The 57,671-nt window shown below is 70.4% G+C and carries 44 protein-coding genes and 1 riboswitch (1 of these 45 running past the window's edge); of the genes, 19 read left to right on the forward strand and 25 right to left on the reverse strand.

Going from position 1 to position 57,671, the window contains the following annotated elements:
* Positions 1-154: 154 nt before the first annotated feature.
* The 9 genes from BXA10_RS22105 to BXA10_RS22145 form a co-directional block, all read right to left on the reverse strand.
* The gene (locus tag BXA10_RS22105; RefSeq protein ID WP_076472733.1) at positions 155-1,204 is read right to left on the reverse strand and encodes a WxL protein peptidoglycan domain-containing protein; all 1,050 of its coding nucleotides are present in this window, start codon (positions 1,202-1,204) and stop codon (positions 155-157) included.
* Between the two features lie 64 nt (positions 1,205-1,268).
* Positions 1,269-1,901: a hypothetical protein gene (locus BXA10_RS22110; protein ID WP_076472734.1), complete on the reverse strand. Its 633-nt coding sequence runs from the start codon at positions 1,899-1,901 to the stop codon at positions 1,269-1,271.
* A gap of 42 nt (positions 1,902-1,943) precedes the next feature.
* Positions 1,944-5,111 (reverse strand): family 43 glycosylhydrolase, encoded by a 3,168-nt coding sequence (locus tag BXA10_RS22115; RefSeq protein WP_245828360.1) that lies wholly within the window; start codon positions 5,109-5,111, stop codon positions 1,944-1,946.
* A gap of 68 nt (positions 5,112-5,179) precedes the next feature.
* On the reverse strand, positions 5,180-9,919 hold the full coding sequence (locus BXA10_RS22120) for a discoidin domain-containing protein (protein WP_245828362.1): 4,740 nt from the start codon (positions 9,917-9,919) through the stop codon (positions 5,180-5,182).
* A gap of 178 nt (positions 9,920-10,097) precedes the next feature.
* Positions 10,098-12,032, reverse strand: coding sequence for a glycoside hydrolase family 127 protein (locus tag BXA10_RS22125; RefSeq protein ID WP_245828363.1), 1,935 nt, complete (start codon positions 12,030-12,032; stop codon positions 10,098-10,100).
* Positions 12,033-12,034: 2 nt separating this feature from the next.
* On the reverse strand, positions 12,035-12,946 hold the full coding sequence (locus BXA10_RS22130) for a carbohydrate ABC transporter permease (protein WP_076472817.1): 912 nt from the start codon (positions 12,944-12,946) through the stop codon (positions 12,035-12,037).
* Between the two features lie 5 nt (positions 12,947-12,951).
* Positions 12,952-13,869 (reverse strand): carbohydrate ABC transporter permease, encoded by a 918-nt coding sequence (locus BXA10_RS22135; RefSeq protein WP_076472736.1) that lies wholly within the window; start codon positions 13,867-13,869, stop codon positions 12,952-12,954.
* A gap of 115 nt (positions 13,870-13,984) precedes the next feature.
* Positions 13,985-15,283, reverse strand: coding sequence for an ABC transporter substrate-binding protein (locus tag BXA10_RS22140; RefSeq protein ID WP_076472737.1), 1,299 nt, complete (start codon positions 15,281-15,283; stop codon positions 13,985-13,987).
* Positions 15,284-15,912: 629 nt separating this feature from the next.
* Positions 15,913-16,839: a LysR family transcriptional regulator gene (locus tag BXA10_RS22145; protein ID WP_076472738.1), complete on the reverse strand. Its 927-nt coding sequence runs from the start codon at positions 16,837-16,839 to the stop codon at positions 15,913-15,915.
* A 72-nt stretch (positions 16,840-16,911) separates the two neighbouring features.
* Between BXA10_RS22145 and BXA10_RS22150 the strand changes: the two genes are divergently transcribed.
* Positions 16,912-17,868, forward strand: coding sequence for an EamA family transporter (locus tag BXA10_RS22150; RefSeq protein WP_084753138.1), 957 nt, complete (start codon positions 16,912-16,914; stop codon positions 17,866-17,868).
* On the opposite strand, the gene BXA10_RS22155 is transcribed toward BXA10_RS22150, so the two are convergent.
* Positions 17,847-19,712: an ABC transporter ATP-binding protein gene (locus BXA10_RS22155; protein ID WP_084753140.1), complete on the reverse strand. Its 1,866-nt coding sequence runs from the start codon at positions 19,710-19,712 to the stop codon at positions 17,847-17,849. The two genes, BXA10_RS22150 and BXA10_RS22155, sit on opposite strands and share 22 nt — an antisense overlap.
* Before the next feature lie 340 nt (positions 19,713-20,052).
* Here BXA10_RS22155 and BXA10_RS22160 point away from each other — a divergent pair, with 340 nt between their 5' ends.
* Both BXA10_RS22160 and BXA10_RS22165 read left to right on the forward strand, forming a co-directional pair.
* Positions 20,053-20,628, forward strand: coding sequence for a helix-turn-helix domain-containing protein (locus BXA10_RS22160; protein ID WP_076472741.1), 576 nt, complete (start codon positions 20,053-20,055; stop codon positions 20,626-20,628).
* A gap of 482 nt (positions 20,629-21,110) precedes the next feature.
* Positions 21,111-22,628: an MFS transporter gene (locus tag BXA10_RS22165; RefSeq protein ID WP_076472742.1), complete on the forward strand. Its 1,518-nt coding sequence runs from the start codon at positions 21,111-21,113 to the stop codon at positions 22,626-22,628.
* Between the two features lie 121 nt (positions 22,629-22,749).
* Here the strand turns inward: BXA10_RS22165 and BXA10_RS22170 are convergent, their stop codons facing one another.
* Entirely contained in the window at positions 22,750-23,217 is a 468-nt protein-coding gene (locus BXA10_RS22170) for a MarR family winged helix-turn-helix transcriptional regulator (RefSeq protein WP_076472743.1), read from the reverse strand.
* 219 nt (positions 23,218-23,436) lie between these two features.
* Here BXA10_RS22170 and BXA10_RS22175 point away from each other — a divergent pair, with 219 nt between their 5' ends.
* Together BXA10_RS22175 and nhaA are read left to right on the forward strand one after the other, a co-directional pair.
* Positions 23,437-24,282 (forward strand): SDR family oxidoreductase, encoded by an 846-nt coding sequence (locus BXA10_RS22175; protein ID WP_076472744.1) that lies wholly within the window; start codon positions 23,437-23,439, stop codon positions 24,280-24,282.
* A 466-nt stretch (positions 24,283-24,748) separates the two neighbouring features.
* The gene (gene nhaA / locus BXA10_RS22180; protein WP_076472745.1) at positions 24,749-26,056 is read left to right on the forward strand and encodes a Na+/H+ antiporter NhaA; all 1,308 of its coding nucleotides are present in this window, start codon (positions 24,749-24,751) and stop codon (positions 26,054-26,056) included.
* Positions 26,057-26,229: 173 nt separating this feature from the next.
* On the opposite strand, the gene BXA10_RS22185 is transcribed toward nhaA, so the two are convergent.
* Positions 26,230-27,399, reverse strand: coding sequence for a vanadium-dependent haloperoxidase (locus tag BXA10_RS22185; protein WP_217696823.1), 1,170 nt, complete (start codon positions 27,397-27,399; stop codon positions 26,230-26,232).
* Between the two features lie 501 nt (positions 27,400-27,900).
* Here BXA10_RS22185 and wrbA point away from each other — a divergent pair.
* Entirely contained in the window at positions 27,901-28,500 is a 600-nt protein-coding gene (gene wrbA, locus BXA10_RS22190; protein WP_076472747.1) for an NAD(P)H:quinone oxidoreductase, read from the forward strand.
* 402 nt (positions 28,501-28,902) lie between these two features.
* Here the strand turns inward: wrbA and BXA10_RS22200 are convergent, their stop codons facing one another.
* Positions 28,903-30,270, reverse strand: a complete 1,368-nt coding sequence (locus tag BXA10_RS22200; protein ID WP_245828365.1) for a hypothetical protein — start codon at positions 30,268-30,270, stop codon at positions 28,903-28,905.
* Between the two features lie 138 nt (positions 30,271-30,408).
* Here BXA10_RS22200 and BXA10_RS22205 point away from each other — a divergent pair, with 138 nt between their 5' ends.
* The 6 genes from BXA10_RS22205 to BXA10_RS22230 all read left to right on the forward strand — a co-directional run bounded on the left by BXA10_RS22205 (position 30,409) and on the right by BXA10_RS22230 (position 35,910).
* Positions 30,409-31,002, forward strand: a complete 594-nt coding sequence (locus tag BXA10_RS22205) for a hypothetical protein (protein ID WP_139338082.1) — start codon at positions 30,409-30,411, stop codon at positions 31,000-31,002.
* A 170-nt stretch (positions 31,003-31,172) separates the two neighbouring features.
* On the forward strand, positions 31,173-31,559 hold the full coding sequence (locus BXA10_RS22210) for a hypothetical protein (protein WP_084753142.1): 387 nt from the start codon (positions 31,173-31,175) through the stop codon (positions 31,557-31,559).
* A 215-nt stretch (positions 31,560-31,774) separates the two neighbouring features.
* On the forward strand, positions 31,775-32,749 hold the full coding sequence (locus BXA10_RS22215) for a hypothetical protein (protein WP_245828366.1): 975 nt from the start codon (positions 31,775-31,777) through the stop codon (positions 32,747-32,749).
* A gap of 78 nt (positions 32,750-32,827) precedes the next feature.
* On the forward strand, positions 32,828-34,054 hold the full coding sequence (locus tag BXA10_RS22220) for a sensor histidine kinase (protein WP_245828367.1): 1,227 nt from the start codon (positions 32,828-32,830) through the stop codon (positions 34,052-34,054).
* Positions 34,051-34,704, forward strand: coding sequence for a response regulator (locus BXA10_RS22225; protein ID WP_076472819.1), 654 nt, complete (start codon positions 34,051-34,053; stop codon positions 34,702-34,704). The genes BXA10_RS22220 and BXA10_RS22225 overlap by 4 nt, the downstream gene beginning before the upstream one ends.
* Before the next feature lie 177 nt (positions 34,705-34,881).
* Positions 34,882-35,910 carry an SEC-C metal-binding domain-containing protein gene (locus tag BXA10_RS22230; RefSeq protein ID WP_245828369.1) on the forward strand — a complete coding sequence of 343 codons (1,029 nt, stop codon included), beginning with the start codon at positions 34,882-34,884 and terminating at the stop codon, positions 35,908-35,910.
* Between the two features lie 342 nt (positions 35,911-36,252).
* Here the strand turns inward: BXA10_RS22230 and BXA10_RS22235 are convergent, their stop codons facing one another.
* Positions 36,253-37,203 carry a hypothetical protein gene (locus BXA10_RS22235; protein WP_139338083.1) on the reverse strand — a complete coding sequence of 317 codons (951 nt, stop codon included), beginning with the start codon at positions 37,201-37,203 and terminating at the stop codon, positions 36,253-36,255.
* A 188-nt stretch (positions 37,204-37,391) separates the two neighbouring features.
* Complete coding sequence (locus BXA10_RS22240) at positions 37,392-38,150, reverse strand: hypothetical protein (RefSeq protein ID WP_139338084.1); 759 nt, start codon at positions 38,148-38,150, stop codon at positions 37,392-37,394.
* Between the two features lie 87 nt (positions 38,151-38,237).
* Here BXA10_RS22240 and BXA10_RS22245 point away from each other — a divergent pair, with 87 nt between their 5' ends.
* Entirely contained in the window at positions 38,238-38,780 is a 543-nt protein-coding gene (locus BXA10_RS22245) for an RNA ligase 1 family protein (protein ID WP_076472754.1), read from the forward strand.
* A 171-nt stretch (positions 38,781-38,951) separates the two neighbouring features.
* Positions 38,952-39,785 carry an aldo/keto reductase gene (locus tag BXA10_RS22250; protein ID WP_076472755.1) on the forward strand — a complete coding sequence of 278 codons (834 nt, stop codon included), beginning with the start codon at positions 38,952-38,954 and terminating at the stop codon, positions 39,783-39,785.
* Positions 39,786-39,845: 60 nt separating this feature from the next.
* On the opposite strand, the gene BXA10_RS22255 is transcribed toward BXA10_RS22250, so the two are convergent.
* The 7 genes from BXA10_RS22255 to BXA10_RS22285 all read right to left on the reverse strand — a co-directional run bounded on the left by BXA10_RS22255 (position 39,846) and on the right by BXA10_RS22285 (position 49,433).
* Positions 39,846-40,898, reverse strand: a complete 1,053-nt coding sequence (locus BXA10_RS22255) for an ABC transporter ATP-binding protein (RefSeq protein WP_076472821.1) — start codon at positions 40,896-40,898, stop codon at positions 39,846-39,848.
* Positions 40,899-40,909: 11 nt separating this feature from the next.
* On the reverse strand, positions 40,910-42,052 hold the full coding sequence (locus tag BXA10_RS22260) for an ABC transporter ATP-binding protein (protein ID WP_084753144.1): 1,143 nt from the start codon (positions 42,050-42,052) through the stop codon (positions 40,910-40,912).
* Positions 42,049-43,026: an ABC transporter permease gene (locus tag BXA10_RS22265; RefSeq protein ID WP_076472756.1), complete on the reverse strand. Its 978-nt coding sequence runs from the start codon at positions 43,024-43,026 to the stop codon at positions 42,049-42,051. Before BXA10_RS22265 ends, BXA10_RS22260 begins: the two co-directional genes overlap by 4 nt.
* A gap of 160 nt (positions 43,027-43,186) precedes the next feature.
* Positions 43,187-44,926 carry an ABC transporter substrate-binding protein gene (locus BXA10_RS22270; protein ID WP_217696824.1) on the reverse strand — a complete coding sequence of 580 codons (1,740 nt, stop codon included), beginning with the start codon at positions 44,924-44,926 and terminating at the stop codon, positions 43,187-43,189.
* Positions 44,927-45,006: 80 nt separating this feature from the next.
* The gene (locus BXA10_RS22275; protein WP_076472823.1) at positions 45,007-46,017 is read right to left on the reverse strand and encodes an ABC transporter permease; all 1,011 of its coding nucleotides are present in this window, start codon (positions 46,015-46,017) and stop codon (positions 45,007-45,009) included.
* 720 nt (positions 46,018-46,737) lie between these two features.
* The gene (gene katG, locus BXA10_RS22280) at positions 46,738-48,969 is read right to left on the reverse strand and encodes a catalase/peroxidase HPI (RefSeq protein WP_076472758.1); all 2,232 of its coding nucleotides are present in this window, start codon (positions 48,967-48,969) and stop codon (positions 46,738-46,740) included.
* A 32-nt stretch (positions 48,970-49,001) separates the two neighbouring features.
* Complete coding sequence (locus BXA10_RS22285) at positions 49,002-49,433, reverse strand: Fur family transcriptional regulator (RefSeq protein ID WP_076472759.1); 432 nt, start codon at positions 49,431-49,433, stop codon at positions 49,002-49,004.
* A 258-nt stretch (positions 49,434-49,691) separates the two neighbouring features.
* Between BXA10_RS22285 and BXA10_RS31905 the strand changes: the two genes are divergently transcribed.
* A complete protein-coding gene (locus BXA10_RS31905) occupies positions 49,692-51,188 on the forward strand; it encodes a hypothetical protein (RefSeq protein WP_076472760.1) in 1,497 nt (498 codons plus the stop codon).
* A gap of 31 nt (positions 51,189-51,219) precedes the next feature.
* On the opposite strand, the gene BXA10_RS22295 is transcribed toward BXA10_RS31905, so the two are convergent.
* Together BXA10_RS22295 and BXA10_RS22300 are read right to left on the reverse strand one after the other, a co-directional pair.
* Positions 51,220-52,470, reverse strand: coding sequence for an MFS transporter (locus tag BXA10_RS22295; protein ID WP_084753149.1), 1,251 nt, complete (start codon positions 52,468-52,470; stop codon positions 51,220-51,222).
* Between the two features lie 205 nt (positions 52,471-52,675).
* Positions 52,676-53,290 (reverse strand): LysM peptidoglycan-binding domain-containing protein, encoded by a 615-nt coding sequence (locus BXA10_RS22300; protein WP_076472761.1) that lies wholly within the window; start codon positions 53,288-53,290, stop codon positions 52,676-52,678.
* A riboswitch (cyclic di-AMP (ydaO/yuaA leader) is annotated at positions 53,289-53,489 on the reverse strand. Its footprint overlaps the gene before it by 2 nt.
* A gap of 319 nt (positions 53,490-53,808) precedes the next feature.
* Here BXA10_RS22300 and BXA10_RS22305 point away from each other — a divergent pair.
* The 4 genes from BXA10_RS22305 (at position 53,809) to BXA10_RS22320 (ending at position 56,730) form a co-directional block, all read left to right on the forward strand.
* Entirely contained in the window at positions 53,809-54,825 is a 1,017-nt protein-coding gene (locus BXA10_RS22305) for a methyltransferase (protein WP_076472762.1), read from the forward strand.
* A 266-nt stretch (positions 54,826-55,091) separates the two neighbouring features.
* Entirely contained in the window at positions 55,092-55,394 is a 303-nt protein-coding gene (locus BXA10_RS22310) for a hypothetical protein (protein WP_076472763.1), read from the forward strand.
* A gap of 455 nt (positions 55,395-55,849) precedes the next feature.
* A complete protein-coding gene (locus tag BXA10_RS22315) occupies positions 55,850-56,401 on the forward strand; it encodes a GNAT family N-acetyltransferase (RefSeq protein WP_076472825.1) in 552 nt (183 codons plus the stop codon).
* The gene (locus BXA10_RS22320; RefSeq protein ID WP_076472764.1) at positions 56,398-56,730 is read left to right on the forward strand and encodes a putative quinol monooxygenase; all 333 of its coding nucleotides are present in this window, start codon (positions 56,398-56,400) and stop codon (positions 56,728-56,730) included. The genes BXA10_RS22315 and BXA10_RS22320 overlap by 4 nt, the downstream gene beginning before the upstream one ends.
* A gap of 123 nt (positions 56,731-56,853) precedes the next feature.
* Here BXA10_RS22320 and BXA10_RS22325 read toward each other — a convergent pair whose 3' ends face one another.
* Positions 56,854-57,671 carry the end of a glycoside hydrolase family 84 protein gene (locus BXA10_RS22325; RefSeq protein ID WP_139338085.1) on the reverse strand. 1,555 nt of this gene lie beyond the right edge of the window, so 818 of the gene's 2,373 nt are visible here — the last part of the coding sequence; the start codon falls outside the window, past its right edge; it ends in the stop codon at positions 56,854-56,856.

Below are 57,671 nucleotides of genomic sequence, written 5' to 3' on the forward strand. Positions count from 1 at the left end.
AGCAGCTGGGCTTCACCGAAACCGCCCGCAACATGGCCAAAGACCTGTGACCGCGATCCGCTCGACCGCCCGGCTTCTCGACCTCCTGCGACCCGCCGGAGGTGCTGATTCTCGGTAGCCGAGCCGCCTGAGAATCGAACCGTCGGCTCACGCATCACGAGGTCTTCGGCGAACCGCCGGCCAGCGCGGCGCCTCGGGCCTCCGCCCGGCCCTCGTCCCTGGCCTGGGCGAGGAGTCGCGCGAGCCGCCGCCGACGGCGCCGGGCGATGGTCCGGTACGCGAGGACGAGCACGGCCAGGATCACCAGAAGGGCCAGCTGCGGCCAGGGCAAGACCCAGACCGTCACGGTGGCCGAGCCACGCCGGATCACGGCGCCCGTCGGGTCGCCGGTGTGCACGGAGGGGGTGGCCTCGACGGTCGTCCGGAGCGGCCCCAGCCCCCACACCCCGGCCACCCGGGCCTCAGTTCTCCGGCTGCCGCCGGGCAGCAGCTCCTCGACGGCGGCGGGCGTGTTCGATTCGGCCAGGCCGAACAGTTCGGCGGCGGTCACCCGGCCGCTTCCGGTCACCGCGACGTTGCCGTCGTTCGTCGCCGTGTACGTCACGTGGACGGTGCCGGCCGAGAACGGATTCCACGAACGCTCGTACCTGGCCGCGACGTCGCCGATCGCCAGGGCCGCCGTGACCGTTCCGGTGGCGCGCATCATGACCCGGAAGCCGACCCGGCTCTCGACGGCGACGGTGCCTCCGCTGCTGGTGACCGTCGCCGCGATACCAGCCGGGTGATCGCCCGGGGTGGCGTCGCGCGGCACGGTGATGGTGAACGGCACCACCTTCGTCTGTTTGGGCCCGACGGTGACCGTCCGCTGCACGTCGATCCAGGTGCCGCCGTCCACCGACTCGCGGTTGGACGGGAGCATGTTGAACCGCCCCTTGTCGGTGAGGTAGCCGTCGGCCGCCTTCAACGCGAAGACCACCGCGCCGTCACTGAAATTGCGTACGGCCAGGTGCTCGGTAACCACCTGCCCGGGATCGAGGGTCACCTCGACCCAGCGGCGGCCGTCCGGCCCCTTCTCGTCGGCCGGTTGCACGGCCCAGGTCAGGGTGGGACTCGTCGGCTGCGCCGGCGCGCCGGCGGGCGCGAGCGGCACGGCGACGAGCACCGCGGCCAGCACGGTGAGCAACCGCGACGCGATTCGGGTCATGACGGGTCCTCCGGGCAGCGGGAGTGGCGGTGGGGGCCGCTGCCGCGCGGCCCCCACCATGCTTCTACTCGAAGAGGGACAGGGTCAACGTCGAGGTGTACGAGCCGGCCGCGACGTCCGCCGGGGTGCGCAGGAACAGGTCGGCGTCGACCGTGTAGGCGTCACCGGCCACCGCCCCGGAGTCGAACGTCGACACCAGCAGCTCCTGGTCGACGAGACCCACGTTGTTTCCGGGCTGGGTCGGCTCGTCGAGGACGGTGACCACCTCCTCGCCCTCGGTGACGAGACCGGTGTCACCGCCGTCGATCAGCCGTGGTTTCCAGCCCAGGTGACCGGCGCTGATCGGCGCCTGGCCGGCACCGCCGACGAAGTCGGTGGCACTACCGAGCACCGCCCACGCCGCGTTGTCGGGCACCTCCTCGGGCGTACGCGTGTCCGTGACCGTCACCGTCGGCAAGGTGCCGACGAACTGACGCATCAGCAGGGTCGAGCCGTCCTCCGCCAGCGCCACCGAGTCACCGGCGACCGACATGGCCAGCACCCCCGGTTCCTCGATCTCCTCGATGTCGACCGTGACCTGCACGTCCGTGCTGTCGCCGGGCTCGGCGACAGCCGGCGCCTGCAACGCCACGCCTCCTGCCAGGACAGCACCCGCGGCACCCGCCGCGACCCACCGCTTGCGACTCCACGTTCTCATTCGACGCTCCGTTGTCGTTGTCGTTACTGGGTTTGAGGGGGATCAGCCGGCGCAGTCGACGCCGGGGTACTCGACGGTGCGGACCGTCGTCACGTCGTCGCCGTCGATCGACCCGCTGACGCGGATCGTCGCCGAACCCGCCGCCACCGAGGTCGCCCGGGTGGCGAACGACTGGTACGCGTTCGCGCCCGCAGCGACGCCCGCAAAGGACCGCTCGCCGTACGCGGTCTCCAGAGCGATGTCCACGGGCCGGTCGTGGTCGTTACGGGTCTGCACCGCGACGTACGCCTTGCCGGCGACGCACCGGGCCTGCGCGCTCACGGTCACCGGCAGCTCTGGTGGTGCCCCTGGGTCGTCGGCGAAGACCCGCCATTCGGTGATCGCCACCGCCGAGTAGGTGGTGCCGTTGCCGTTGGCCCGGACCGTGGCGCGTACCCGCGGCGTGACGACGGGCTCGAACGTGACGGTGTTGAACGCGGTGGTGCTCGTACCGTAGGGAGACGCGCCGGGAACGTCGTGCCAGGCCGATTCGGCCTCGTCCCAGTACTGCAGCACCCACCCATCGGGTTCGGCCACGCCGTCGCCGGTGCCGCGGTTGCTGTCCCGCCAGAACTTCAGTTCGGTGCCGGTGAGCCGCACCGGACGGGACCACTCGTACTGGACCCACTGGGTCGCCGGACGGTTTCCGGACCAGGTGCCCCAGAGCTGCGCCTGGCTGGGGTTCGACGGGTCGGTGCCGTCGTTGAGGGCGGTGACGCTGTTCCAGCTCGCCGTGTAGGAGGCGGTCGGGGTCGCGACGGGCCCGATGTTGCCGGTGAGCGGCCCGGACAGGTCCGCCGGGATGGTGACCGTCCTGGCGGTCTCCAGGTTCCCGGCCACGTCGAGCGCGCGGAACGCCACGGTCTGCCGATTGGCGTCGGGTGCCGCCACCGGACCGGTGTAGGCCGTCCACGCGCCGGCGCCGATGGCGTATTCGATGCGGGCGAGCCCGGACGTCGCGTCGCTCGCGGTCACGGTGACCGTCCGGGTGTCGGCGTTCAACGTGGCCGCGCTGACCGGTGCCGTGGCGTCGATGCGTACGGCGAGGTCGGCGGGCGCGGAGCTGTTGCCCGCCCGGTCGGTAGCGGTCGCCGTGACCGTGTGCCGGCCGTCCCCGGCGACGGCGACGTCGACCGACCGCACGTCGCGCGCGACGACGGGCTCGTCGGCGTCCACCCGCGACTCGATGGTCATCCGGCCACCGCGGTCGTCGACGCCGGCGACACGTACCCGCACCGCCGACCGGAACCAGCCGGCGCCGCCGGCGCTACCGAGTGCGGTGAGCGTCAGCGTCGGTGGGCTCTCGTCGCCGTCGGTGTCGTCCGGTGAGACGACGGTGACCTGCGCGGAGACGCGCTCGGCGGCGTACCCGAGCACGGTGCCCCGGGTGGTGAACGTGCGCGGTGCCGCAACGTCCTCCGGCTTCACCGGGTCCCAGAGGACCGGCACCCGCAGCGTCTCCGCGCCGAAGGAGACCGGGATGCTGTCGGGCAGTTCGGTCTCCCCCACCTCCACCTTGATGGCCGGTGCGGTGACGGCGGACTCGGGCTGCGCGGCGAGGACCTTCCACTCCTCGACCGCGACCGCGGAGTAGGTGCTGCCGTTGGTGGACGCGTCGAACACGGCGCGGACCTGCGTGGTGGTCACCGGGTCGAAGCTGGTGTCCTGGAAGCCCCGCGTGCCGGTCGGGAAACCGCTCGGGTTGGGCACGTCGGCCCACTGCCCGGCGTCCAGATCCCAGTACTGGATGCGCCAGCTCGCCGGTGCGGCCACACCCACACCGCTGCCCTGCGGGTTGTCGTTCCAGAACTCGATCTGCGAGCCGGAGATCCGCATCGGCTGATCCCAGGTGTACTGCACCCACTGCTGGGGCGGGTTGTTGCCGGTCCAGGTCCCCCACATGTCCGGCGGCAGCGGGTTGAGCCGGACGATCTCGTCGTTGAGCGCCTTCACCCAGTACTGGGTGGGCACCGGCTCGTTGGAGACTGCGACCTTCGCCGCCTGGGCGATGTTCGGTCGTGGGGTGAGGTCCGGTCCCCGGACCGGTGTCGTGGTGACGGGCTTCATCCGCGGCGGGCTCTGCGTGTCGTCCCACTCGATCGGGTCGATCGCCACGGACCGGCGGAAGTGACCGCCGCCGACGGCGTCCGCCGTGTGGTACACGATGTACCACGACCCGTCGAACTCCAGGATGCCCGGGTGGCTCGTCGTCGAGGAGACCGGCGCCAGGACGGTCCCCCGGTAGGTCCACGGCCCCTGCGGCGACGACGCCGTGGCGTACGCGATGCAGGCGTGGTAGTTCGCCGGCGTGCACTGCGACGTCGGTCCGGCGTTGTTCCCGGCGTACGCCAGGTAGTAGGTGTCGTTGCGCTTGAACGCCCAGGCCGCCTCGAAGAAGCCGGTCAGCCCGGTGACGGAGCGCTGCGTGGTGACCGGGGTCTTCATGTCCTGCTGAAGCTCGATCATCCGCAGTTGGCTGAACGAGCCCCACCAGAGGTACACCCGCTGGTTCGGCGCCGTGCCGTCGATCAGGATCGTCGGGTCGATGTTGTGGATGGTGTTCGGTGTGGGCACGCGCTGGGAGATGATCGGCCCGCCCGCGTGGTCGGTCCACGGGCCGGTCGGGCTGTCCGAGACGGCCACGCCGATCGCGAACTTGTCGGACGCCGGGCTGTCCCGCTCGTTGATCGGCACGTACCAGTAGTAACGGCCGTCCACCCCCCGGACCACCTGACCGGCGTACGCGCGTCCCGGGGTGGCCCACGCGAAGACCTGCTCCGGCCGCATCAACGACGGGTAGTGGGTCCACTCGCCGGCCTCGACGTCGGTGGTCCGGAAGGCGCCCCACTCGTTCATGATGAAGTCGTTGGTGGACGGTCCGGCCTCGTCGTGGCCGGTGTAGATGTAGAGCTGGTCCTTGCCGCTGTCGTTGCCGGGCGCGTCGGCCGGTACGACGATCGGCGCCGGGTCGGCCGAGTAGTAGCTGCCGTCGCCGAGGATCGGATTGGTCGTGTTGGTGAAGGTGTACGAGTCCGCGGCATGGGCCGGCGCGGCGACGCCGACCAGGCCGCCGGCTACGAGCCCGGCGACCGCCACCGCGGCGACCGCCCTGCCGAACCGGCGCGACGGCCGGCGCGTTGGGGCGCCGCCGCGCAGCACGCTGGTGTTCACGGTGTCGATCTCCTCCCTGTCGGGCCGGAGGGTGGCGGCGCCGTACCGGCGCCGCCACCCTTGATTGGCTACTCGCAGCTGAGCGCGCCGAACGGTGCCTCGGTCTGCTCCGTGACCGGCGCACCGTCGACGGTCCCGGTGACCTTCACCGTGGCGGTCCCGGCCGGCACCGCCACGGCCCGGCTGGTGAACGCCTGGTAGGCGGACTTGCCAGGGGCGACGTCGGCGACCGTGCGCGACCCGTACGGCGTCACCAGCTCGATGGTGAGCGGCACGTCGTCGGCATTGCGTGCGGTCACCAGCACGTAGACCTTGCCGCCGGTGCACTGGGTGCGGGCCTGCGCCTCGACGTCGAAGGCGGGGGCCGGTGGCGGGTCACCCACGGTCAGGGTCAACGTAGTCCGGGTGGTGCCGGCCTCGCTGACGTACTCGGGCAGGATCAGGTTGCCGATGATCGTGTAGCGGCCGGGCGTGTCGACGATGTTCTCGTCGAATTCCCAGTCGACGCCGATGGCCTGGTTGTCCCGGGAGCCGTCGTTGTACGACACCTCCACCTTGTCGGGCAGGTAGGGCAGCTCACCCACCTCGACGGCCTGCTCGAACGTCTCGGCTCCCTGGATGGAGATGCCGCCCGGCGCGGTCTCGGGCCGCACGTAGACGCGCGCCTCGGCGATCAGGCCGTACGCGTCGTTCGTGCCGTAGACCACGAACGGTTCGACGTTGGTCTCGGCGACCATCTCGGGTGTGATCTGCTGCCAGTTGAACGCGACGTCGCCGCGCGCGCCGCCGGCGTAGACCGCGTCGAGCGTGCTCGGCAGCGTCGGCACCTGGCCCACGGTGGTGCGGATGAGCACCGGCGAACGCACCGAGTCGACGGTCTCGCCGTTGGCGCGCCAGCGCAGCACGCCGGTGCCCGCGCCCGAACCCATCACACCGAAGATGCGGATCCTCAGGTAGCTGGTCGAGACCGGCTCGAACTCGAGGTGGTTGTACCTGTTGGTGGCCAGCGCGTCGGCGTACGCCGATCCGCCGGTGAGGGTGACCGGAGTCCAGGTGGTGCCGTCCGCGGAGCTCTCGACGGCGTACGTCGTGGCGGTGGGCCGGCGGGTGCCGCCGTTGTCGTCGTACCAGTAGATGTCGGTCGAGGAGAGCCGCACGGGCGCGTCCCACCGGTACTGGATCCACGCCGCCCGTTCGGGGCTGGTGCCGTTCTGCGGCTGGCCCCAGTTGCCCCAGCCGTTTCCGGCACCCGGATTCGAGCTGTTCGGCGTGCTGCTCTCGTTGACCCGCTGGTGGTTCTCCCACGACGAGGTACCACTGGTGGTGATCGTCGCCGAGCGGCCGAACTCCGCGACGACCTCCCGCTCGGCGAGGGTCACCGCGACGGTCGCCTCCGACCGCTTCTCGCCGTCGTCGGCGTGGAAGCGGAGCACATAGTCGCCGGCCTTCGTGCCCGTCACCCGGGTCGTCGGCGCCTTCGCGTCGGAGAAGATGACGCCCGCGCCCTGCGGGGCCGAGACGGTCTCCCAGCCGAAGGTGAGCTCGCTGTCGTAGGGGATGCCGTCGTCGGTCGCCGTGCCGACCAGCCTGGTGGAGAGGTTGCCGTCCGCCGAGCCGTCCCGCGCGGCGGTGACCACCGGCGCCTGGTTGGAGACCTCCGGTACGTCGCGACCGGAGTCGAACACCTGGATCTCGGAGATGGCCGTGAAGAAGGTCGGGTTGTTGGTGAACGCTACGCGCAGCTTGTCCGACGTGACGGTGTGGAACAGCGCCTCGTTGAACTTCGCCGACGGGACGGTGGGATGCTTGAACTGGTTCGGCACCTCCTTCCAGCCGCCGTCGCCGTCGGGCACCTGGATCCACCAGCGAGCGGGTTCGTGGTAGCCGCCGGCCTGCCGGTCGCTGACGAAGGTCACCTTCACGTTGTCGAAGGACTTGGCCGAGCCCAGGTCCAGCTCGAGGTAGCCGTTGCGGTCGGTCGTGCCGTAGTTGCCCCAGTACGGCTCGTTGGCGGTGACGCCGTCGGTCACCGCGCCCAGCGACACCGGCCGCTCGGTTTCCTTGATCGCGCCGGGCGTGTAGTTCATCGAGGTGGTGCTCCAGCCGGGCGTGTGGAACTGCCGCCACGGCGTGGGCCGCACGCCCTGCTGGGTGTACGACGAGCTGAGCTCGGCGCCCGCCGCCAGGTTCGGCGCGTCCTCGGTGAGGTCGATGCCGGCCGTCTTGAGGTACGCGACGACCCGGTCGTCGGAGATCGGGGTGTTCACCGCGCTCGGGAACTGGCTGGCGCCGTCAGCGGTGAAGGTGACGGCCAGGCCCTCCTCGGCCTGGACCTGGTTGGTGTTCGGGTCGTAGGTGAGCTTGCCCAGCCGGTCGGTGCTGACCTTCTTCTCACCGTTGAGGAACAGGCTGTAGCCGGCGCCCAGGCCGTACCGGCTGCCGTCGGGGTCCCAGACGATGGTGACGTCCTGCCCGTGGTAACGCAGGTTGTTGACCATGAAGTGGTCGTAACCGAACTTGATCGGCCAGAGTTCGATCTTGTCGTCGGAGCGCGGCTGGATGCCCGCCATGTCCTCGACGAAGATGTAGTTCATGTTCCCGAGCATCACGTGGTTCGGGTTGTTGCGGTTGTAGGTCTTCGTGGTGGCGTTCCAGTTGGAGTAGTACTCCGCCTGGTTCGGGGCGCGCAGGTCCGCGTTCGGGTAGATGCTCCACGCCATCCAGTCGAGCAGCCGCTTGGCGTACGCCGGAGTGATGTACTTCTGCTCCGGGTCGTAGTGGCGAAGCGCCGACCGGACGCCGCGGTACTGCACCGTGAAGTTGATATTGGAGAAGTTGTTGGAGCCGCCGATCCCGTACGCCGTCCGGTCGTACTGGTTGGCGGTGTAGAACGGGAAGATCGGGAAGTTGTCGCCGTAGGTGAGGAAGCGGAACCCGTCGACGTAGTTCTGCCACTCGTCGAACGGGATGAGGTTCTCGGCGTAGACGTCGTAGAGGTTCGACTCCCGGGCCGGGATCAGGTCACGGGCCGAGGCGGGCAGCGGGTTGGGCCGACCGTTGGCGCTGGCCGCGCTGGTGGCGCCGTGGGACGTCCCGGCAAGGAACATCCGCATGTCGGGGCTCCACAGCCGGTCGAGGATCGCGTCGCGGATCTCGTCGGCGCCGGCCGCCACCTGGTCCACCTTGGCCTGGTCGGCCCCCGCGATCTGGTAGAGCTGGCGGGCGGCGTCGAACGCGCCCCACACGTACGCCGACTCGGGACGCTCGATGGTCCGCGCCCCGGGCGCTCCGGCGTCGGCCTTCGGGAAACCGAAGGTGATGGCGTCGGCGTCGTTGCCGGGCATGTAGTTGGTGTCGTACGCGATCAGGTTGTCGTCGTTGCCGTCGTAGTGTTCGAGCTGGCCGACGCCGTCGCCCTCGAAGTAGCCGGCGAACTTCCGGGCGATCTCCTTGCCACCACCGTGCACGTTGTACGCCTCGAGCCCGGCCGTGCCGATGTACTGGGAGTAGTGGTTGTTCCAGCTGGTGTGCCCGGGGCTGTCCAGGAAGGCCGAGGAGCCGGACAACTCGCCGATGTTGAGCACCTGGCCGTACGGCAGGTACGGCGTACGCAGCCACTTGGTGTCCTGCAGGTGCATCGGCTGGGTCAGCGCGACGGCGTTCTGGTAGAGGTTCACCCCCTCGATCGTCGTCGGGTACTGGTACACGTGGCCGGGCGCGTTGGCGTCGAGGGTGTTGTACCGCTCGCCCCACCAGCGGTAGACGATGGCCTTCTCCAGCGCCGGGTCCGGGACGTCGATGTAGGGAACGTCCTGGGCCCAGCGGCGGTGGAAGGCCGTGATGCCGGTGCGCACCGCCTCGGTAGGCGACAGCCCGGCGTACTCCTGGTAGCTCTCGACCGTCTCGGGCAGCGTGGCCGAGGAGACGGCGCCGACCACCGACAGCGACAGCGAGCCGCCGGCGGGCACGGTGACCTCGCGGTCGAGATTGGTGCCGGTCCGGGTGAACCCCGCGCCGGTGAGGTCGACCTTGATCGAGTTCCACGCGGTGTCGACGAGGCCGTTGTTGGATCCGCTGGTGATGGTGCGGGTGCCGGTGAGTTCGGCCGCGCTCCTTCCGGCCTCCGTGGCCAGCGGCGCTGCGGCGCGGACGGTGAACGTGGCCGGGTCGTCGCCGGGGTTGCTGAAGTCGATGGCGGTGACGGCGACGTTGTCGTACGTGATGAACTTGGTCAGGTCGGCGGTGACCCCGGTCGCGCCGATGGCGTACCGGCTCTTCGCGTGGCTGGGCGCGTTGAACCGGTTCGCATTCATCTCGGTGACGGTCTGCCCCGGCACCGTGACGGTGTAGAGGTTGCCGAGGTTGTTGGGGCCGCCGACGTACGCGCTGCCGGCGAAGCCCATGACGGTGAAGTTGTTGTTGCTCGCGCCGCGCATGTACAGGGAGCGGCCTCGGGTCATCAGCACCGCTGAGCCGATCGTTCCCTGGACGCCCAGGACGCGGTCGAGGTAGTAGTCCGTGCCACCGGCGGCCAGGTCCTTCTCGAAGATGGACTGGTGCATGTTCCCGGCCGTGAACGGCACGCCGGGCTCGAGCCGGTCGGCGACGTCGGCGACGTTGCTGTAGACCGGGTCGCCGATGTCCATGACGTGGCTCTGCCCGTCGGTGTAGACCCCGACGTCACCCTCGTTGCCGGGCAGGACGGGGCCGTCGGCGTGGGCCGGGGATCCCACGCCGACCGTCCCTCCCACAACGAACGCGGCCAGGGCGGCCCAGAGGGGCGCCCTTCTCACGCGTCTACGGGTCATGTTCCTTCCTCCTTGTCGTCGGTGCTGCTGGGCTGCTGAGGAGGCACCGTGCTGCACCTCGGTGGTCGTCGCGCGGACTGGCGTTGTCGTGGCCGGAAGGGAGCGGACATCGGTGTTAGCGTTAACATCAAGGGGCGCGAGAACCGGGCCGGTCAGGCGGTGACATCAGGCCCGCCCGTCAGTCCTGATCGGTGTGGTCGGTGACCGCGGGAAGCCAGACGCGCATCGTCGAAGGCCCACGGTTGGCCCATGCGTGGTACTCCACCAGGGGCACCACGTCGAACACCTCACCGACGACCGGCGCCGACCCGTCCCGGTCCGGCTGGTAGGGCCATTCGTGGTCCGGTGGGTGTACGCGGTGGCAGCGGATGGTGACCCGGCCGTCCACCAGGCGGGGTGGTTCGCCGACGTCGACGCGAAGCTCGTCGACGGTCTCCACGCCGGGCACGTCCACGGACTCCACGGCGAGCACGAGGGGGCCGCGCTCCACCGCCACGCAACCCCGCACGGCGTCGATGCGCTCGTCGGGGAAGGTGAACCGGGGCGCGACCGGCAACGACAGGACGATCTCGTCGCCGCGTCGCCAGGTCCGGCGCTCGGTTACGAGGCCGGGGCCGACCGGCCGGCGGTCTCCGTCGATGGTCACCGTCGCGCCGTTGTCGGCCCAGGCGGGCACCCGCAACGACAGCGACCAGGGGCGCTCGTCGTCGCTGTCGATGCGTACCCGGATCTCCCCGTCGTGCGGGTAGCCGGTCGCGATGGTCACGCTCACCTCACGCCCGTCCGCGAGACGGTGCTCGACGGTGGCAGGCATGTACTGCTGAAGCTGAAGCCCCTCGTCGTCGCAGGTGGCGACGTACGTCGCCAGGCTGGCCAGCGTACGGGCGACGTTGGTCGGGCAGCAGGAGACCTCGAACCAGGGCGCACGCAGCGACGACGCCGCGCGGAGGCTGGGCCGATCGGCGTCGGGCAGGGTGCCCAGCTCCCGGCGGTGCAGCGTGTTCGTGTAGAAGAAGCTCCGCCCGTCCACCGACGGCGAGGTCGACACCACGTTGTACAACGTCCGCTCGATGAGGTCCGCGTACCGGGGATCACCGTCGGCGAGCAGCAGCCGCCACGCGAACATCACCGAACCGACCGAGGCGCAGGTCTCCGAGTAGGCGCGGTCCGGGGGCAGCACCCAGTCCTCGCCGAACGCCTCGTCCTGGTGGCGGGAACCCTGCCCACCGGTGACGTACGTGCGGCTCGCCACCGTGTTGCTCCACTGGTTGCGTACCGCCTCCAGCAGGCCGGCGTCCTTCAGTTCGACAGCGACGTCCACCGCGCCGGCGGCGAGATAGTTCGCCCTGACCGCGTGCCCGCGCAGCACCGTCGCCTCCCGGACGGGACGCTCGTCCTGGAAGTACTCCCGACCGAACTCCACATCGCTGAGCCGGCCATGGCCCCGGCGCTCGACGAATAGCGCCGCCTGCGTGAGGTAACGGTCCTCGCCGGTCGTCCGGGCCAGCTCCACCAGCGCGGTCTCGATGACCGGGTGTCCACAGACGCCGTCGATGCCGTCCGGCCCGAACGTCGCGCACACGTTGTCGGCGGCGCGACAGGCGACCTGGAGCAGTCCGTCGGCCGCACCCGGACGGGTGCGTGCCCGGGCCACCGCGGCCTGGATGAGGTGCCCGACGCAGTAGAGCTCGTGGCCCCATTCGAGGTCGGACCACCGCGGCGCCTGCCCCGGCCGACCGAACTTGGTGTTGAGGTAACCGTCGGGCTCCTGTGCCGCGGCCACCCGCCGGACGATGCCGCGAAAGCTCGACTCGAGTTCGGCGTCCGCGGTCCGTCCGATCTCCCACGCCAACGCCTCGAGGAACTTGTAGATCTCCGAGTCCGAGAACTCGCGCCCACGACGGCCACCGGGAAGGTCACCCCGCGCGGCCAGGTCGAAGTTCCGGAGCCAGCCCGTCCGCTCCAGCCAGTGCTCGATGTGCGCGAGGGTCGCGGTGGCGTTGATCGACTGACGTTCGGCCCAGAAGCCGCCCGTGATCCGGACGTCGTCCAGCCCCAGCGGCCGTAGCCGGCCACGGACGGGCAGGACGGGCGCGGCCATGGGTGCGCTCATGGTCATCCCTTCAGCGCGCCGGACATGAAGCCGCGCACATAGTGTCGTTGGAGCAGCAGGAACAGGACGATGCACGGGAGGGCGAGAACGACGACGCCCGCTTCGGTCGCCCCGTAGTCGACGACACCTTGGACCTGGCCGCGCAGGTTGGACACCGCGAGCGGCAGCGTCATCCGCTCGCTGTCGTTGATGAGGATCAACGGCGCCATGAAGTCGTTCCAGGCGGCGAGGAACGCGAACAACCCCACGGTGATCAGACCCGGTTTCACCGCGGGCAACAACACCCGCCACAGCGCGGCGAACGAGGAGCAGCCGTCGACCATGGCGGCCTCGTCGAGCTCCCGTGGCACCGCCTCGAAGGAGATGCGCATCAGGAAGGTGGCGAACGGCAGCTGGAACATCGTGAGCACGAGAGCCACGCCGACGAGAGAGTTCTGCAGCCCGACCTGGTTGAGCAGGACGTAGAGCGGGATCAGCAACGTCGCGTAGGGAACCATGAGGATGGCGAGCGTGAGCAGGAACAGGATGTTCCGGCCGGGGAAGCGGAACCGGGCGAACGCGTAACCGCCGAGCAACGACACCAGCAGGGTCAGCACGACCGTCAGCAGCGACACGACCGTCGAGTTCGCCAGGTACCGCCAGATGCCGGCCTGGTAGTTCGCCAGCGTCTCGTAGTTGCCGAGCCCCCAGCCGTCCACCTGGTTCGTGCCGGCGTGCGGCGCGACCGAGGCCACCGCCGTCCAGAGCAGCGGAGCCAGGAAGATCAGGCCCACCGCCCCGGTGAACACCCAGTACGGTGTTCGCAGCGCGATGCCGGCGATGGTGACGCCGCGCGATCTGGTCGGACCGGCCGGCGCGCCGCGCGAAGTCGATCCGCCGGCGACCGTCGAGCGGGATCGGGATTCGGTGACCATCGGCGTCACCTCTCCTCGGACCGGAAGGCGCGCAGTTGCAGGGCGTTCATGACGATCAGGGCAAGCAGCACGATGACCGAGAGAGCAGCCGCCACACCGAGATCGTTCTGCCCCTGGAACGCCACCATGTAGATGAGCTGCACGACGGTGATCGTGCTGTTGTCCGGCCCGCCCTTCGTGAGGATGTAGAACTGCTCGAACGCGAGCAGCGAACCGGTCACGCAGAGCACGGTCGTCAGCGCCAGCGTCGGACGCAGCAATGGCAGGGTGATCTTCCGGAAGGTCTGCCACCGGCTGGCACCGTCCGAGCGGGCGGCTTCGTACACGTCCGCCGGTATGCCCTGCAGGCCGACGAGCATGAGCACCATGTAGAAGCCGGCGTAGCGCCACACGATGAGGAAGGTCGTGGAGAGCAGCGCCGCGGTCGGTGAACCGAGGAAGGTGAAGCCCAGACTGTCCATCACGGGTGCCAGCGGGCTCGCGTACGGCGAGTAGAGCACGTAGAACAGCAACGACGCCGAAGCCAGACCGAGAGCGCTGGGAATCAGGAACGACGCGCGCAGCAGGCTGTTCCACCTGCTCGACTCCTGCACGAGCAGGGCCAGCCCCAACCCGAGAGCCAGCAGCAGTACGGTGGCCAGCACGGTGTACTTGATGGTGAACACCACCGAGTCGGTGAAGAACCGGTGGTCGACAGCCTTGGTGAAGTTGTCCGGAGCGTTGATCCCCTGGTCCCCGGTCAGCAAGGGCCATCTGGACAGCGACATCTTGACGACCAGCAGCAACGGCACCACGAACAACGCCACGACGAAGACCGCCGTCGGTGTCGCGTAGAGCCAGCCGAGCAGGCCCCGGCGACCACGGCGCCGGGCGTGGCCCCGCATCGCCGCGCTGGGCGGTCGAGACGGTGCGGTGACTGTCATCGGGGACCTTCCGTTTCTCCGGTGAGGTGGGACCGGTCGAGCGACGGCTTCCGGGGTGGCATCGGCGTCGCGGGCGGCCGCCGTACCTGCCGGCACCCACCCGCGACCGCCTCGGCTACTGCTGGAGAACGCCGGTGATCTCGCCGTTCTCCTTCTGCAGATCGCCGCTGCCGTTGAGCACCTGGTTGCGGACGAGGGTCAGCCAGGGGCTGTTCGGCGCGTTGAACGCCTGCTGGAAGTTCAGCGCGACGGGAGTGTCACCCTTGCCGGCCACCTCGTTGATGGTGACCAGCCGCGGGTCCTCGGCGGCGTACTTGTTGTTCGCGAGGTCGGCGCGGGAGACCACGTCCTTGTTCTTCGCCAACACCTCGACCTGCGCCTGCTCGGACATCATCCAGTTCAGGAAGTTCCAGGCCTGCGCCGCCTTCTTCGAGTCCTTCGACACGCCGATACCGTCACCGCCGACGAAGGTGGAGGCGCCTCCCTTGGGGCCGGGGATGCCGGCCACGCCGACGTCGAACGGGGTCGAGGAGAGCAGCGTCGCCGGGTAGAGCATCAGACCGACCTTGCCCTCGGTGAACGCCGCGGTCCACGTCGGACCGGTCTCCCCCTCCGAGGCGGGCAGCACCGCGCCGGACTTCCACAGGTCGTTCCAGGTGCGGTAGACCTGCTGTGCGATCGGGTCGGCGAGCTTGGATTCGGTGCCGTCCTCGCTGAGCACCTGGCCGCCGTCGGCCCAGATGGAGGGGAACCAGGTGAAGACCAGACAACCACCACAGTTGAGCCCGGTTGCCGTGCCGTAGACACCCTCCTTCTTCAGCCCCTGCACCGCCTTCGCGGCGGCGGCGTACTCCTCGAGCGAGGCCGGGGCCTTCTCCGGGTCGAGCCCGGCCTCCTTGAACAACTGCTTGTTCCAGAACAGCATCGACAGGTCCAGGACGAACGGCAGCACGTGCGCCTTGCCGTCGACGGTGCCGGCCGAGAGGTGCCCCTTGTTGATGGAGTCCTTGAAGCCGAGGCCGTTGATGTTCGCGCTGATGTCCTGGAACAGCCCCTGGTTCACCCAGTTCGGCACGTAGACGATGTCCGCGGCGAAGAGGTCCGGAAGACCGTCCGCCCCGGCCGCCGCACCGACCTTCGCCACGTAGTCGTCGTTCGGTACGACGGTCAGCTTGACCTTGTTCTGATGACTGGAGTTGTACGCCTCGACGAGGAGCTTGGCCTGCTTCTCCAGTGGGGCGCGGGTCCACATGGTGAGCTCGCTGCCGTCATCGACGCCGTCCGGTCCCGCCTCGGCGGCGGTCGAGCCCGCCGGCTCGTCACCGCCGCACGCGGCCGCGCCGATAGTCAACGCCGCCACCATGACCGCTGCCATCGAACGCAGGGCAGTGCGCCTGCCCAGGGATTTCCTCATGATTCCTCTCCTCGGGTCTATCGATCGGAGGCCGCCGCCACGCGCTCCCGGCGAGTGGAGGCTGACTCCGGTGGTGCGGGTCGTGCCGTCAGATCTGGTGGGACCAAGCCGCTGCGTGAGCCGGCGTAGGCGCTGTTCCGGCGGGGACGGGAGGAGGCCGCTGCTCGTGGGGCGGCCGCGCGCGATGGCGAGGTACCTGGCATCGCATCCGCCTCCCGCCGGATCCGGCGCGGCTCTCGCATCGATCGTCTTCGCCGCGCCCGAGGTGGTGGGTATCACTGTCCGCCGCTAGCGTGTCGTACGAAAACGATTTCGGCAAGGTGTCCAACGGGTAAAACCAGAGCGGCTTTCGGCGGCCGACTTCATCCGCTCGGTCTCGCGTCTGGGCACTACGCCTGTGCGAAGTGGAGGTCCGTGAGCGCCACTCGTACGCCTGAAAGCTTTGCGAAAGCCTTTCGGCACACTGGATCCCGGCCCATCGCGCGGGCCGCCACCGCCGATCTCCCCCGCGACCGCGTGATGCTCGGCTGATCCGCCTGCTCCGCGGTGCGGTCGCGGCGCGACGCGCTACCGGCACATCGTCGATGATCGACCGGTGCGAGAGCTACCGGACGCACCGCCGTCGCGGATCAACGAATCGCGGCCACGGGCTCCAGATCGCTGCGCTGGGTGGCGGTGAGTTCGGCGAGGAAGGCGTCGATCGCGGGCCGACGCGGCCCCGTGCCCCGGGAGCGGGTCACCGCGAAGATCCGCCGCTCGGTCACCGGGTCGGCCAGCGGTTCGATGTGTACGCCGGATGGCACGTTGCGCAGCGCCAGCCCCGGCACGAGCGCCGCGCCGAGGCCCGCGTCGACGAGGTCGAGGGTGAGCGCGAAGTCGATGGCCCGGTGGCGGATGTCCGGCTCGAACCCGGCCAGCCGGCAGGCGTGCAACGTCGAGCGCAGGCACGGGGTGCCCTCGGCGCTGGCGATCCACCGCACGTCACGCAGGTCGCCCAGTCGGCCCGAGCGGCTGCCCCAGCCGACCGGCGTGATCAGGTGCATCGGATCGCGGGCGATCGGGTGCCGGTCCAGGTCGGACGCCAGTGGCGTGGGCACGTGGTCGTACTCCTGCAGCACGATCACGTCCAGTGTGCCGGAGTACAGGTCCAGCCGGCTCTGCTGGTCCTCCACCTCGACGACCCGGATGTCCAGGTCCGGGTATCGGGCGAGGGCCCGAGCGGCGGCCGGGGCGACGAGGGCGCCCGCCGCCGAGGGGAAGGCGCCCACCCGTACGGTTCCGTTGACGTCCCGCCGCAGCGCGGCCAGGCCCGCCTGGGCCTGCTCGACCGCGCCGATGATCCGCTTCGCGTGGTCGGCGAGCACGTGGCCGGCCGGGGTGAGTACAACCCCTCGGCCGGATCGTTCGAGCAGCTCGCAGCCGGCCTCACGGGCCAGCTGCCCGAGCTGCTGGGAGACCGCGGACGGGGTGACGTGCAGGGCCGCTGCGGCGGCCGTGATCCCGCCGCGCAGGGCCACTTCGTAGAGCACGCGGAGCCGTCGCACGTCGAGATCCATGAAGCGATGCTACAAGAAGACTTAAGAACTATGAGATTGTGCTAATAGGTCAGCCCGTTCAGGGTTGGTCGCATGAGAATGTCGCACCGGCTCCAGGCCGTCGTGGTCGCCGCCATCTGGGGCGTGAACTTCGTGGCCATCGAGATGGGCCTGCGAGACCTGCCACCGCTGGTGCTCACCGCCCTGCGGTTCGCCGTGGTCACCGTACCGCTGGTCTTCCTCGTGCCGAGGCCTACCGCCCGGGCGCGGTACGTCGTCGCCTACGGCCTGATCCTCGGGGTGCTCAAGTTCGGGGCGCTGTTCACCGCGCTGGCGCTCGGCATGGGCGCCGGGCTGGGCTCCCTGGTGCTCCAGGCCCAGGCCCTGGTGTCGGTGCTGCTCGCCGCGCTGCTGCTGCGGGAGCGTCCGACCCGGCGACAGCTCGCCGGGGTGCTGGTCGGTTCGGCCGGCATCGGCATGATCGCCGTCGCCGGCGGCGGCCACGCCACCGCGATCGGCTTCGCGCTCACCCTCTTCGCGGCGGCGAGCTGGGCGGTCGCGAACGTCGTGGTGCGGGTCAGCGGCGAGACCCGGCCGCTCTCCCTGCTCGTCTGGTCCAGTCTGGTGCCTCCGCTGCCACTGCTCGGCCTGGCGGCCGTCGTCGACGGGCCGGACGTGGTACGGGATTCGGTTGCCGGCCTCTCCTGGCCCGGGCTGGCGGCCCTCGGCTACGTCGCATATGTGTCGACCCTGGTCGGGTTCGGGATATGGAACCGGCTCATCGGTCACTACTCGCTCGCCCGGGTCGCACCGTTCAGCCTGCTCGTACCCGTCTTCGGGCTCGCCGCGTCGTGGCTCTTCTTGCACGAGCGGATGACGGCCGACGAGGCACTGGCCGCTCTGATCGTCCTGGTCGGACTCGCGCTCGTGGTCGGCGGCACCCGCAAACCCACCACCGCCCCGGCGGACGCCGAGCTTCCGCCGGCGCCCCCACGGCTCTGGGCGTCGCGAGCTCTGCCGGGCAACGCCTACGACGACTCGGCCAGATAGCCGGCCGCCTGCAGGTCGAACAGCTCGCGGTAGAGACCGTCCTGCGCCATCAACTGATCATGGTCACCCTGCTGGACCAGTCGTCCGCCGCGCAAGACGAAGATCTGGTCGGCATGCCGGACGTTGGCGAGCCGGTGGGTGATCAGGATGAGCAGACGGTCGGGTTGCCGGCGCAGGTGCTGGAACATGGCGTGCTCGGCGCGGGCATCGAGCGCGGCTGACGGCTCGTCGCAGACGAGGAGTTTCGCGTGCCGGTAGAGGCTGCGGGCGGCGACGAGTCGTTGCCACTGACCGCCGGACAGGTCCTGACCGTCCTTGAACTCGCGGTCGAGCAAGGTGTCGTAGCCGTACGGGAGGTCGAGAATCATGTCGTGCGCGGCGCTTGCGCTGGCGGCGTCCTCCACGCTCGGCCCGGGCGAATGCCGCGCCCGGTCGTGCCGGCCGATGAGGATGTTCTGGCGCGCGGTGAACGGAAATCTCCACCAGTCCTGGCTCATGACCGCGACGTGCGAGCCGAGGCTGGTCGGATCGAGGGCGGTGGTGTCGGTGCCGTCCCAACGGATGGCGCCGGAGGTGGGCCGGTAGAGGCCCGCGATGAGTTTGGCGAGCGTGGTCTTGCCGGAACCGTTCTCGCCGACGAACGCGACGACCTGCCCGCGACGCAGGGTGAGACTGACCTCGTCGACCGCGAGGTTGTCCGTGCCCGGGTAGCGAAGGCTGACCTTGTCGAGGTCGATGGTGTCGAAGCCGGTGGTGGGTTCGCCGCCACCGGGCGGGGTGCGGAGCCGGGCCCGGTCGAGGAAGTCGCGGTAGTCCTGGTAGTAGAGGGCCTCCTCGTACAGGGAGTTGGTGGCGAAGACGGCCATGCCGAGGCTGGTGCGGGCGGCCTGCAACGCCAGCAGCGCGGTCGTGGCGGCAGCGAGAGCCACCCAACCGACCAGGAGCAGACCGCCGAGGACGGCGTAGACGGCGAAGGTGGCCAGCCCGGCAGCGGAGGTGCCGAGCACGCGGGTGATGGTCTGCGAACGGACGAGGTCGAAGTCGGCGCGGGTCTCGGCGCGCATCATCCGCCGGTACTCGTCGAGCAGGAACTCGCGCATCTGGTAGGTGCGGACCTCGACGGCGGTGCGCCGGTTGGCCATGAGGTCGGCGAGCATTCGCATGCGCCGTTGTCGGGTGATGCGGGCCAGCATGTTCAGGTACTGCCCGCGGGCGATCCGCACCGTGATGATCGCCTGAGGGATGGCCGCGAGGAGCAGGCAGGGCAGCAGGATCGGCTGGATGACGGTTACCGCGGCGGCGGTGGCGAGGACGCCGACGACTCCGGTGATCAGGTTGACGGTGCTGTCGACGATCGACGCCGCCTCGTGCATCCCGCGATCACGGGCGCGGTCCATCTCCTCGGCGAAGCCGGCGTCGTCGAACGCGGCGAGATCGACGGCGGTGGTGGCCTCGAACATGCGCAACTCGACGCGATAGTTGATCTGCGGCACCAGCCGGGCCTGCGCCCACCCTGCGGCGATGGTCAACCCGCCACGGGCCATCACGGCTGCCGCAGCGAGTAGCAGCGCCGGCAGGGCGGCGCGGACGCGGTCCGGGGTGGGTCCGGCGGCGAACAGCTCGGTGAGCACGGTGGTCGTGGCCAGCAGTCCGAAGGTGGTCATGACTCCGGCGGCGACGTTGAGGCCGATGGACGCGACCGTGTCGAACCGGTTGGTCGCCCAGGCCACGCCGATCGCTTCCTTGACCAGCCTGGGCAGGCGGCGGGCCACCGCCCAGAACCCGGTCTGGGCGACCTGGCGGGCGTGGTGCATCCAATCCGGATCTTGCAGCTCCGGCAGCATCGGCTCGGCGTCGTCGCCGGCCGGGTCGCTCTGCTCGGAAGATTTGGGCGGGCGGGTAGCAGTCGCCACGGCGGCCTCCTCGATCGGTGGATGGCGCCCGCACGAAGCGGTCGGTCGGACGGATTCGGACACGGACCGTCACCGATCGCACCGCCATGGCGATCGGGCGAGAGAAGCGCAGAGGTGGTCGCGGAGCTGGCGGGAGGGATTCACCCATCGAAAAGCTTACGTTCTGCTACCAGATCGAGTCACGTGGTTACCGGCGTCCCGAGCCCATCACAGGCGCGACATGCACGGAGCGCAAGTAGACTTGCCACCTCCGCAAAGGAGGTGCATCGAGATGACCGACGAGGACGTGGACGCCGCGCTGGCCGGGGTCGGGCCGCGCCTGCGACACCTGAGGAGCCGGCGCCGGTTGACGCTCACAGACGTCAGCGAGCGCACCGGCATCTCGGTGAGCACTCTCTCCCGGCTGGAATCCGGCGTCCGACGCCCCTCGCTCGACCTGCTTCTCCCCCTCGCCAAGGCGTACCGGGTGCCGCTCGACGACCTGGTCGGAGCCCCCCAGTCGGGCGATCCCCGGATCCACCCCAAGCCCGTCCGCCGCGACGGAATGATCTACATTCCGCTGACCCGCAACACCTCCGGCGTCCAGGCGTTCAAGCTGATCCTGCCGCCCCGCAAGGAGGACGCACGGATCGGACAGCGGGTCCATGAGGGCTACGAGTGGATCTACGTGCTCAGCGGGACCCTGCACCTCGCCCTCGGCGACACCCTCACCACTCTCGTGGCGGGAGAGGCGGCGGAGTTCGACACCCGCACACCGCACGCCATCGCGAGCGCCGATCAGCAGCCCGTCGAGGTGATGGCGCTCTTCAGCCCGCAGGGCGAACGGATCCACATCCGCGACTCGTGACCTCGCCGGCACGTTTTGCGGAAATCGCAACACAGTTTGCCGCCCGAGGCACGGCTGTGGACAGTAGGACCCGTGAACACAGATCGCCGAAGCGCCGAGGGACCGCGAGAACACCCGACGCCTCGACGCTGGCGACGCGCCGCTCAACCCGCAGAACGACCTACCTGACGGGCACCGCCACCGCGCCGCCCGCATACCTCACCTCCGCGACCTCGTCGCACAACGGCTGACCGCGTCGACGACGCCCGTCGGCCCGCGACGACGTACGCCAGCCAACCGCGCGGCCGCCACGACGGCCGGTGACCTGATCGCCCCGCCCGCGGGGCACCCGCGCGTCCCGGCAGCCGCGCCGGTCGATGGTCACCGGCGGCCTCTCCGCGCCCGCGGCCGACCACTCGCTCCCGATCGAATCCCAAGTCACGGGCTGCCGTCGCACTCCGCGCGTCACGCGCCGCCCTCACCGAACCGAAGGAACGTCTCCGATGTCCGTCCACCCGACGACCACGGGCCGCGCCCCGCACACCAGCGCCGGACGACCCGACCGACGCCGCTGGCTCGCGTTGGGCGTGATCGCCCTCTCCACCCTCATGGTGGTGCTGGACGCCTCGGTCATCAACATCGCCCTCCCACAGGCACAGCATTCGCTAGACATCTCGGACGCCAACCGGCACTGGGCCGTCACCGCGTACGCAGTCACCTTCGGCGGTCTGCTTCTGCTCGGCGGCCGCGTCGCGGACCTCGCCGGCCGCAAACGGATCATGCTCGTCGCCCTGACCGGCTTCGCCCTCGCCTCCGTCCTCGGCGGGCTCGCGGTCAACCCCGCCATGCTGATCACCGCCCGCGCGCTGCAGGGCGTCTTCGCCGCCGCGCTCGCGCCCGCCGCGCTGTCCCTGGTCACCGTCACGTTCGTCGACCCCGCCGAACGGGCCCGCGCGTTCGGCGTCTACGGGGCCGTGCAGGGCCTCGGCGGGGCGATCGGGCTCCTCCTCGGTGGCACCCTCACCGAGTACCTCGACTGGCGGTGGTGCCTGTTCATCAACGTTCCGATCGCGGTCGTCGCCTTTCTCGGCGCGGTCCCGACCGTCCGCGAGAGCCGGGTCGGCGGTGGCCGCCGCTACGACATCCTCGGCGCCGCGCTGGCCACGACCGGTTCCGTGGCCCTGGTGGTCGGCTTCACCATCGCCGGCGAGAGCGACGGCGGTTGGACCCGCCCCACCACGCTCCTCACCCTCGGCGCCGCCCTGGTGCTCCTGGTCTCCTTCGTGCTCCGGCAGTCCCGCACCGACCATCCGATGCTGCCGCTGCGCGTACTGCGAGACCGGAACCGCGCCGGATCGTTCGTCACCGCCGTCTTCTCCGGCGCCGGCATGTTCGGCATGTTCCTGTTCCTGACCTACTACCTGCAGGTCAATCTCGGCTACCCGCCGATCCGGGCGGGGCTGGCCTTCCTGCCCTTCAGCGCCGGGATCATCCTCGTGGCGCTGGCGATGCCCACGATCCTGCCCCGGACAGGTCCGAAGGCGCTCATGGCCTTCGGCATGGCCCTGGCGACGATCGGCATGTTCACGCTGACCACGATCGACGGATCCCCCGCCTGGCTGGGCGGCACGCTGCTGCCCGAACTGCTCATGGGCGTGGGCCTCGGATTCGTGTTCACCCCGATGAACAGCGCCGCGCTGACCGGCGTCGACCCGGCCGACGCGGGTGTGGCGAGCGCGGTGCTCAACGCCACCCAGCAGCTCGGCGGAGCGTTCGGAGTGGCCCTGCTCAACACCTTCTACACCACCACCACGCGTGCGCGTCTCGGCGAGAACCCGAGCGACCAGCTCGGCGCCTACCTGGCCGGTTACCGGTCCGCGTTCCTCGCCGCCGGAGTCCTCTTCATCGCCGCCACCATCACCAGTCTCACCGTCCTACGCGGCAGGAACGCCCGGGGAAGCAGCGTTGCGCCAGACGCGAACCAGGGGGCCGGCGAGCCGACCCCGTCCCTGGCTCCGTAGCCCTCGACGAGCGTGCGATGCCTCCGTCCGGGCACACTCGGATGAGGCCTCGCTCGCGGCCGCTGTCGGGGCCGAGCGGATCTCCCTCACGGCCGCGACACGAGAGCACGGATCGCTGTCCTCAGCCCTCCGTGTCGCGGCCGGTCGCGGGGAGGCTCGCAAGACTACGGCGCAGCCCGTCTCTGAACTTCCCGTAGAGGTCCGGGCCGAGCGTGTCGGCGAGCTCCTGCTCGATCTGGCTCACAAGCGCGTCGGAGAGCTCCATGAACTGGCGGCCGCGTTCCGTCGGCATGATCAGCCTCGCCCGGCGGTCAGCCGGGTCGGGGGCGCGCCGGACGTAACCCAGGCGCTCCAGCTCGTCCAGGATCGCGCCCATCGTCTGTTTGTTGCGGCCGGCCAGCCGGGCCAGTTCGCCGGGGCGGGTGCCCTCCGCGTCCAGGAATGCGAGCACCGCGCCGTGCCGGGGCCTGACGTCTTCGAATCCGTGCTGGGCGGCGCGGATGAAGATCTCGCGCTGGACCCTTGCGGAGAGCTGGACGGCCAGGATGCCGAGGTCGGGATCCTGCTCCTTACGTGTGCTACGCCTCATCTTTAGTCCAATCATTGGACGGTCTCATATTTGGACTATATCGTTTTGCCGCGCGGCACCACCGCCCAGGACCCGACTGACTGACAGTAGGGCCGACCGGTGCACGCGGCGGTAGCCACCCACCCGCCACAGGTCAACGGCCGACCGGGCGAGGGCGGCGCCATAGCGCGGCAGGCCGTGGAGCAGCCGCAGCAGGATCACAACAGTTTGAGGAGAGTCATGACCATTCTGGTGACCGGGTCGACCGGCATGGTGTCGAGCGAGGTGCTGCGCGAGCTCGCCGGTAAGGCGCCCGTGCGTGCCCTCGTACGGGACAGGTCGCGCGCACCCCGGATCGACGGTGTCGAGTACGTACCGGGTGACCTGGACCGCCCGAGCACGCTGGGGCCGGCGTTCGACGGTGTGACGACGCTGTGGCTGCTGACGCCGATGGGGCCGCTCGCGCCCGCCCAGAGCGCGAACGCGGTGTGGGCCGCCCGGCAGGCCGGCGTACGGCACGTCGTCCGGCTCTCCGCGATCGGGGCCGCGCACGACGCCCCCACCCGCAACGGGCGGCTGCACGCGCTCTCCGACGCCGAACTGCAGAACTCGAGCATGGACTGGACGATCCTGCGACCGTCCAACTTCATGCAGAACCTGCTCTTCACCTTGAACGGCGAGGAGCTGTACGGGGTCTTCGGGGAGCGCCGGGTCGGCGGCATCGACGTACGGGACATCGCCGCGGTCGCGGCCGAGATCCTCACCGCACCCGAGCGGCACGCCGGCAAGATCTACACCCTCACCGGCCCGGAGAGCTTCACCCTGCACCAGGCGGCGGAGGAGATCAGCCGTACGGTCGGACGGCCGGTGCGGTACGTGCCGCAGAGCACGGACGAGACCCGCGACGGCCTGCTGCAGGCGGGGCTCGACGAGTGGATGGCGGAGGCCCTCGCCGAATACCGGGCCGCGTACGGCTCCGGGTTCGGCGACTTCGCCAACGACCATGTCGCCAGCATCCTCGGACGGTCGCCGCGGAGCATCGGCGAGTTCGTCCGCGACCACCGCGAGCACTTCGCCGGCGCCTGACCACGCCTCGACTGCAGACGGCCCTATCGCGCTCACGGGACCACCGGTCCCGTGAGCGCGGCGCCCGAGGCGGGCGCCTAGCAGCGTCACCGAGGACACCGCGGAATCGGCGCACCCGAAGCATCCACCGGAGAGCCGGAAACAACGCGGCGAGCGGTGACGCCGCCTCAGCCGCCCCGCTTCCCCTGCCTGAAGGCGGCGACGAGCCACGCCACGTATCCGACGACGGCAAGGATGACCAGTAGTACAGCGATGTGCCAGGGCTTCATGGTCCTCGGGCCACCTCTCTCGGCGATGCCGCCGCATTCCGCGTCGAGAATCTTCCGGCGGCCGGCAGAGAGCAGCGTACGGGACCGCCCGGTCTGCGGCCCGGGCTGATGATCGTCGAACGGGTAGGCTGGACAGCGGTGTGCCGGGAAGTCTGGTCGGCGGTGCAATCAGCGACCCCAGCCGGAGGAGTTCCCGCGTGACCACACCCACCGATCGCACGCCACGCCTGCTCAGCCGCGGCAGCTGGCCGGAGGTACGCCGGATCGGCGACATCCTGCGTACGGAGACCGTGGGCGGGGTGTTGCTGCTGGCCGCCGCCGTGCTCGCGCTCGCCTGGGCGAACTCGCCGTGGTCGGACGCGTACCGGCGGATCAGCGACTTCGAGATCGGCCCGGCGGGGCTGCACCTGGACCTCTCGTTGGCGCAGTGGGCCGCCGACGGCCTCCTGGCGATCTTCTTCTTCGTCGCCGGCCTGGAGCTCAAACGCGAGTTCGTCGCCGGTGACCTGCGCGAACCACGGCGAGCGCTCCTGCCGGTCGCCGCGGCGCTCGGCGGCATGACGGTGCCGGCGGTTATCTACACGGTCTTCAACGCGCGGACCGGCGACGGCGCGTTGGCCGGCTGGGCGATCCCGACCGCGACGGACATCGCGTTCGCCCTCGCGGTGCTCGGCGTGATCAACACGCACCTGCCGGCGGCGATGCGGACGTTCCTGCTGACCCTCGCGGTGGTCGACGACCTGCTGGCCATCGTGATCATCGCGGTGTTCTACACCGGTTCGCTGCACTTCGGGCCGCTGCTGCTCGCGCTCGCACCGTTGGCGGTGTTCGGGCTGCTGGTGCAGCGCCGCGTCCGATCCTGGTGGCTGCTGCTGCCGTTGGCCGTGGTCACCTGGGCCCTCGTGCACGCCTCCGGGGTGCACGCCACGGTCGCCGGGGTCGCGCTCGCGTTCACCGTGCCGGTGCTGCGCCGCAAGCCTGGGCCCGGCACCGGCCTGGCAGAGCACTTCGAGCACCGGTTCCGTCCGCTTTCCGCGGGCGTGGCGGTTCCGGTGTTCGCGTTCTTCGCCGCAGGGGTGTCGATCGCCGGAGCGGGTGGTCTGGGCGCGACGCTTACCGACTCGGTCGCGGTGGGAGTGGTCGTCGGGCTGGTCGTCGGGAAGGCCGTCGGGGTCTTCGGCGCCACCTGGCTGGTGCAGCGGTTCAGCCGGGCCCGCCTCGCCGAGGGAATCGACTGGTGGGACGTGTTCGGGCTGGCGCTGCTGGCCGGGGTCGGCTTCACCGTCTCGCTGCTCATCGGCGAACTCGCGTTCGGCGCCGGCAGCGAGCGCGACGACCACACCAAGATCGGCGTGCTGCTCGGGTCGCTCCTGGCGGCACTGCTGGCCACCGTCGTCCTGCGTGCGCGTAACCGCCATTACCGGCGGCTGTGCACGGTCGAAGAACGCGACAGCGATGCCGACGGCGTGCCGGACGTCTACCAGGAGCGGCCTGGTCTGGCCTGATCCGGTTCTTCCCGCCTACCGGGCGGCCGGTGTCGGCGACGGACCGCGTGGGTGACCGCCGCGGGGCTGGAGCTTCCCGGCCCGACCGCCGTGCCGGCAGTCGGGCCGGGCCGGTCACCGGACCGTCTTCGACCTGGACCGCATCGCCCCCGGGAGGGTTCGTCGGCCGCGGGTCATCGCCGTGGGTGGAAGTAGTTGCGGATCATGTACGCGGTGACCTTCGCCCCGATCTTGGCACCCTCGACGTCGGCGGTGCGCGTGTGGATGCCGCCCCAGATCCGGGCCTCGGTGACCTCGGCGAGGGCTTCTGAGAAGCCGCTGAAATGGCGAGTGGTACCCGAGGCTTCGCTGTAGGCGCTGAACGCGATGTCGTCCCGGCCGAAGAAGTGTCTCAGCGCCGACATGCTCGCCGCGGTGAAGCAGGTGTGCCCAGAGGTGAAGTCCGGGTGGGGTGGCGTGACGAGTAGTGGCATCCAGTCGGGGTCGGCCTCGGTGGCCGGGTTGCCGTCGGTGTCGGCCAGTTGGATCGCGGTGACCGGTCGCCAGAACGTCCAAGCGGCCTTCTCGTTGTAACAGGCGGTCGTCGCGTCGGCCTCGGCAAGGTCCACCATCGCGAACATCCGCGCCGTCTGCAGGGAGCTCAGCCGCTGCGTCGTGGCCAACTGGCGCTTGATCTCCCACTCGCCCAGGTGCCGGTCGTGCCACCAGACAGCGGCCTCCGTCTGATCGGCCGTCCGGGTCGAACTGTCGACCGCTCCGATCGCCTTGACCTCGTTGAGGTCCCGGGCATACTGCTCGCTGGTGAGCGCGGGCGGGCCCGACGAGCGGAACATCGACGGGCTGGGGATGAGGAACGGCTTGAGGTTGGCCACCCACGCTCCGTCGTTGGCGTTGGTGGGCGGGGTGGGTCGCCACTGGCCCGGCTCGGTGCCGACCGGCCAGGCCGTCGGGCCGAACGCGCCGTCGTCGCGTCGCGCGTCGATCATCGCGGCGGCGGTTCGACTGCCCACGGAGATCCCGCGTCGCTTCGCACTGCCGCCGGGGATGGCGGCCAACCACTCGTCGTACTGCGTCCGTAGCCGCGTCTGCTGTGCTGGAAACAGGGAGCTGAGCACCTGGAAGGCGGCCGTCCCGACTGCCGCGTCCACCGACTCTCGTCCGTTGGTGGCCGGCTTGATCAGGTACGGCTGGTACGGCGCTCCGGCGATGGCGTTGACCGCGTCGTAGATGGCGCCGTGCACCATTGCGAAGCTGCGCGCCTGGACCTGCGGCTGTTGACCCGCCACGTCCCAGATCGCGTACTGCGCGTTGCGGTCCCACTCGATGACCGCGTTTTCGGACATGCTCGCCGCGCTGGCGTACGCGGCAGTGGTGACGGGCGCGGCCGGCGAACCGGCGGCGAGGATTCCGACAATGATTGCGCACGCAGCTGTTCGGCGCGTGCGGCGGTGATGTGTCATGCTGCCCCCTTGCCGGCATACGGCCAACCGCAATTCAATCGACGCCTATCAGCGCCACGAGCACGCTACCGCGCGTTCAGGACGGCCATAACGGCCGAAAGGTTGATGGAGTCGTCGCCCGGATCGGACCCGCATCGGTCGTTGTCCCGCGAGTGGCGGCGGGCACGGTGGCGAAGGTCACGGAGACTCCCCGGAGAGCCGCCGCGCCAGCGCGGACTCCTGACGACCGGCGCAACCTCCGGGATCGGACGCCGGGCGCGCTACTGGATGGCACGCGGGAGCGCCCGGTCCGGCGGTGGCATCGGGGCAACCATCGGCTAGACTCCTTGATTGTTGCCAGCGCAAATATCACGTCGGCAACTATCCAATGAAAGGACTTCTTCGATGACTAAGCTCGCCGTCATCTACTACTCCTCCACCGGCACCATCCACTCGATGGCCAAGCGGCTCGCCGAGGCCGGCGAGAAGGCCGGTGCCGAGGTGCGCCTGCGCCAGGTTCCGGAGCTCGCCCCGGCCGAGGCCATCGCCTCCAACGCCGCGTGGAGCCAGCACTTCGACGCCACCAAGAACGAGCCGAAGGCGACCGCCAACGACGTGGTCTGGGCCGACGCTGTGCTGTTCGGCACCCCGACCCGCTACGGCAACGTCTCCAGCCAGCTCAAGCAGTTCCTCGACACCCTCGGCCCGCAGTGGATGCAGGGTCTGCTGGCCAACAAGGTGTACGCCGGCTTCACCTCGACCATGACCGCTCACGGCGGCCAGGAGTCGACCCTCCTCGCCCTCTACAACACGATCTACCACTTCGGCGGCCTGATCGTTCCCCCGGGCTACACCGACCCGGTGAAGTTCGCCGACGGCAACCCGTACGGTGTCTCGCACGTCACCGGCGGCAACAACGACGCCCCGCTGGGCGACGCTCAGATCGGCGCGCTCGACCACATGGCCGAGCGGGTCGTCAACTTCGCCGCCAAGCTCAGCGCCTGACCCATTCGCGTGTCGCCCGGCTCGCGGTAGCGCGGGCCGGGCGACACGTCCTGGTCGACCCAGGCGTACTTCAGGCAGAGTTCGACAACCTGAGCGTTGACCTGTCCACCCTCGTCACGCCCGCCACCCCGGACCTGGTCGCGCCAGCAGCAACAGGGCCGCCCGCTTCCACGTGGCGGGACGGTCTCAATCCCTCTGCGCGGGAAGTGGTCCTCCGGTCAGTGGGTCCGGTGAAACTCGATCAGGTCACAACTGTCGAGGTCGCCTTCAAATCGGTACAGCCAGCGCTCTTCGCGGTCGCCGGAGATCCACACCTGGAGGTCCCCAAGCATCAGGTCCTCGGTGCTCGCTGACTCGAGATCGAGTGTCCACGTGCCCGCTACCGAGCGACCCGTACCCATCTCAGCCCGGTGATGGATCACCGCCGACCTGGCCGAGGATCGGCTTGCGCAGCCCGGTTGCATCGACGGCGTCCGGCGGCTTGCGGTGGATCGTGTAGTGCAGCACCAGGAACGGCAGCCCGAAGACCCAGAACGCGTGCTCGGCGCGCAGTTCGCCGTCCCGGACGTACACGTCGAGTTCCTCGGCGAAGCCGTGCACCGCGAGCGTGGTGAGCTGCCGCGACTCCGGCTCGACGTAGGTCAGGTAGTGGCCCGGGTGGGGCAGGTCGCTGCGGCTGGTGAGGACCAGGCCGCCGTCGGGGCGCGGGCGGGGCAGCAGGGTGGCCGTGAAGCTGGCCTGCGGCAACGGAAAACCGACGCTGACGTACCCGCGCCCGTCGTGCCGGTACGTGGTGTAGATGCCGACGTAGATCGGTTCGTCAGTGTCGACGTACGAGCGGATCCAGCCCCGGATGCCGACCACGCCGCCCCGCTCGGGGCTGATCGTGTCGATGCGGCTGCGTACGCCGCGCTTCGTCTCCCGCTGGTTCATCGGTACGTTCGCCTGTCCGAGCGGGCGGGCCAGGAAGGTGCGGTAGAGCAGGTAGCCGGGGCGTACCCAGAGCCGCCACTCGGGCACGATGTCGAGGGTGAAACGGGTGGTGTGCTCGTAGAACTCGCGCACCCTCGGGTCGACGCCGGCCGGGTCGAACCCCGGGCCGGTCAGCTCGTCGAAGGAGGCGACGATGCCGACGTCGGGCGCGTCCGCGCGGTAGTCGCCGCCGACCACCCGCGCCAGCTCGCGGACGTAGCCGGTACCGACGTACCGGGTGCGCGACTCGAGCGGCACCACGAACGGAAGCTCCTCGGCGCCGACCCGCTCGGCGAGCAGGCTCACCTGGGGACCGCGGAAGACCAGCGCCGCCAGCATCCGGTACGCCAGCGCGGTGGCGGCGGCGACGATCGCGGCAGGAGCCGGGTGCCCCGTCCAGACCCTCTCGTCAACGGTCGACAGGCCGTAGCCGACGGCGGCCCCGACCAGCGGCCCGAGCAGCACCTTGTGCGGTCGTACGCCGAGCAGCCCCACCACCACGCCGGTCGCGAGGCCCACCACGAGCGGACCGGCGCCGGTGAGCCAGCCGGCGGTCCAGCCGAGCGGGGCGGCGATCGCCGCGCTCATGACGATCCGCGACCAGAGCGCGGGGATCTCGCCGGGGCGCTGCCGGGCCCGCGCCACGGCCTCGGCGGTACCGAGGAGTGCCGCGCCGGCGACCGCCCCGGACAGCCCCACCGGCCAGCCCCAGCGGGCGGCCAGCGCCGCTCCGGCCAACGCGCCGATCACCACTGCCGGTCCGATCGAGCCGGGCCGGCGGACATCCCCCGAGGTCACGCCGGGAAATCTACCGCCAGCGGCGGCCAACCGTAGTACCAGAGGGGTACGGCAAGACCGGACCGTGGGGTGACGTCCTGCCCGTCGACGCGTTCGTACGGTCACGGCCTCATCGAGACGAGCCCTGTAGGAGAAGCCGTGTCCGTCCAATCCCACCCGCGTTCCACCGCAATGGAAGAGAACAGCCGGGCGCGCCGGCTCACGGCGTTGACCGGCCGCAGCCTCGCCTACGGCGCCCTGCTGCCGCTGATGGCCCTGGCCGCCCTGCCGACCGTCCTGTTCGGCCGGGCGGGCACCGCGCTCTCCTGGTGGCGCGCGCTGCGGACCCGGGTGCTCGCGGCGCCACCCGTCGAGGTCCGGCGCCGGGCGGGTTGGCTCCCCGTCGCCGGTCACGGCCTGCTCAGCCTCCTGCTCGGCGCGGCGGCGCTGCCGCCGCTCGGGGTCCAGCTGCTGATGGTGCTGCGCGGGATTCTCTACGGCCTGGTGGTTCCCGGGCCGTACGACCACGCGTGGGGCGGGCCGACCCTGGCCGGCGCGTGGGTGGTGCACTTCCTGGTGGGCATACCCACCTCCGCCGCCGGGCTCGCCCTGCTGCTCGCCATCGCCGCGCTGCACCAGCGGCTCACCGCCGCCCTCGACGGGCAGCGGCTGCGGCCGTGGGTACGGCCGGTGGCGCTGCTGATCTGCGCTGCCATGGGACTGTTCTTCGTAGCCTGGCTCCACCAGATCTAGTGCGGGTCCACTAACGTTCACCGCGTTCCGGTGGGCTGTTGTGGATCCTCGCCTTTGGGCGAGCGACTCCCCACCGGGTGGTGGAGCAGGCCAAGCGCGGGAGACGAATGGGTACGCCGTACACTCCCGCCGCCAGGTTCCGCCGCACCCAAGCTGAACGCGTCGATCAAGTGCTGTCTTGGCAGCGGACGGACCAGGCGTTCTTCGCGGCCGGCGCGTGCCATGTGCTCGCCTGGGTCGCCGCCGAGCAGTACGCTGCCGCCGGCTTCGGCATCACCGGACTACGTCAGCATTTCGAGCCCTACGTCAGCCACGTGATCATCAGCAACGGCCGCTGGGCCTTCGACCACGATGGCTGGACGCCCTTGCCCGAGCTGCTGCGCGCCACCGCCGAGTACGAGCCGGAGCCGAGCTGGGAGCTGCTGCCGATCACATCGACGCTCCAGGACTTCTGCGCCGCGCAGCACCACCGGCTGCCGGAGCAGTACGCGCACGACCCGCTGCCACGTGCCCGGAGGTACCTGAAGCAGCGGCCCCGCCCGCCGGAGGCGGTCTGAGCCGGCGCTGACGGGTGGGCGAGGGCCTGTCCAGACGCCTCCGGCGAAGGACCGCACCCGCTCGTACGCCTACCTCCGCTCGCTCGACCGCACCATCGGCGATCACGGAGACGACGCCGGCCTCCTACCGTGGTAGGAGAACCGCTCGTACCGGAGGCCGGAGGTCGGGACCGCGGGCGGGCGCTTCGAGGCCCCGGTTCGGCGACCGTGAGGGCATGACGTACTCACCAGTCTCGTTGCGGCAGGCGTACCACTGGCACCGGCCGCTCATGTTCGTGGCCGCCACGATGGTGGCGCTCGGGCTCGTCTCCCTGGTCGGCCTGGTCGTCGACGACCGGATGCTGGTCGGGGCGCCGATCTGGCTGAAGCCGTTCAAGTTCGCCCTGTCGTTCCTCTTCTACCTCGTGACCCTGTCCTGGCTGATCTCGCTGATGCGGCGCGGCAGGCGGATCGGTTGGTGGGCCGGAACGATCGTCGCCGTGACCGGGTTCGTCGAGGTCGGGCTGATCGCGGTACAGGCGGGCCGGGGCCAGCAGAGCCACTTCAACGTGGCCACCCCGCTGGACACGGCGGTCTTCGGGCTGATGGCCGTGCTGATCGCCGTCCTGTACAGCGCCTCACTGGTGCTCGCCGTACTGCTCATGGTCCAGCGGATGCCCGACCGGGCGATCGCCTGGGCCCTGCGCCTGGGCCTGCTCATCGCGCTCGTCGGGATGGGCCTCGGCTACCTGATGGTGATGCCGACGCCCGGCCAGGAGGCCGCCGAACCGGTCACCCTGGTGGGGGCGCACAGCGTCGGGGTGCCCGACGGAGGACCGGGGATGCCGATCACCGGCTGGAGCACCACCGGCGGCGACCTGCGGATCCCGCACTTCGTGGGGATGCACGCCCTGCAGGCGCTGCCGCTGCTCGCGATCGGGATCGGTCTGCTGGCCGGGCGGCTCCCCCGGCTGCGCGACGGTGGGGTACGGCTCCGGCTGATGCTGGTGGCCGCCGGCGCGTACGCCGGTCTGGTCGCGCTGGTGACCTGGCAGGCGCTGCGCGGTCAGCCGCTGATCCACCCGGACGGCGTGACGCTGGTCGCGGCCGGGGCGCTCGCCGCGGTCACGGCCGTCGGGGTTCTGCTCGCGCTGCGCCGGCCCGCACCGCAACCGTCGACCAAGAACGAGCGTCCCGAGGTGTACGCGTGATCAGCCCGGTCGCAGCCGCCAGGTCGGTCCGGTCCGGCCGTGTCGCCACCGCCGGATCGGCGGGCCTACGCTGACATGGTGGTCACACGCTGGGTGTCGCGGTTGTTCGACGACCGGTACGCGTGGCTGCGACTGACCCTGCTGTTCCTGAGCGGCGTCGGTTACCTGCTGCTGCGCCCGGTTGCCGCCGAGCCCTACGCCCCTGTCGACTGGGCGTTCGCGGCGGCCGCTCTCGCGTTGTGTCCGGTCGGCGTGCGGTGGCCGTTCCCGGGCGCGCTCAGCGCGGCGCTGGTGTTCGCCCTCGCGGGTTGGTTCGGTCAGGCCGAGCCGATCGTGCCGCAGGTGGGTGCCACCTGGGCGGTCCTTGAGCTGACCCTGCGGGTGCCGATGCGGCAGGTGGCCGTCGGCACCGGGGCCCTGCTCGTCGGTTATGTCGCCGACTCGCTGAACGAGCTGCCGTGGGGCCTGCCGAAGTGGCTGTACGGCGTGGCGACCGTGGTGGGGGTGCCGCTGCTGCTGGGTCTGAACATCCGGGCCGGCCGGGAACTCGCCCGGCAGGCCGAGCAGCGGGTAGCGGTCGAGGCGCGCGCCGCCCGGACCGATGAACGCGCCGCCATCGCCCGCGAACTGCACGACCTCGTGGCGCACCACGTCGCGTCGATGGTGCTGCGGGTCGGCGTGGCCCGACACGTCCTGCGCGACACCGACTCACGGGTCGGCGAGGTCTTCGACGACCTGCACGCCAGCGGCAAAACCGCGCTGACGGACCTGCGGCGGCTGGTGGCGGTGCTGCGGAATCCCGCCCTGCTGGCTGACGGTTCGGGTTACGTGCCGATCGAGCCGGGCGCCCTGCCCGAGGCTCTGGCGGAGACGGTGGACCGGGCCGTGAAGACCGGCCTGACGGTGGAGGCGACGATCGACCCGGAGGTGGCGACGTTGGACACCGTACGTGGGTTGGCGGTGCTGCGATTGACGCAGGAGGGGCTGGCCAATGTGGCCAGGCACGCCGGGCCGGCGGCGCGGGCGCGGGTGTGCGTGCGGATGCGCGACGGGGACGTGCACTGGGAGGTCAGCGACGACGGAGGCGAAGGTGGCACGGACGTCGGCGGTCGCCGGGACGTGGACGGCGGCGGGTCCCGGCGGGGCCCACGACGCCCCGAGGCATGGCCGGCGGTGGTCGAGGCCGGGCACGGGCTGACCGGGATGCGGGAGCGGGTCGAACTGCTCGGCGGCAGCCTCGTCGCCGGACCGGATGGTTCCGGGTGGCGGTTGCGGACCGTCCTGCCGGCGGGGGCCGGCCGATGATCCGGGTGCTGCTCGTCGACGACCAGCGGTTGGTCCGGGCGGGCCTGCGTATGCTCTGCGACTCGGCGCCGGATCTGACGGTGGTCGGGGAGGCGGAGAACGGGCAGCAGGCGATCCGGCTGGCCGAGCAGGTCACCCCCGACGTGGTGCTGATGGACCTGCGGATGCCGCTCGTGGACGGAACCGCCGCCACGGCGCGGATCCTCGCGAACCGGCCCGCCGTGCGGGTGGTGGTGCTGACCACCTTCGACGACGACGATCACCTGTTCCCCGCGCTCGCCGCCGGCGCCTGCGGTTTCCTGGTCAAGGACGCCTCCCCGGACGAGCTGCTGGCCGCGATACGTCAGGCAGCGGCCGGCGACACCCCGTTCAGCCCGGCGGTGTTGCGTCGCCTGGTCGACCAGGCGGTCCGGGCGCGGCTGGGCGAGGCGCCGGCCCCGTCGCTGCCGGCGACCCTGACGGCGCGGGAGCGGGACGTACTCGCCTGCGTCGGAGCGGGGCTCTCCAACCGGGAGATCGCCGATCGGCTGCACCTCGGGGTGACCACGGTGAAGACCCACGTGACGAGCCTGCTGGCCAAGACGGGTGCGGGGAACCGGATCCGGTTGGCGCTGCTGGCCGCGCAGTCCGGCCTGATCCTCGAGAGCTGAACGCCGACCGGCCGGTCGCGGCGTCACTGCAACCGGCAGCGCGCCCCATCCGTCCTCTGGTGTCGGAATGCGCCCTGGCGAGCCGGTGGCACGATCCGGCTCTCGTCCACCTTCGTGAGAGCGGCGTAACAGGTGATCATGCGGCGGTTGCGGCCGTTCCGGACGTACCGTGAGATCGTGCCGAAAGACGTGATCACAACCGCCGACCTCGCCGAGATCCGCCGCACCGCGCTCGGGGCGGCCGACCCGCTCGGAGTGGCCGCCGACCTGGCCGACGCGGTGGAGCAGGGCCGGCTGGCGGAACCCGACAGCGCCGGGGAGGCGCTGACCCTCGCCGCGGAGATCGCCGAGATCCGGTCGCGGCTCGACGCCGCGCTGCGCTACGCCGACCGGGCCGTCGAGGCGTACCCGTCCGCGGACGACCCGCGTGCAGGCATCGCCCGGGCGGTGCGCGCGCGGATCCTGTTCCGCACCGGAGGCCGTGAGGACGAGGCGATGGCCGAACTCACCGCCCTGCGCCCGCTCCTCACCGAGCAGCCCGACGCCCCCGCGTACGTCAGCGCCGCGCTGGAGACCGGCGGCCGCGCGAAGACCTCCGAGGAGTGGCTGAGCGAAGCCCTCGACAGCCTGCTCGGCCAGCGCGCCAAGGCCGCCGAGGCGATCACGGCCACCGAACCCGTGGTGGAGGTCGGCCCGCCCGAGACCCCGGGCGTGACGTTCTTCCTGCTGCAGCAGCGCCACCGGGTACGCCGCAACCTGAACCTGCCGCACGACCGCAACGACGACCTCGCCGACCGGCTGGAGGCGCAGCTCGTCCGCCGCGCCCAGCAGACCGGGGAGACCGACCTGCTCTTCTTCCCGCAGGCCGAGTTCGACCGCCTGCTCGGTGAGCAGGCCACTCTCGCCGAGACTTACGGGGCGAACTGGGACGAGCACCGGGCCCGGCTGGAGAAGGCGCTCGTACGGCAGGCCGACGCCGGCGGCCTCGGGCTGCACGTACTGCGCGCGTCGGTGGCCGGGCTGACCGGCTACGCCGGCCGGCAGGGCGGCGAACCGACGGATCAGCGGACCCGGGCCGGGTACGCGGGTGAGCTGTCGACGCGGCCCGACGCGCGGATCCCGTGGCCGCCGGAGCGCAACGACGCCTGCTGGTGCGGCTCGGGCCTGAAGTACAAGAAGTGCTGCCTGCCGCGCTCGCGCAGCTGACACGGAGCCGTCAGGTCCCGCCAACCGGAGCCGCCCGAGGTGATCGTCCACCTCGGGCGGCTCGGGCTGCCGGGCATAGTCGTCGGGACGCAACCGGCCGGTGACGGTGGCGCCCTCGACCTCGGGACAGCGGACAACCGCGACCAGCCAACCCTGGGTGGCCAACTCGTCCCGGCAGCGAGCGAGCAGGTCGGTCTTACCGGCACCGGCCTCCCCGCTGACCAGCACGATCCGCGGGCCGACGCCCGTCGCCTCGGCGGCCGCACAGGGAGATCACCCAGGTCACCGAAAGTGCGAGCCGGTCAGGCACGGCCTCCGGCACCGGTGCCGGAGGCCTGACGGTCACCGTTTGTCGATCAGCCCCGCCAGAGCGGCATCGCCCTGCGCCATCACCGTGCGGCCCGGGGGAAGCACTCCGCCGACGACCATGATCCGGTGGCAGCCGTCGAGTTCCACGTACGTCTGCGGGTCCTCACCACTGGTGGGCCAGAGCAACGCGAAGCGGCTGGCCTGCTCAGTGCACGCCGCCACCGGCCCCGCATCCCGCAGCGCCTGCCCGATCGCCGTTCGGCGCTCCGGCGACAGCACCGTCCCGTGCACGAAGTTGCCCGTGCCCGGATCGCTCTTCAGCAACTCGTAGACGCAGAGGCGGATCTGACGACCGGCGGGAAACGGCTCCGGCAGAGCCTTGCGCGGTGAGCTGGGGTTCATCGCCGTCTCCACCGCGATCATGTCCTTCCAGTCCTGGCTGCAACCCGCCTTGGCAGCTTCGGCCGACACCAGCTCGGCAACCGTCCGCGTCGAGACGGTACTCAGCGGCAGCGCGGCGAGCGCTCCCTTCACCTCGGGCCGGAGCTTGCCGCACCGGTCAAGAGGCATTCCAGGGCGCGTCCACCGGCCATCGGCGCCGATCAACGCGAGCCACGGGGCACCTGGCAGCTCGGTGGTGCATGGCCCCGCAACGAACGGCTCGTCCGGTAGGCGGAGGGATGCGACGAGCCCATCCACCTCGTCGGTACGACGCTCCGTCAGCACCCTGTCCTGACCGCCATCGGGACGTTGCTGCGTCTCCTGCCCGCAGATGACCAGCGCGACCGGGCTGAAGCCGTCATCGAGCGGGGGCAGTGCGCCCGCGTCCTTGGCCGTGACCATGAAGCCGGCCGTCGTCATCTCCGGAGCCACCTCGACACACGAGGTCCAGCTCCCCCGCCCACCCGGATCACCGGCCGCGACACCGTCGGCCGGGTCCTTCTGGGCGGGAGCGCAGCCGACCAGCGCCAACCCGACAAGCACGACCGCCACTCGACTGCCAACCGCCCGCACAACCATTCGGCCCCCTCGTGATCGACCACTGAGACGGATACCGACCGCCTCCGGTTCCCGTGACCGAACACCGAACTCGAGACGCGGGCACGCCTGCCTCCCCGCACGGCACCAATTGGAAACGGGCGACCCTCCCCCAGCCGCGGACCGATCAGCGCTCAGGAGCGGCGAACCGCCTGCCAGGCCGCGGTGAGCACCGCCCGATCCGCGTCGTCGACCAGTTCGGGCGCACCGAGCACCATGGCCGACTCCATCAGGGCCACCCCGGCTGTGCTCCACGGCTCCAGCAGGATCTCGTCGTCGTCCTCATCGACGGTGAACGCAGCCGATCCGCCCCGCTGCCGGGCGCTTCCTGTCACGCACCTCCACACGAGGGCGAACGCGGGCCCGATCGGGGAACCGACGGGGCCGGCACCGGGCACGGCGAGCACTCCGTCGTGATCACCGTCGCGGTAGACGGCACCGTTGGGCTGCCCGCTCAACCAGCGATCCCACGCGCGGCGGTACGCGTCGCCGGCATCGGGATGCCGCGCCACGGCCAGGTCGCTCGCAACGGATTCGGTGAGCTGGTCGGCCCGTTCCAGGACATCCACCACCGCGTCACCGTTGGGGCCGAACAGGACCGCGGGACGCAACTCCTCCAGGACGTCGACCGCGAAGACCCGGCTGTAGCTCGCGCCCACCCGCAGGTTCTGCGCGGCGTCTGCGAGGGCGGCCCGTTCCTCCTCGGTGACCGCGGGGACGCTCCTGACCCGGAACAGCCGGCCCGGCCAGCGCACGGCGTGCACCGCGTCGAGCCGGTGGTGCACCACGATCCACGGCGGGTCGAAGGACGGCATCCTGGCCCGTGCGCCGACCTGCGCACCCGCCATCGGCTCGTCCGGGTCACCCTTGACGTACACGAAACCGTCGACCACCCACGGCACGATAGTGCCCACGGCTCCGGCGCGGAGGGCGCGATCTCCGCCGGCAAAGTCGCTTGCCGCCGGTGAAATCATCTTCGTGTGAACAAGATCCCCACCCTGTTCCTCCGCGATCCGGACGACCGCAAGCGCGTCCTGCCCGAGGCGAATCCCGTCTGCCAGTGGGTCCTGGACGGCGAGGGCACACCGACGCGCAAGTACGACGGCACGTGCGTGATGCTCGATGAGGACGGCACCTGGTGGGCACGGCGCGAGGTCCGGCCGGGCCGGACCCGCCCGCCGGGCTACCAGCCGGTGATGACCGACGAGGTCACGGGCAAGACCGTGGGCTGGGAGCCGATCGGGCAGTCGTCGTACGCGAGGTACCACGCCGAGGCGCTCGCCGGCCTGGGCGAACAGCCGCGCTCCGGCACGTACGAGCTGATCGGCCCGAAGATCAACGGCAATCCCGAGGGCGTACCCGGGCACGAGCTCGTGGCGCACGCCGAGGCGGAGAGGCTGGAGGTGCCGCGCGACCTGGGCGGCCTACGGGCCTGGCTGCTGGCCCACCCGCAGTACGAGGGCATCGTCTGGCACCACCCGGACGGCCGCCGAGCCAAGTTGAAGCACCGCGACTTCGCCTGAGGCGGGGGTACGCGCGGGCAGCGCCGAGTTCCCGGCGTCCCGTCCCTGCGGCCCGACCAGGTCACCTGCGAGCGGTAGGGTCACGGAGCCGGCACCGACGACCTGGGCCGCCCGGTGAGGCGGCCACCGCCGGGGCCGGTCGACCAGGCTCGAAGGGAAGGCACCTCAACGATGGCGATTCCGCATCTGACCGCCGCCGACGGCACCTCGTTGCCGGCGATCGGGCTGGGCACGTACAAGCTGACCGGCGCCGAGGGGGTCGACGCGATCGGCCAGGCGATCCGAGCCGGCTACCGGCTGATCGACTCGGCGGTGAACTACGAGAACGAGGGTGCGGTGGGCCGGGCCGCTCGCGCCGCCGGCGTCCGCGACGAGCTGGTCGTCACGTCGAAGCTGCCGGGGCGGCACCACCGCCACGCCGAGGCGTTGACCACGATCGAGGAGAGCGTCTACCGCACCGGTCTCGACCAGATCGACCTGTACCTGATCCACTGGCCCAACCCGAAGGTCGGCCTGTACGTGGAGGCGTGGCGGGCGTTGATCGAGGCGCGCGAGCGTGGCCTCGTCCGGCACATCGGCCTGTCGAACTTCCTGCCCGAGCACATCGATCGGCTGCTGTCCGAGACCGGCGTGGCCCCGGTCGTCAACCAGATCGAGATCCACCCGTACTTCCCGCAGCAGGACGCCGTCGAATACCACCGCGCCCACGGGATCCTCGTGCAGGCGTGGAGCCCGCTCGGCCGGGGCAACGACCTGCAGGAGAACCCGACGATCGTGGAGATCGCGGCCGCCCACGGCGTCACCCCGGCGCAGACCATCCTCGCCTGGCACGTGGCCCGTCAGGTCATTCCGTTGCCCAAGGCCGCCTCGTCGCAGCGGCAGCAGGAGAACCTCGACATCTTCGGGATCAAGCTCACCGACGCGGAGGTCGACGCCATCACCGCGCTGGGCCGCCCTGACGGTCGCCTGAAGGATCAGGACCCGGCGGAGTACGAGGAGTTCTGAGCCGCCGGCGGGCGGCGCCGGGACGCGCGCCCACCGAGCGGCGGCGAACCGCGGGCGGGTCTACGCGGCCACCGGCTCCGCCGACTCGGCGGCGAAGTGGCAGGCCACGGCCTGCCCGCCGGCCAGTTCCACCAGCGGCGGCGTCGTGGTCGCGCAGACCTCCTCGGCCTTCCAGCAGCGGCTGCGGAAGCGGCAACCGGTCGGCGGGTCCAGCGGCCCGGGCACGTCGCCGGACAACCGGATCCGCTCCCTCGGCGCCCCGCCCCTCGCCACCGCGAGGTCCGGCACCGCCGACAGCAACGCCTGCGTGTAGGGGTGCGCGGGGGCGCCGTACAGCGGGTCACGGGGGGCGATCTCCGCCACCCGTCCGAGGTACATCACCGCCACCCGGTCGCAGAAGTGGCGGACCACACCCAGGTCGTGGGCGATGAACACGAATGCGATGTTGAACTCTTTGCGCAGGTCCTCCAGCAGGTTCATCACCTGCGCCTGAATGGACACGTCGAGGGCGCTGACCGGCTCGTCGGCGACGATCACCTTGGGCTGGACCGCCAGCGCCCGCGCGATGCCGATCCGCTGCCGTTGACCGCCGGAGAATTCGTGGGGATAGCGGTTGTAGTGCTCGGGGCTGAGACCCACCACCTCCAGCAGTTCCCGTACTCGGTCCAGCTCCTTGCCCTTCGGCACCACGTCGTGCACCCGCAGCGGCGCGCCGATTATCGATCCCACCGTGTGTCGCGGGTTCAGCGACGAGTACGGGTCCTGGAAGATCAGTTGCAGTTCCCGCCGGTACGGGCGCAGCTCCTTCTCCTTCAGTCTGGTGATGTCGGTGCCCTGGTAGAGGAGCTGCCCGCCGGTGGGCTCCAGCAGGCGAGTGATCATCCGTCCGGTGGTGGTCTTGCCGCAGCCGGACTCGCCGACCAGGCCCAGCGTCTCCCCCGCACGCAGCTGGAACGACACCCCGTCGACCGCCCGGATCGGTTCGCTCCGGCAACCGAGCCAGCCCTGGCTCCGGGTGGCGAAGTGCATCTGGAGGTCCCGCAGCTCCAGCAGCGGAGCAGCGGTCTCGCCGACCGCCGTCGGACGGGTCTCGGTGTCGGTGGTCGTCGTCATCTCGGGTCCCTTCACGGCAGCCGGGGCAGGATCTCGGTCTGGAAGACCTGCTCCGGGTCGGGCAGGTGGCAGCGGGACGTCCGCGTGGTGTCGGCCGCCCGGGAGATCAGGTCGGGCAGCTCACGCGTGCAGGCGCCGTCGAGCCGGCCGGCGAACTCGCAGCGCGGGTGGAACGAACAGCCGGTGGGAAGCGCGAGCAGGCTGGGTGGCAGGCCCGGGATGGGGTGCAGTCGGGTGGGCTCACCGCTGACCGCCGGGATGCTCTCCAGCAGTCCCCAGGTGTAGGGGTGCTGCGGCCGTCCGAGGATCGCCTCCACCCGGCCGTGCTCGACGGCCCGTCCGCCGTACATGACCAGGACGTCGTCGGCGATCTCCGCGACCACGCCGAGGTCGTGGGTGATGAACAGGACCGCCGAACCGAAGTCCTGCTGCAGATCCATGATCAGATCGAGGATCTGCGCCTGCACGGTGACGTCCAGCGCGGTGGTCGGCTCGTCGGCGATCAGCAGCTTCGGGTCGTTCACCAACGCCATGGCGATCATCGCGCGCTGCCGCATGCCACCGGAGAACTGGTGCGGGTGATCGTCGAGGCGCCGCCGCGGGTTGGGGATACCGACCCGGCCCAGCAGGTCGACTGCCCGGTCCCGGGCGACCCGCTTGGACACCTTGTGGTGCGCCCGGTATGCCTCGACGATCTGGTCGCCGACGGTGAAGTACGGATGCAGCGACGACGGCGGATCCTGGAAGATCATGGCCGCGGTGCCGCCCCGGTGCCGGCGCAGCTGCGCCGGTGACATCCCGACGATCTCCTGGCCGCCGACGCTTATCGAGCCGGTGATCCGGGTGCTGCTGGGGTCGTGCAGTCCCATGATGGCCATGCTCGACACGCTCTTTCCGGATCCGCTCTCGCCGACCACGGCCAGCGTGCGGCCAAGCGACAGGGTGTAACTGAGACCCTGGACCGCCCGCACCGGACCGTCCGCCGTCGGGAAGGTGACGGTGAGGTCCCGCACCTGGAGGTACGGCGTCTCGGCGGAACGGTCGTCGCCGCCTCGACGGCGGGTGCGGGCGACGGTCTGCGGCTTGCGTACGCCCGGCTCGGAGGTGCCGCCGGGCTCGCGGTCCGGCGTCTCCAGCAGCTGCGGTTCGGTCATCCCAGCCTCACTCGCGGGTCGAGAATCGTGTAGAGGATGTCGACGAGCAGGTTCATCGCGACCAGCACCACCGAGCCGATCAGCACACCGGCCATGAGCACCGGCAGGTCGTACTGGTTGAACGCCCGCAGGGTCAGTACACCGAGTCCGGGCAGTCCGAACATCGCCTCGGTGAAGATCGCGCCGGTCAACTGGAACGCGAGGTCGAGGCCGAAGATGGTGGCGATCGGGGTGACCGCGGCGCGCAGGCCGTGCCGGTACACCACCCGGCGCTCGCTGATGCCCTTGGCGCGGGCGGTGCGGATGTAGTCCTCACCGAGCGTTTCGATCATGGAGGCCCGGGCGTACCGGGTGTACGCGGCGGCATTGGCCACGCCCAGCGTCAGCCACGCGGCCAGCAGCCCGACCGCCCAGGTGAGCGGGTTCTCCAGCAGCGGGTGGTATCCGGCGTGCGGCAGGAACGTGGCGTAGAGGGCGACGAGCAGTGCCAGCACGAAGTAGGGCACTGCGTTGATGCCGAGCGAGGTGCCCACCATGATCCGGTCCAGGTAGGTGCCGCGTCTTCGGGCCGCGACGACGCCGGCCAGGATGCCGACGGCCAGGTAGACCACCGCACCGCCGAGCACGATCGAGACGGTGACCGGCAGCGCCTGCCCGATCAGCTTCGTGACCGGCTGCCCGAGGGTGTACGAGTAGCCGAGGCAGGGGGCGTCGCAGTCGATGGTGAGCCCGCCCGAGTGGTACGTCCGCCCGGCCACCAGGCCCTTGAGGTATTCGCCGACCTGCTGCACGACGGGCTCGTCCAGGTTGAGGCTGGCGCTGATGTCGGCGTACCGCTCCGGGGTGCAGCGCTGGCCGCAGATGACGCCGGCCGGGTCGGTGGGCGCGACGAAGAACAACCCGAAGCTGGCGACCAGCGTCACGACGATGACGGAGACCGCGCTGGCGATCCGTCGCAGAAGGTAGATGAGCACCGTCGAGGCTCCTGTCGCAGCATGCTGGGGCCGACGGCCCGCAGCGGAGGACGAGGGACGGTACGCCGAGACCGAGCGCCCCGGGACGTCCACATGGAGGGGGGCGCCGGCCGGAACCGGATTGCTCCGGCCGGCGCCCATTTGGGAGTGAGGAGTTAGGTCAGTTCTTCAGGTAGAGGTTCGGGTAGAACGGCTCACCCATGGTGGCGTCGCCCTCGGCTCCGCCGATGTTGGCGCCGACGAGGAAGGCGAGCTTGCCGTAGTAACGTGGCAGTGCCACATACATGCCCATGATTTCCTTGTCCAGCTCCGCCCACTTCGCGGTGGCCTGATCGACCGGGAGGTTGCTGATCTCGTCGATCTTGGCGTCCAGCGCCTTGTCACTGAGCATGCCCCAGCTGGTGCCGTCGCTGATGCTGTGCGACTGGAAGAGCACCGGGAACCAGCTGCTGCCGCTGGGCCAGTCCGAGCACCAGCCCTGCGGCGCCTGCCCCATGTTGACCGGGGCGTCGTAGTCGGCGATCTTGGCGCGCAGCTCGGCGGTGGGAACACCGATCGGCTTGACGGTGAAGCCCGCCGCCTTGAGCGCGTCCACCCGGATCTGGTTGGTCTGCTGCGGGATCGGCTTGGTGTTGTCGTAGTACCAGCTGAGCTCGAAGCCGACCTTGCCGGCCGCCTCCAGCAGCGCCTTGGCCCCGGCCGGGTCGCCCTGGCCGACGCCGCTCAGGTCCGGCAGCGCGTCGTACTTGGTGTAGCCCGGCACGCTCGGCGGCAGGACGGTGCTGGCCGGCTCGGAGTTGTAGCTGTTCAGCCCACCGGCCTTGTTGACCTGGTCGTACGGGTACGCCTTGGCGATCGCCTTGCGCACCTCCAGCGGGATCTTGCGGGTGTCCAGCTGCACCGAGTAGGTGCAGGGGTTGTCACCCTGGATCAGCTGGGCCTTCTTGTCCCCGGTCAGCTGCGGGATCAGCGAGGCGTCGACGGCGCCGTAGTTGAGCGCGTTGGCGTCTTCGCCGGCGCTGTTGAGGACCTGCTGCTGGGTCTTCGGGTCCTCACCGCCCCACTTGAAGTCGAAGCCGTCCGGGTACTGGTGGCGCACCGGGTCGGTCTCCGGGTCCCAGTTCGGGTTCTTCTTGAGCTTCAGCTCGGTGCCCGGGGTGAAGGTGTCGAACTGGTAGGGGCCGGTTGCGAGGGGGTTGTTCTTGTAGTTCTCCTTGGTGTCCTTGGCCTTCGGGATCGGGGTGAAGGCCGGGAAGGAGAGGTAGAACGGCAGGTCCGCGAAAGGCCGGGAGAGGTGGATGACCAGCGTGCTGGCGTCCGGGGTCTCCACGCCGGAGTAGGCGTCGCCGTCGGTGTACGGGCCCTTGTACTTGTCGCCGTCCTTGAAGAAGGTCATCTGGTACGTCGGGCCGTTGGCGAACACGTCGTGCGCGAACGACCGCTTGATCGCGTACGCCAGGTCCTCGACCTTGACCTCGCTGCCGTCGGCGTACTTGATGCCCGGCTGCAGCTTGAAGGTCCAGGTCAGCTTGTCCGCCGAGACCGTACCCAGGTCGGTGAGGTCCGGCACCAGCACCGGCTTGCCGTTGCGCAGCGCGAACTGCGTCGGGCTGCGCATCACCAGCTTCGCGATCGCGTTGGCGTCGACGTAGTAGATGTCGGTCGGGTCGAACGTGCTCGGGGTCGACTGGGAGTAGACCGTGACGACGCCGCCCTTCTTGGCGCCGGGCACCTCGGCCGCCGGACCCTTGGCGGTCGGGTCGAGCGCGGCCTGCTGGGTCTCGATGCCCTTGGAGTCACCCCCGCCGCTGCTGCCGTTGTTCGACGAGGGGCTGCCGCAGCCGGACACCGCCAGCGTGGCGGCCACCGCGGCGGCGAGACCCACCTTCACTTGCCTCACAGACGTGCTCCTGTCTTTCTTGCTGTCAGCGGACCCGAGACGTGCGTGGGTCCGGGTTTCTCCTCCGGGCCGGGCCGTCCTCATCGACGGGTCCGGGGGTCGAAGGCGTCGCGTACGGCATCGCCGAGCAGGCTCAGGGCGAGCACGAGGATGGTGATGCCGAGCACGGGCAGCCACAGGTAGAGCGGGTCCGCCCGGTAGTAGGTGGTGGCCGCCGAGATGGTCAGGCCCCACGACGGAGTGGGTTCGATCAGGCCGGCGCCGAGCACGGTCAGGCCGGCCTCGGCGACCACGTACCCGGGCAGGGCCAGCGACACGGAGACGACGATCGGCGCGACCAGGTTCGGCAGCAGTTCCTTGAACAGCACCTGCCGGGTCGGGATGCCGAGCACCCGGGCGGCGGAGACGAACTCCCGCTCGCGCAGCGACAGCACCTGGCCGCGGACGAGGCGAGCGAGGCTGGCCCAACCGAAGAACGCCAGCACACAGATCAGCGAGATGAATCGGATCCGCGCGACCGCCTCGGGTGCGGCGCCCTCCGCGCCCCCGAAGATCGCCACCAGCACGGCGGAGCTCGCGATGGCGAAGAGGAGATACGGCAGGCTGAGCACCAGGTCGATCAGCCAGGAGAGCACCCGGTCCACCCAGCCGCCGGAGAAGCCGGCGACCAGGCCCACGACCACCCCGACGGCGGTGGTGATCGCGGTGACCGCACCGGCGACGATCAGCGACGGGCGGGCGCCGTAGACCCAGCGGGCGAAGAGGTCGCGGCCGAGTCGCGGCTCCACCCCGAACCAGTGCTCGCCGGTCGGTCCGATGGTGGGGTAGCCGAACTCGTCGATCAGGCTCTGGTGCAGGTCGGTCGGGTTCTGCCCCTCCAGCCGGGCGAGCACCGGCGCGAAGATCGCGATCAGGACATAGATCGCGCAGATGATCGCGCAGATCATCGCCACCTTGTCCCGGCGGAGGCGACCGAGGGCGATACGGGTCGGCGACTTGCTCAGCGTCCGGATCGGCGCTGCGGCTGACGCGGTGTTCTCGACCTGATCGTCGGGGTCGCCGGCGGGTAGCGCCCGCGGTTCCGTGACCATCGGCTCCACGCGCGACGACCTCCTCATAGAGCTGGGAATTCGACCGCCGACGACCGGACACGGTCGTCGGCGGCATCTCTTGACGGGGAACCCTAGCGACGGAAATGAGTTCGATTCGGGTCGAGTCCGTAACAGCCCTGTTTCATCGGCGCAATTCCATTTATGGATTCTCGGCCACGGACTGTGCCCGTTGCCGAATGGAAGGCGGCGCCCGCCAGCGGCGGCCCCGCGAACCCGACTGGCCGCGAAACCACGGAACGATCGGGCGAGTTTTGCCAGGTCAACCGCTGCTTACCGCACGTCGAGAACAGCGCCGGCGAATCCGGCACCGGGATCGACAAGTGTCCGCGAATTGCGATTGCTCGCGAAGGCAGGGAAAGCGAGCGCAGCGACGTGCACCGCGGGCAGCATCCGCGACCGGAAACATGGCCCGGTTGCCGCGACACCGCCCCGGGCAGCCAAATCGTGACCGACAGACCAGACAGATAGTCAACGAATTCTATGCGTAATGCGTCCGGCCGTTCCTCGGGTATCCATGATGGACGGCGGATGGCGGGCGATGCCCCGTCCGTGTCAGATCAGCGGCACTCTCGGGCGGCGGTTCCCACCGCCGGGCGGCTACCGCCGACGACAAGTCGTCGCGGCCGTCGGACCGGGCGGGACGCAGAAGCGGCCAGGCCGGCCCCCACACGGGGAGCCGGCCTGGCCGTCGCGGATCGATCAGACGAGGTCGAACCGGTCCAGGTTCATGACCTTGACCCACGCCTTCACGAAGTCCTGCGCGAACTTCTCCCGCGCGTCGTCGCTGGCGTAGACCTCCGCGACCGCCCGCAGCTCCGAGTTGGAGCCGAAGACGAGGTCCGCGCGGCTACCGGTCCACTTGACCTCGCCGGTGGCGTTGTCGCGACCCTCGAAGGTGTTCGCGTCCTCGGACGTCGCCTTCCACGTCGTACCCAGGTCGAGCAGGTTGACGAAGAAATCGTTGGTCAGCGCACCCGGCTTGTCGGTGAAGACACCCACCGGCGACTGCGCGTGGTTGGCACCGAGGACGCGGAGACCACCGACGAGGACGGTCATCTCGGGCGCGCTCAGGGTCAGCAGGTTCGCCCTGTCGATCAGGAGGAACTCGGCCGGCAGGCGGTGACCCTTGCCCAGGTAGTTACGGAACCCGTCTGCGGTCGGCTCCATCGCCGCGAACGACTCGACGTCGGTCTGCTCCTGCGACGCGTCCGTACGGCCCGGGGTGAACGGCACCTCGACGTCCACGCCCGCGGCACGGGCGGCCTGCTCGACGGCGACGCCACCGGCGAGGACGATCAGGTCGGCCAGCGAGACCTTCTTCCCGCCGGTCTGGGCGGCGTTGAACGTCTCCTGGATGCCCTCCAGGGTGCGCAGCACCGTGGCCAGTTCGTCGGGGTTGTTGACCTCCCAGTTCCGCTGCGGCTCGAGCCGGATACGTGCGCCGTTGGCGCCGCCACGCTTGTCGCCGCCACGGAACGTCGACGCGGACGCCCACGCGGTGGAGACCAGCTGGGACACGGTCAGGCTGGAGGCGAGGATCTGCGCCTTGAGGGCGGCGACGTCCTCGGCGTCGACGAGCTCGTGGTCCACCGCGGGGATCGGGTCCTGCCAGATCTGCGTCTCGGCGGGGACCTCCGGGCCGAGGTAGCGGACGATCGGGCCCATGTCGCGGTGGGTCAGCTTGAACCACGCCCGGGCGAACGCGTCGGCGAACTCGTCCGGGTTCTCCATGAAGCGCCGGGAGATCTGCTCGTAGATCGGGTCGACGCGCAGCGCGATGTCACTCGTCAGCATGCCCGGGGCGTGCCGCTTCGACGGGTCGTGGGCGTCCGGGACGGTCCCGGCGCCGCCGTTGTGCTTCGGCTTCCACTGGTGCGCGCCGGCCGGGCTCTTGGTCAGCTCCCACTCGAAACTGAAGAGGTTCCAGAAGAAGTTGGTGGTCCACTTGGTCGGCGTCGTGGTCCAGGTGACCTCCAGGCCACTGGTGATGGTGTCCGCGCCCTTGCCGGTGCCGAAGCTGTTCTTCCAGCCCAGGCCCTGCTCCTCGATCGGGGCGCCCTCGGGCTCGGGACCGACGTGGTCGGTCGGACCCGCACCGTGGGTCTTGCCGAAGGTGTGGCCACCGGCGATCAGGGCGACGGTCTCCTCGTCGTTCATCCCCATCCGGGCGAACGTCTCGCGGATGTCCCGTGCCGAGGCCAGCGGGTCGGGGTTGCCGTTCGGGCCCTCCGGGTTGACGTAGATGAGGCCCATCTGGACCGCGGCGAGCGGCTGCTCGAGGTCCCGGTCACCGGTGTAGCGCTCGTCGCCGAGCCAGGTGGTCTCGGGGCCCCAGTAGACGTCCTCGTCGGGCTCCCAGACGTCCACCCGGCCACCGGCGTAGCCGAACGTCTTGAAGCCCATCGACTCGAGAGCGACGTTGCCGGCGAGGATCATGAGGTCGGCCCACGAGAGGCTCTTGCCGTACTTCTTCTTGACCGGCCAGAGCAGCCGGCGGGCCTTGTCGAGGTTGCCGTTGTCCGGCCAGCTGTTCAGCGGCGCGAAGCGCTGCTGACCGGCGCCGGCGCCACCGCGGCCGTCGCTGACGCGATAGGTGCCGGCGCTGTGCCACGCCATCCGGATGATGAACGGGCCGTAGTGGCCGAAGTCGGCCGGCCACCAGTCCTGCGAGGTGGTCAGCACCTCCGCGATGTCCTGCTTGACGGCAGCCAGGTCGAGGGACTTGAACGCCTCGGCGTAGTTGAACTCCTCACCGAGCGGGTTCGCCACGGCGGGGTTCTTGGCGAGGATCTTCAGGTTGAGCCGGTTCGGCCACCAGCCGCGGTTGCCGCCACCCTGGGTCGGGTGCGGGGCACGTCCGTGCGCGACCGGGCAGCGCGATTCGCTTCCCGCTTCCGCGTCGTGGACGACGGCGTCGTGGTTCTCGGACATCGGGTTCCTTCCGTGCTTCTTCATCAGGGGGATCAGGAGTTACCTGTGGCGGAACAGTCGGGGCACAGGCCCCAGTAGACGACCTCGGCCTCGTCGATCGAGAAGCCGGGGGCGTCGGATGCGGTCAGACAGGGTGCCTCGCCGACCGCGCAGTCGACGTCCGCGATCAGACCGCAGTTCCGGCACACGACGTGGTGGTGGTTGTCCCCGACCCGGGACTCGTAGCGAGCCACGGAGCCGGCCGGCTGGATCCGCCGCACCAGACCCGTCGCCGTCAGCGCGTGCAGCGAGTCGTACACGGTCTGGTGGGACACCTCGGGAAGGTCGCTGCGGACGGCACCGATGATCGAGTCGGTGTCGGCGTGCGGGTGCGCGTACACCGCGGTCAGCACCGCCACGCGCGGACGGGTCACGCGTAACGCGGCCCCGCGCAGCAGTTGCTGGAAGTCCGGAGTCGTGGACACGGCACGCAGTCTTCTTCGCTTTTTGGAATCAGTCAAGATTATGGGCTGAACGTCACCCCGGCCCGGCCGAGGCCAGCAGCCATGCGGACACCAGGGACGTGGCCCAGATCACCCGCATGCCGTGCCACCCGGACCTCGGCCAGTGGTCTGCGCGTCCCTCCGCCACCGCGCACGCACCGGCACCGGCACCGGCGGAGAGTTCTTCCGGAACGGTGACGGGCGACATATTGTGAGGGCCGGCCAGCGGGAGGATCACGTATGGACGCGGCGCAAGCGATCTCGTTGGTGGCGAACTGGATCCGGTCTCACGGCCTGGACTACCCCGCCGACGAGTTGACGGCGGACCGCTTCGAGTCGGGTTGGAGCGTCTACGCGCCGGTAGCCGTCGACGACAGCGACCCGATGGCGTTCCTCGACATGCCGGTGGGACGATCGGTGTTCCTGGTGGGAGACTCCGGGCGCATCGAGGAGGTTTCCTCCTCGCTCCCCCCGCAGCACGCACAGGACCGGTTCACCGTGCAGGAGATCGCGAACGGGCACGCCTGCGCCGAGTCGGACGAGTCACAGTTCATGGCCGAGTTCGAGCGGGCTTTCCACCAGGCCGGAGCGGGACATCCACCGGCCGTCAGCAGCTTCACCGTCGTCGACAACCCACCCGACGACGCCCGAACCGCCGCGGAGGCCTCGCAGCTGCTCGAACCGATCGTGCAGCAGCTGGCCCAACTCGGGCCGCCCGGCTGGCAGCGGTTCTCGGCCGAGTTCGCGTTCACCGTCTCCGCCGAGATCGCCGACCTCATGTTCTGGTCCGGCGACCGGCCGCTGCCGGTGCCCGTCCCGTCGCGGGTCGGCGAGCTGGTCCGTCACCAACGAGACGTCGCCGCGCGGATGCCGGCCGGGCCGTGGTGGCGACTGCTGTTGACCGTGACCAGTCACGGCGAGATGACCGTGGGCTACGACTACGGCGACGAACCCTTTCCCGACGGCCAACTGATGCCGCCCGAGCACTACCGCAATGACCTGGCGACCTATCCCCGCCCGCACGTACCGGTATGGCTCGCCGGGTACGTCGCCGGGCCCGCCGCACAGGGTCGCGACCCGCAACGTGCGGCGGCCGCGGCAGCGGCCGACGCCGCCGGCGGCCGCACGGCCACCGCCGTGGACGACCTCCCCTCCCTGCCGGACCTCTGGGGACGGTGGGCGGCGCTGTCGGCGGTGTACGCCGGTATCAGGTCGGACTGGGGACCACGCATCTTCCCAGGGCACGGCTGGTACGAGAGCGACCGCCGCAGCGGATCGGTCCTCTTCCTGCTGCCCGGTGAACGCGCGGTCCTCTCCGGCGGCAAGTGGAACTCGGCGCTGCTCGAAGCCGCCTACAACGGTGGCCGGCCCCTGCCCGACCTCTACGCCGGAGCACCCGCCTGGGTCACCGACAGCGTCCTCAACACCCGTAACCGCAACGGCCTGTTGACGTTCTGCCTCTGGTGGGACGGCGGCCGGTGGTACCGGGGCGCCACGGACACTTCCGGCGAACTCGACGTTCCGCTCCCTGAGATCTGGACCCCGGACGAGACCGTGCGAGCGATGACCAGCCAGACCGGTCCCGGCACCGCCGCCGCCTGCGAGGCGCTGCTGACCGCTGTCGGCAATCGCAGAGTCCGCGCGCACGAGGTGGCCGCGCTCTTCACCCGCGTGCCCGGCGCCGACGTCGGCACCGCCATCAACCAACTCAGCCTCGCGGGACTACTGGCCGAATAGAGCCGCAACCTCACCAGTGGCCTGAGCTGCACTAGGCACGCTGCGCGGTGGCCGGCAGCGTCGCGGCGAGCCGGAGCAGGGCTACGCTGGCCACCGCGGTCGCGACGGCCAGGATCAGCCACAGCAGCCGCGCGTCGAACGCGATGAGCCCGGCGAACGCACCCGGCGTGGCGACCGCTGACACCGCCCAGGTGAGCTGGTACGTGGCCAGATACCGACCCCGGTAGGCCTCGGGCGCCAACGCGGCGGCCAGCGATGCCGAAGGCCGGGCGTGCAGCAGTTCACCGAGCGTGCACAGCACAACCGCGAGCACGAGCCCAACCGTCAGGGCGGGACCGGCCGGCAGTGCCGCCGCGAGAGCGAAGGCACCGAACGACGCGACGAAGACCATTCCGGCCAAGGCCATGGCGTGGGTACGGCGAGCACGCTGTTGCCAGCGCAGCACCGGGAGCTGACCGGCGGCCACGAGGATGGTGTTGAGGGTGAAGAGCAGGCCGAGCAGGCCGGCGGGAGCGTGCAGCACCACCGTGGCGTAGAGCGGGATGGCGATCGGGATCACGCTGTGCCCGCCGGTGAAGGCCAGCTCGGCGAAGGTCAGCCGCCGGAACGTTCGGTCCCGGAACACCCGCCCATACCCGGCGAACAGGTCACGCGGTCGCTGCCGCACCGCCCGGCGGTTGGCGCGACCCGATCGCCCGGTCGCCGCGAGCAACACAGCCGCGATCAGGAAGCTCGCGGCGTTCAGAACCGCGATCACCTGGTATCCCGCCTTGTCCGCGAGTTGTACCGCCCCGGCGGCGAGCAGCCCGCCGATGCCGAGACCGACGTTGCGTCCGGTGCTGACCAGGGCGTACAGCCGATCCCGGGCAGCGCCCTGGGCGTGGTCCGCGACGTACGCGCTGTTGGCGGGATAGAAGCTGCGGTCACCGGCCGAGACCACGGCCGCGATCACGATGAACATCGCGAAGCCGTGCACCAGCGGGTAACAGGCGAACCCGACGACCCGCAGCAGGTAGGAAGCGATGAGGACCTGGCGAGCCCCGAACCGGTCCGCGGCGACTCCGGCGAGCGGATTCGCGACCAGCCCGGCGAACGCGGCGACGGTGAGCCCGAGTCCGACGGTCTGCACCGGCAGCTCGGTGACCGCCTGGACGAAGACCAGGGTGAAGGGCAGGTACAGGCCGGACCCCAACGCGTCCACGAACATCCCGGCGAGGTAGGCGGCATGCCCGGCCCTGGGATGCCTCCTGGTGGGCGAATCCGTCCCAGTCGTCAAGATCATGGAGCGAGTCTGCAAGTTGAAGCAGACTTCAAGTCAACGTCCGGCCGCCTCGCCCGCCAGGTCCAGCGGGCGGTGACGTGAAGATGAGCGAAGGCGGTCAGGACCGGCCGGATGACCGGCCCCGACCGCCTACCGCTGGTACGCGGCCAGCGACTCGGACCTGCGGATCAACAGAGTCCCTCGGTGGATTGCGATCCGCGAGTCGTCACAGGCTGAGGCGCTGTCCCGGAAAGATCAGGCCCGGGTCGTCGCCGACCACGCGCTTGTTGCGCTCGTACAGGGCGTGCCAGCCGCCGGTCACGTGGTGCGTCCCGGCGATCTCCGACAGCGTGTCGCCCGGCTTCACGACATAGGTGCCGCCGGTCGAGGTCGAGGTGCTGTGTCGCTGGGTGTGGGTGGTCGACTTCGTTCCGCTGCCCGAGGAGCGCTCCGACCCGCCGGTCGACTTCGACGTCGTCGAGCCGCCCTGCTTGCCGCAGGTCGGCCACGCGCCGATTCCCTGACCGTCGAGCACCTTCTCGGCGATCGCGATCTGCTCGTCACGGGTGGCGAGGTCGGCACGGGCGGCGTACTTCGTGCCCCCGTACCCCTCCCAGGTGCTCTGGGAGAACTGGAGCCCGCCGTAATAGCCGTTGCCGGTGTTGATGTGCCAGTTGCCGCTGGACTCGCACTGGGCGATGGCGTCCCAGTTGACCGCAGCCTGGGCGGGGGCGGCGCCGAAGAGCGCGACGGCGCCGGTGACCGCGCCGGCGGCCAGTGCGCCGACGGCGACGCGACGAGCGGTAACGGCACGGTGACGGGCGTGGTACGCAGATGTCATGGATTTCCTCCACGCCGACGAGGTGAGCTGTCGGGTTCGGACTGAGGTGCCCGGCCGCGGAATGGGCGGCTTCACCCCGAGGCGCCCTTGACGCGGGAAGCCGGTGGCTTCGCCGGTGGGCGCCGGGAAACGGTGGGTCCCCCGCTCCTGCCTGGGTGACGTTCCGACGACCGGCGGCAGGATTTGGCGTTACCGGTCGCGGTGTTCGCGTTGGCGAACTCGACCGACGCTAGGCAGCATTCGCGGCCATTGCCCACTTCCTGTGAAGTTGTTCACCGGGGCACGTGTGGCAGCCGGCGCTCGAGTTGCGCGCCGGCTCGAGCCGTGCAGCGGTGGCACGTGGTCCAGATCGCCCAATTTGGACGATGACGCCGGCACGACCCGGTGGGCAGGGCGAACGCCGGCACGATGTCACGGACCGCCGAAAGAGCCGTTACTGGATTCCGAGCGTCGCCGCGTGCTCCTGCCGCATCGGGCCCGGCGGCACTCGGGATACATGCACATGCTCTGATTTGCTCATGATCAGTCCAACTCCTCTGATGAGTCTCGTCGCCGGCGTGTGGGGCTTCAAGACCCTCGCCGTCGGCGTCGAACTCGGCCTCTTCACCCGGCTCGCCGATGGGCGCACCATCACCGTCGACCAGGCAGCCACCGAGTTCGGCCTGGCCGAGCGCCCGGCGGACATGCTGCTGGCGGCGAGCGCCTCCCTCGGCCTGCTGGAACGGGCGGGCGACGGCTACCGCAACTCCGAGCTCGCCGAGCAGTTCCTGGTCGAGGGCCGCCCGTACTACTTCGGCGGCCAGATCCGCTACTCGGACCTCCGCACCTACCTGCCGTGGCATCGCATCGCCGACGCGTTGCACACCGACCGACCGCTCACCTGGGATCCGCAGGGCCAGCAGTCGATGTTCGACACCAGTGACCCGGAGATGATCAGCCAGTTCTGGGACGCGATGTACTCCACGTCCAGCTTCACCGCCCGCGCGCTGGCCGGCGCGTACGACTTCGGCGCGCACCGAGCGCTGCTCGACGTCGGAGGCGGGGCGGCGGCGTTCCCGATCGAGCTGTGCCGGCACCTGCCGGACCTGCGAGCGACCGTGCTCGACCTGCCGCACGTCCTCGTACGCGCCGAGCAGCGGATCGCTGCCGCCGACCTAGGCGGTCGGATCAGCACCGTCGCCGGCGACTTCCTCGCCGACCCCGCGCTGCCGCTCGGACACGACGTCATCCTGCTGAGCATGATCCTGCACGACTGGGACGAGCCCACGAACCGGGCGCTGCTGGCGAAGTGCCACGCCGCGCTGCCGCCCGGCGGGGCGATCGTCATCTGCGAGCTCCTGCTGAACGACGAGCGCACCGGTCCGCCGGAGGCGGCGCTGATGGGGATGAACATGTTGGTCGAGACGGAGGGTGGCCGGAACTACTCCGGAGCCGAGTACGCCGCCTGGCTCGCCAGTACCGGTTTCGTCGACATCCGTACGGTGCCCTTCGACGCCCCCGGCGCCAACGGGGCGGTGGTGGCCCGCCGGCCGTGATCGTGACCCGCTCGGGCCGACGGCGCACCCGCCAACCTGCTGACCGTACGGGGTCACACCACTGCGGACAGTGATCTCAGGTGGCTATTGGGGCGTACGTCCCGTGACGACTGCGACACGTCGACGCGCAGGGCTGGGTGGATCGGGCTACGTGGGCAACAATCCCGGACGGAGACCTCGCAGCTCAGGCCGCCCAGCCGTCGAGGTTTACCGGGGGGAGGCAGCGGTGAAGGTAGGGCGGCACACGAATCCCAGGGGGGATAGCCATGTCCGAAACACACCGCAGCGATGCCGTCACAGATCGCCCTGACGAGGTGACCGACCCGCTGCTGTGGAAGCTCGCCCTCGAGGTGGCCGACGCGCACGAGCCCGACGGCCAGGGGGGCTGCCAGAACCTGTTGTGCGCGGGCGAGCCCTGGCCGTGCACCGCATGGAACAACGCCCAGCGGGCGCTGCGCGCGGCGCAGGGCGACGTCGCCGACGACACCCCGGCCCCCGTCACGCCCAACTTCCCCGCCGGCTGGTCCGCCGCACCGATCGTGCCGGCGACCCGTCGCACGGCGGCGTAACGCAGAACCGCACGACCCGGACGCAGAACCGCACGGCCCGGTAGCACGACCGGCGACCCGGGTCCGGGACAGCAGACCGGCCGTCCGCCGTGACCTGGCCGGCGGGTGGCCCGCTTCGGGTACGGCTGTGGGTGGCCCGGTGACGCTGGAGCTGAGCGGCGCCGGCCACCACAGCCCTCCCGGGCGGGGGTGCGGCCGCCGCTCGCAGCGACGGACCGTGCGGCAGGGTTACCACGGCCTGGTCGCGCCGGTGCGTCCGAACGGCACGCACACCCGGCCGGACCTGCCGATGACCGAGTACGCGACACAGGTCCGCGCGGACGGTCCACCGGTCGACCCGTGGCTGCGGGCGCACGTACGGGCGGGTGGACGTATCGACCTGTCGTGGATCCTCGCCGATGTGCGCGAGGGTCGCGGGGGCACCGAAGTCGGCCGGGCTGGCCGATCATTGGCAGATGTTTCCCGTAGAGACCAGCGGTCGGCGGCTGACGCTGCGCGAGCTGACCGAGGCGGATGCCGAGGCCTTGCACGTGATCCTCGCCGACGCACGAGTGGCCGACCAGGTCCTCGACGAGGCGCCGCCGTCACCGTCGGAGATCCGCGACGCGATCCCCACTTGGCAGGCGGATGCGACAAGCGAGCAGCGTCGACTCTACAAACTCGCCGCGATCGCGGACGGCCAGTTGGTGGGGCTGGGCACGCTGGCCGTCGTCGACGCCCAGCACCGGCGCGGCGAGATCGGGTACCTCATCCATCCGGACCGGTGGGGGCAGGGGCTCGCCACCGAACTTGCCGCCCTCCTGGTGGAACTGGGGTTCCGAACGGCCGAGCTGCACCGGATCCAGGCGACCACCCGGCCGGACAATCCCGCCTCGCGCCGGGTGCTGGAGAAGATCGGGATGCGATCGGAGGGCAGGTTCCGCGAGCACCTGTTCGTCCGGGGCGTCTGGTGGGATTCACTGTGTTACGCCATCCTGGCTACTGATCAGCCGAAAGGAACCAAATGATCTTCATTACCGCGAAGTTCCGGGTGTTGCCGGAGGACGCCGACCGGTGGCCCGAGATCGTCGACGACTTCACCCGTGCGACCCGCGCCGAGGCGGGCTGTCTGTGGTTCGAGTGGTCCCGCAGCCTCGACGATCCGACGGAGTACGTCCTGGTCGAGGCGTTCCGGGACGCGGACGCCGGCGGAGCGCATGTGCAGTCGGCGCACTTCCAGACCGCACAGCGGACCCTGCCGCCGCACCTCGCCGAGACGCCGAAGATCGTCAACGTGACGGTCCCGCAGGACGACTGGTCCGAACTCGGCGAGATGGCCGTACCGGAGCGCCCCTGACGCGGCCGAGCACGGCAGGCGGGAGCCCGCCGCGGAGCGTGATCGGCAGGACACGACCTCGGCCGTGCCCTGCCGATCACGCCGTACCAGTTGGCGACCCCGCACCGCGAGGTCGGTGTGCCGTCAGCCGGCCGCGCCGTAGACGCCCAGTTCGTAGATCGAGTAGCCCCAGGTCGTCTTACGGTCGACGCCCTGCATCCGCACGAAGCGGATCGGCGTGTCATCGTTGAGCCGCACGACGTCGAGGGCGCAGCTGGAGTCCGTCACATCCTGCACGGTCTGCCAGTCGGCCCCGTCGGCCGAGGTCTGGATCCGGTACGACGTGGCGCAGGCGGACTCCCAGTTGACCGTCACGGCGCTGACCACTGCCGGTTCGGCCAACTCGACCTGGACCCACTCGGTGTCGGAATACCCGGACGCCCACCGGGTGCCGTTGTCGCCGTCGTTGACGAACCGTGCGGCCAGCCGGTCGAGGTCCTGCTCGACGCTGGAGGCGGTCGCCATGCCGCCGATGGCGAGGTTCTCCACGTCGCCGAGTTCCCACAGGTCGAGGGCGAACTGGGCACGCATCAGGAAGGTGTCCAACACTCCGTCGGCGATGCGTACCGGCGCCCGGCCCCACGTGTTGTCGGGCGGATCGACCACCACCGCCCGCGCCTGGTCCTGCAGCTCCTGCGACTGTACGGCCAGCGCGTCCGAGCCCGGCTCGTCACCGTCGAGCCTGGCCCGTAGCGCGTCCAGCATCCGCTGAGTCGCTTGTCCCCACAGCTCGGTCGCGTCGAGCCACGGCCGGGCGTCGGAGACGAAGTCGGGATCGACCGCCCCGGCGCGGATGGCGGCCGGCGCGGTGGTGATCTGGTCGACGTAGCGGCGCAGGCCGCTGAGCGCGGCGCTACGGTCACCGGCCTTCCAGGCCGTCCAGAACGCCTGGATCGCCGCGT

This window comes from Micromonospora avicenniae (genome assembly GCF_900156065.1).
GTDB lineage: Bacteria > Actinomycetota > Actinomycetes > Mycobacteriales > Micromonosporaceae > Micromonospora > Micromonospora avicenniae.

What these genes read in the sequence shown, in the direction of transcription:
- BXA10_RS22105 (WP_076472733.1), bottom strand. Translation starts at nt 1,204, where the DNA reads ATGACCCGAATCGCGTCGCGGTTGCTCACCGTGCTGGCCGCGGTGCTC.
- BXA10_RS22110 (WP_076472734.1), bottom strand. Translation starts at nt 1,901, where the DNA reads ATGAGAACGTGGAGTCGCAAGCGGTGGGTCGCGGCGGGTGCCGCGGGT.
- BXA10_RS22120 (WP_245828362.1), bottom strand. Translation starts at nt 9,919, where the DNA reads ATGACCCGTAGACGCGTGAGAAGGGCGCCCCTCTGGGCCGCCCTGGCC.
- BXA10_RS22125 (WP_245828363.1), bottom strand. Translation starts at nt 12,032, where the DNA reads ATGAGCGCACCCATGGCCGCGCCCGTCCTGCCCGTCCGTGGCCGGCTA.
- BXA10_RS22130 (WP_076472817.1), bottom strand. Translation starts at nt 12,946, where the DNA reads ATGGTCACCGAATCCCGATCCCGCTCGACGGTCGCCGGCGGATCGACT.
- BXA10_RS22135 (WP_076472736.1), bottom strand. Translation starts at nt 13,869, where the DNA reads ATGACAGTCACCGCACCGTCTCGACCGCCCAGCGCGGCGATGCGGGGC.
- BXA10_RS22140 (WP_076472737.1), bottom strand. Translation starts at nt 15,283, where the DNA reads ATGAGGAAATCCCTGGGCAGGCGCACTGCCCTGCGTTCGATGGCAGCG.
- BXA10_RS22145 (WP_076472738.1), bottom strand. Translation starts at nt 16,839, where the DNA reads ATGGATCTCGACGTGCGACGGCTCCGCGTGCTCTACGAAGTGGCCCTG.
- BXA10_RS22150 (WP_084753138.1), top strand. Translation starts at nt 16,912, where the DNA reads ATGAGAATGTCGCACCGGCTCCAGGCCGTCGTGGTCGCCGCCATCTGG.
- BXA10_RS22155 (WP_084753140.1), bottom strand. Translation starts at nt 19,712, where the DNA reads ATGCTGCCGGAGCTGCAAGATCCGGATTGGATGCACCACGCCCGCCAG.
- BXA10_RS22160 (WP_076472741.1), top strand. Translation starts at nt 20,053, where the DNA reads ATGACCGACGAGGACGTGGACGCCGCGCTGGCCGGGGTCGGGCCGCGC.
- BXA10_RS22165 (WP_076472742.1), top strand. Translation starts at nt 21,111, where the DNA reads ATGTCCGTCCACCCGACGACCACGGGCCGCGCCCCGCACACCAGCGCC.
- BXA10_RS22170 (WP_076472743.1), bottom strand. Translation starts at nt 23,217, where the DNA reads ATGAGGCGTAGCACACGTAAGGAGCAGGATCCCGACCTCGGCATCCTG.
- BXA10_RS22175 (WP_076472744.1), top strand. Translation starts at nt 23,437, where the DNA reads ATGACCATTCTGGTGACCGGGTCGACCGGCATGGTGTCGAGCGAGGTG.
- BXA10_RS22185 (WP_217696823.1), bottom strand. Translation starts at nt 27,399, where the DNA reads ATGTCCGAAAACGCGGTCATCGAGTGGGACCGCAACGCGCAGTACGCG.
- wrbA (WP_076472747.1), top strand. Translation starts at nt 27,901, where the DNA reads ATGACTAAGCTCGCCGTCATCTACTACTCCTCCACCGGCACCATCCAC.
- BXA10_RS22215 (WP_245828366.1), top strand. Translation starts at nt 31,775, where the DNA reads ATGACGTACTCACCAGTCTCGTTGCGGCAGGCGTACCACTGGCACCGG.
- BXA10_RS22225 (WP_076472819.1), top strand. Translation starts at nt 34,051, where the DNA reads ATGATCCGGGTGCTGCTCGTCGACGACCAGCGGTTGGTCCGGGCGGGC.
- BXA10_RS22250 (WP_076472755.1), top strand. Translation starts at nt 38,952, where the DNA reads ATGGCGATTCCGCATCTGACCGCCGCCGACGGCACCTCGTTGCCGGCG.
- BXA10_RS22255 (WP_076472821.1), bottom strand. Translation starts at nt 40,898, where the DNA reads ATGACGACGACCACCGACACCGAGACCCGTCCGACGGCGGTCGGCGAG.
- BXA10_RS22260 (WP_084753144.1), bottom strand. Translation starts at nt 42,052, where the DNA reads ATGACCGAACCGCAGCTGCTGGAGACGCCGGACCGCGAGCCCGGCGGC.
- BXA10_RS22275 (WP_076472823.1), bottom strand. Translation starts at nt 46,017, where the DNA reads ATGGTCACGGAACCGCGGGCGCTACCCGCCGGCGACCCCGACGATCAG.
- katG (WP_076472758.1), bottom strand. Translation starts at nt 48,969, where the DNA reads ATGTCCGAGAACCACGACGCCGTCGTCCACGACGCGGAAGCGGGAAGC.
- BXA10_RS31905 (WP_076472760.1), top strand. Translation starts at nt 49,692, where the DNA reads ATGGACGCGGCGCAAGCGATCTCGTTGGTGGCGAACTGGATCCGGTCT.
- BXA10_RS22295 (WP_084753149.1), bottom strand. Translation starts at nt 52,470, where the DNA reads ATGATCTTGACGACTGGGACGGATTCGCCCACCAGGAGGCATCCCAGG.
- BXA10_RS22300 (WP_076472761.1), bottom strand. Translation starts at nt 53,290, where the DNA reads ATGACATCTGCGTACCACGCCCGTCACCGTGCCGTTACCGCTCGTCGC.
- BXA10_RS22305 (WP_076472762.1), top strand. Translation starts at nt 53,809, where the DNA reads ATGATCAGTCCAACTCCTCTGATGAGTCTCGTCGCCGGCGTGTGGGGC.
- BXA10_RS22310 (WP_076472763.1), top strand. Translation starts at nt 55,092, where the DNA reads ATGTCCGAAACACACCGCAGCGATGCCGTCACAGATCGCCCTGACGAG.
- BXA10_RS22315 (WP_076472825.1), top strand. Translation starts at nt 55,850, where the DNA reads ATGTTTCCCGTAGAGACCAGCGGTCGGCGGCTGACGCTGCGCGAGCTG.
- BXA10_RS22320 (WP_076472764.1), top strand. Translation starts at nt 56,398, where the DNA reads ATGATCTTCATTACCGCGAAGTTCCGGGTGTTGCCGGAGGACGCCGAC.